General features: G+C 47.8%; 41 protein-coding genes (2 of these 41 running past the window's edge). 33 read left to right on the forward strand and 8 right to left on the reverse strand.

Annotation, left to right across the window (positions count from 1 at the left end; translation table 11 throughout):
* A protein-coding gene (locus tag B1728_RS03790) for a TIM-barrel domain-containing protein (RefSeq protein WP_079908816.1) crosses the window boundary here: on the forward strand, positions 1–1,678 show its 3' portion. 1,286 nt of this gene lie to the left of the window's left edge; 1,678 of the gene's 2,964 nt are visible here — the last part of the coding sequence; its start codon lies beyond the left edge, outside the window; the stop codon is at positions 1,676–1,678.
* 7 nt (positions 1,679–1,685) lie between these two features.
* Here B1728_RS03790 and B1728_RS03795 read toward each other — a convergent pair whose 3' ends face one another.
* The gene (locus tag B1728_RS03795; RefSeq protein ID WP_079908817.1) at positions 1,686–2,510 is read right to left on the reverse strand and encodes an AraC family transcriptional regulator; all 825 of its coding nucleotides are present in this window, start codon (positions 2,508–2,510) and stop codon (positions 1,686–1,688) included.
* 155 nt (positions 2,511–2,665) lie between these two features.
* Between B1728_RS03795 and B1728_RS03800 the strand changes: the two genes are divergently transcribed.
* Together B1728_RS03800 and B1728_RS03805 are read left to right on the forward strand one after the other, a co-directional pair.
* Entirely contained in the window at positions 2,666–4,921 is a 2,256-nt protein-coding gene (locus B1728_RS03800) for a glycoside hydrolase family 31 protein (protein WP_079908818.1), read from the forward strand.
* A 41-nt stretch (positions 4,922–4,962) separates the two neighbouring features.
* Complete coding sequence (locus B1728_RS03805) at positions 4,963–6,264, forward strand: ABC transporter substrate-binding protein (RefSeq protein WP_079908819.1); 1,302 nt, start codon at positions 4,963–4,965, stop codon at positions 6,262–6,264.
* A gap of 82 nt (positions 6,265–6,346) precedes the next feature.
* Here the strand turns inward: B1728_RS03805 and B1728_RS03810 are convergent, their stop codons facing one another.
* Positions 6,347–6,955 (reverse strand): TetR/AcrR family transcriptional regulator, encoded by a 609-nt coding sequence (locus B1728_RS03810; RefSeq protein ID WP_079908820.1) that lies wholly within the window; start codon positions 6,953–6,955, stop codon positions 6,347–6,349.
* A gap of 177 nt (positions 6,956–7,132) precedes the next feature.
* Here B1728_RS03810 and B1728_RS03815 point away from each other — a divergent pair, with 177 nt between their 5' ends.
* On the forward strand, positions 7,133–8,143 hold the full coding sequence (locus tag B1728_RS03815; protein ID WP_079908821.1) for an alpha/beta fold hydrolase: 1,011 nt from the start codon (positions 7,133–7,135) through the stop codon (positions 8,141–8,143).
* Between the two features lie 214 nt (positions 8,144–8,357).
* Here B1728_RS03815 and B1728_RS03820 read toward each other — a convergent pair whose 3' ends face one another.
* Entirely contained in the window at positions 8,358–8,942 is a 585-nt protein-coding gene (locus tag B1728_RS03820) for a TetR/AcrR family transcriptional regulator (RefSeq protein ID WP_079908822.1), read from the reverse strand.
* A 229-nt stretch (positions 8,943–9,171) separates the two neighbouring features.
* On the opposite strand from B1728_RS03820, the gene B1728_RS03825 reads away from it, so the two are divergent.
* The 5 genes from B1728_RS03825 to B1728_RS03845 all read left to right on the forward strand — a co-directional run bounded on the left by B1728_RS03825 (position 9,172) and on the right by B1728_RS03845 (position 13,044).
* Complete coding sequence (locus tag B1728_RS03825) at positions 9,172–10,203, forward strand: zinc-binding alcohol dehydrogenase family protein (RefSeq protein WP_079908823.1); 1,032 nt, start codon at positions 9,172–9,174, stop codon at positions 10,201–10,203.
* 238 nt (positions 10,204–10,441) lie between these two features.
* On the forward strand, positions 10,442–10,804 hold the full coding sequence (locus B1728_RS03830) for a winged helix-turn-helix transcriptional regulator (RefSeq protein WP_079908824.1): 363 nt from the start codon (positions 10,442–10,444) through the stop codon (positions 10,802–10,804).
* A gap of 247 nt (positions 10,805–11,051) precedes the next feature.
* Positions 11,052–11,492 carry a hypothetical protein gene (locus B1728_RS03835; RefSeq protein ID WP_079908825.1) on the forward strand — a complete coding sequence of 147 codons (441 nt, stop codon included), beginning with the start codon at positions 11,052–11,054 and terminating at the stop codon, positions 11,490–11,492.
* Positions 11,493–11,748: 256 nt separating this feature from the next.
* The gene (locus B1728_RS03840) at positions 11,749–12,309 is read left to right on the forward strand and encodes an NAD(P)H-dependent oxidoreductase (RefSeq protein ID WP_079908826.1); all 561 of its coding nucleotides are present in this window, start codon (positions 11,749–11,751) and stop codon (positions 12,307–12,309) included.
* 24 nt (positions 12,310–12,333) lie between these two features.
* The gene (locus B1728_RS03845; protein ID WP_079908827.1) at positions 12,334–13,044 is read left to right on the forward strand and encodes an SDR family oxidoreductase; all 711 of its coding nucleotides are present in this window, start codon (positions 12,334–12,336) and stop codon (positions 13,042–13,044) included.
* 157 nt (positions 13,045–13,201) lie between these two features.
* Here the strand turns inward: B1728_RS03845 and B1728_RS03850 are convergent, their stop codons facing one another.
* The 3 genes from B1728_RS03850 to B1728_RS03860 all read right to left on the reverse strand — a co-directional run bounded on the left by B1728_RS03850 (position 13,202) and on the right by B1728_RS03860 (position 14,936).
* Positions 13,202–13,495: a spore coat protein gene (locus tag B1728_RS03850; protein ID WP_079908828.1), complete on the reverse strand. Its 294-nt coding sequence runs from the start codon at positions 13,493–13,495 to the stop codon at positions 13,202–13,204.
* A gap of 23 nt (positions 13,496–13,518) precedes the next feature.
* Positions 13,519–13,725, reverse strand: a complete 207-nt coding sequence (locus B1728_RS03855) for a spore coat protein (RefSeq protein ID WP_256865214.1) — start codon at positions 13,723–13,725, stop codon at positions 13,519–13,521.
* A gap of 332 nt (positions 13,726–14,057) precedes the next feature.
* Positions 14,058–14,936: a sigma-70 family RNA polymerase sigma factor gene (locus tag B1728_RS03860; RefSeq protein ID WP_079908829.1), complete on the reverse strand. Its 879-nt coding sequence runs from the start codon at positions 14,934–14,936 to the stop codon at positions 14,058–14,060.
* 443 nt (positions 14,937–15,379) lie between these two features.
* On the opposite strand from B1728_RS03860, the gene B1728_RS03865 reads away from it, so the two are divergent.
* From B1728_RS03865 to B1728_RS03925, 13 genes are all read left to right on the forward strand, one after another.
* On the forward strand, positions 15,380–15,934 hold the full coding sequence (locus B1728_RS03865) for an NADPH-dependent FMN reductase (RefSeq protein ID WP_079908830.1): 555 nt from the start codon (positions 15,380–15,382) through the stop codon (positions 15,932–15,934).
* Between the two features lie 85 nt (positions 15,935–16,019).
* Positions 16,020–16,391: an ester cyclase gene (locus B1728_RS03870; RefSeq protein ID WP_144027743.1), complete on the forward strand. Its 372-nt coding sequence runs from the start codon at positions 16,020–16,022 to the stop codon at positions 16,389–16,391.
* 200 nt (positions 16,392–16,591) lie between these two features.
* On the forward strand, positions 16,592–17,032 hold the full coding sequence (locus tag B1728_RS03875; RefSeq protein WP_144027744.1) for a hypothetical protein: 441 nt from the start codon (positions 16,592–16,594) through the stop codon (positions 17,030–17,032).
* 275 nt (positions 17,033–17,307) lie between these two features.
* Positions 17,308–18,321 (forward strand): ABC transporter substrate-binding protein, encoded by a 1,014-nt coding sequence (locus B1728_RS03880; RefSeq protein ID WP_079908832.1) that lies wholly within the window; start codon positions 17,308–17,310, stop codon positions 18,319–18,321.
* Positions 18,322–18,413: 92 nt separating this feature from the next.
* A complete protein-coding gene (locus tag B1728_RS03885) occupies positions 18,414–19,946 on the forward strand; it encodes a sugar ABC transporter ATP-binding protein (protein WP_079908833.1) in 1,533 nt (510 codons plus the stop codon).
* Positions 19,918–20,958 (forward strand): ABC transporter permease, encoded by a 1,041-nt coding sequence (locus tag B1728_RS03890; RefSeq protein ID WP_079908834.1) that lies wholly within the window; start codon positions 19,918–19,920, stop codon positions 20,956–20,958. Before B1728_RS03885 ends, B1728_RS03890 begins: the two co-directional genes overlap by 29 nt.
* The gene (yjfF, locus tag B1728_RS03895; RefSeq protein WP_079908835.1) at positions 20,942–21,970 is read left to right on the forward strand and encodes a galactofuranose ABC transporter, permease protein YjfF; all 1,029 of its coding nucleotides are present in this window, start codon (positions 20,942–20,944) and stop codon (positions 21,968–21,970) included. The genes B1728_RS03890 and yjfF overlap by 17 nt, the downstream gene beginning before the upstream one ends.
* A 75-nt stretch (positions 21,971–22,045) precedes the next feature.
* Entirely contained in the window at positions 22,046–23,836 is a 1,791-nt protein-coding gene (locus B1728_RS03900; RefSeq protein WP_079908836.1) for a sensor histidine kinase, read from the forward strand.
* An 11-nt stretch (positions 23,837–23,847) separates the two neighbouring features.
* A complete protein-coding gene (locus B1728_RS03905) occupies positions 23,848–25,053 on the forward strand; it encodes a response regulator transcription factor (protein WP_079908837.1) in 1,206 nt (401 codons plus the stop codon).
* Complete coding sequence (locus tag B1728_RS03910; protein ID WP_079908838.1) at positions 25,054–26,949, forward strand: substrate-binding domain-containing protein; 1,896 nt, start codon at positions 25,054–25,056, stop codon at positions 26,947–26,949. It begins immediately after the preceding gene.
* 327 nt (positions 26,950–27,276) lie between these two features.
* A complete protein-coding gene (locus B1728_RS03915) occupies positions 27,277–28,347 on the forward strand; it encodes an S-layer homology domain-containing protein (protein ID WP_079908839.1) in 1,071 nt (356 codons plus the stop codon).
* Positions 28,348–28,365: 18 nt separating this feature from the next.
* Complete coding sequence (locus tag B1728_RS03920) at positions 28,366–31,491, forward strand: cohesin domain-containing protein (RefSeq protein ID WP_079908840.1); 3,126 nt, start codon at positions 28,366–28,368, stop codon at positions 31,489–31,491.
* A 152-nt stretch (positions 31,492–31,643) separates the two neighbouring features.
* Positions 31,644–35,879 carry a PA14 domain-containing protein gene (locus B1728_RS03925; protein WP_079908841.1) on the forward strand — a complete coding sequence of 1,412 codons (4,236 nt, stop codon included), beginning with the start codon at positions 31,644–31,646 and terminating at the stop codon, positions 35,877–35,879.
* A 143-nt stretch (positions 35,880–36,022) separates the two neighbouring features.
* Here the strand turns inward: B1728_RS03925 and B1728_RS03930 are convergent, their stop codons facing one another.
* The gene (locus B1728_RS03930; protein ID WP_256865215.1) at positions 36,023–37,702 is read right to left on the reverse strand and encodes a hypothetical protein; all 1,680 of its coding nucleotides are present in this window, start codon (positions 37,700–37,702) and stop codon (positions 36,023–36,025) included.
* A 505-nt stretch (positions 37,703–38,207) separates the two neighbouring features.
* Between B1728_RS03930 and B1728_RS03935 the strand changes: the two genes are divergently transcribed.
* The 7 genes from B1728_RS03935 (at position 38,208) to B1728_RS03965 (ending at position 49,879) form a co-directional block, all read left to right on the forward strand.
* Positions 38,208–40,025, forward strand: a complete 1,818-nt coding sequence (locus B1728_RS03935; protein WP_079908843.1) for a sensor histidine kinase — start codon at positions 38,208–38,210, stop codon at positions 40,023–40,025.
* 43 nt (positions 40,026–40,068) lie between these two features.
* On the forward strand, positions 40,069–41,649 hold the full coding sequence (locus B1728_RS03940) for a response regulator (RefSeq protein ID WP_079908844.1): 1,581 nt from the start codon (positions 40,069–40,071) through the stop codon (positions 41,647–41,649).
* Between the two features lie 200 nt (positions 41,650–41,849).
* Entirely contained in the window at positions 41,850–42,755 is a 906-nt protein-coding gene (locus tag B1728_RS03945) for an ABC transporter permease (RefSeq protein WP_079908845.1), read from the forward strand.
* A gap of 2 nt (positions 42,756–42,757) precedes the next feature.
* On the forward strand, positions 42,758–43,627 hold the full coding sequence (locus B1728_RS03950) for a carbohydrate ABC transporter permease (protein WP_079908846.1): 870 nt from the start codon (positions 42,758–42,760) through the stop codon (positions 43,625–43,627).
* Positions 43,628–43,695: 68 nt separating this feature from the next.
* Entirely contained in the window at positions 43,696–45,273 is a 1,578-nt protein-coding gene (locus tag B1728_RS03955; protein ID WP_079908847.1) for a type 2 periplasmic-binding domain-containing protein, read from the forward strand.
* Positions 45,274–45,348: 75 nt separating this feature from the next.
* A complete protein-coding gene (locus tag B1728_RS03960; RefSeq protein ID WP_079908848.1) occupies positions 45,349–48,000 on the forward strand; it encodes a glycosylhydrolase-like jelly roll fold domain-containing protein in 2,652 nt (883 codons plus the stop codon).
* Between the two features lie 307 nt (positions 48,001–48,307).
* Positions 48,308–49,879, forward strand: a complete 1,572-nt coding sequence (locus tag B1728_RS03965) for a type 2 periplasmic-binding domain-containing protein (protein WP_079908849.1) — start codon at positions 48,308–48,310, stop codon at positions 49,877–49,879.
* A gap of 124 nt (positions 49,880–50,003) precedes the next feature.
* On the opposite strand, the gene B1728_RS03970 is transcribed toward B1728_RS03965, so the two are convergent.
* Entirely contained in the window at positions 50,004–50,828 is an 825-nt protein-coding gene (locus B1728_RS03970; RefSeq protein ID WP_079908850.1) for an AraC family transcriptional regulator, read from the reverse strand.
* A gap of 124 nt (positions 50,829–50,952) precedes the next feature.
* Between B1728_RS03970 and B1728_RS03975 the strand changes: the two genes are divergently transcribed.
* The 4 genes from B1728_RS03975 to B1728_RS03990 form a co-directional block, all read left to right on the forward strand.
* Positions 50,953–53,256: a glycoside hydrolase family 2 TIM barrel-domain containing protein gene (locus B1728_RS03975; RefSeq protein WP_079908851.1), complete on the forward strand. Its 2,304-nt coding sequence runs from the start codon at positions 50,953–50,955 to the stop codon at positions 53,254–53,256.
* A gap of 33 nt (positions 53,257–53,289) precedes the next feature.
* The gene (locus B1728_RS03980) at positions 53,290–53,469 is read left to right on the forward strand and encodes a hypothetical protein (RefSeq protein ID WP_079908852.1); all 180 of its coding nucleotides are present in this window, start codon (positions 53,290–53,292) and stop codon (positions 53,467–53,469) included.
* A gap of 153 nt (positions 53,470–53,622) precedes the next feature.
* On the forward strand, positions 53,623–54,222 hold the full coding sequence (locus tag B1728_RS03985; protein WP_225947853.1) for a glycerol-3-phosphate responsive antiterminator: 600 nt from the start codon (positions 53,623–53,625) through the stop codon (positions 54,220–54,222).
* Positions 54,223–54,503: 281 nt separating this feature from the next.
* On the forward strand, positions 54,504–57,671 hold the 5' portion of the coding sequence (locus B1728_RS03990; RefSeq protein WP_256865216.1) for a glycerophosphodiester phosphodiesterase family protein. It continues 2,439 nt past the right edge of the window; only the first 3,168 of its 5,607 coding nucleotides appear in the window; the start codon lies at positions 54,504–54,506; its stop codon lies off the right edge, out of view.

Raw genomic sequence — 57,671 nt, forward strand, 5'->3', positions numbered from 1 at the left:
CATGTGGACAGGGGGGCTTGCGGTGCAGGGGGCTGATCTACCTTCTTTATATGCCATGCTGAATCTAGGTTTAAGCGGAATGACGAACCTGTCGGCCGACATGGATATTCATACCGCGGAAGGTATCCATTTCGGCTTCTTGCAGCCTTGGGCTATGGTTAACAGCTGGGCATATTGGAGGCATCCTTGTCTGCTGCCGCATGATCTTCGGGAAATTTTCAAACGCTACGCGAAGCTGAGGTATAGATTGCTGCCTTACATCTATTCCGCCGCCTACACTGCTTATTGTAAAGGAATGCCTATCATGCGGGCGATGCCAATCGTATTTCATAACGATGTCCAAGCCTGGACCTATGAGCGCCAGTATATGTTCGGGGATGCTTTATTAGTTGGGGCCTATACCCGCACCATCTATTTGCCAAAAGGCAGGTGGATCGATTATTGGACAGGAGAGAGCCATACGGGGCCTAAGCAATTGGACTATCTCACGCCTGAAGGGACAGGAGGCCCTCTGTTGGTACGCGCCGGTTCGATAATTCCCATGTATTCGGATGCAGAGTACATAAGTGAAAAGCCGGTGGAGCAAATAAGCTTACATATATATCCGGAAGGTACGAGCGCTTATAGCCTTTACGAAGATGATGGAATATCGTTGGATTACATGAAGGATGGTGCATTTCTAACCAATATAGCCTGTTCAGCTCAAGACGGAGACATTGAAATAACAATAGAGAAAAGAAAAGGAAGCTGCGCGGGCATTCCTCATCTCAGAAGTTATGAAATATTGGTGTATACAACCGCCAAGCCATCGTGGGTCAAGGTGAACGGGATGGAGCGTCAGGAACATTCGGCTGCTTTATTGAAGAAAGGAACGGACGGCTGGACTTTTCATCGAAAGTCCGGATGTCTTCGTCTCTACTTGGAAGAGGGGATCTCGGACCAGGGTAGAAACCGCGATAGCCAGACGATTCACATCCATTGCAGTCCGCATCGCAAACCGGCGAATGAAGCTCGCTTTCAAGTAATAACGGCTGCAGCTATTCCACAAGAACAAGGCGCTGAGCACAAATTGCGCCAGAAAGGGAGTCACGGAGCAGACCTTGACGTTATTCGCGTGGAAGATCTTCTCTATCAGTTGGAAAATTTACATCCTTCGACAGTCAAGGCACGGGAGCAGTTGCTGCACCTGGGGGGATTGCTCATTCATTGTGCCGTATCACGCGGCTGGTCGCTTCATGAAATTTTAAGGGAAGAATATGCGTCCTTCCTGGAAGCCACGGCCGCTTCATCCGTAGAAGAAAGCCTGCATAGGTTACGAAGTGCCGCCGAACGCCTGGCGCAGCATGCTCGTAAACAAGCCCGTCCAAGAGAGCACCCTCTTATTGAACAAACAAAAGCTCTTGTCGAGCAAGAGTTAGAGCATGAGATTACATTACGTGCTGCAGCAGAACGACTTCATACGAATGCTTCCCATCTGAGCAGACTGTTTAAACAATCTACATCCATAACATTCTCCCAATATGTATTAGAACGTAAAATGCTGCATGCTCGAAAGCTTCTCAATCAAGGCTGCAAGGTAGCTGTTGTAGGAGAACGTCTAGGTTACAAAGACCCGGGCTATTTCATACGAATTTTTCGCGAATACTGGGGTACAACCCCGGGTCAATGGCGGGAGTAAGCAGGGCTTAAAAAAGGGTAGCTCGTTTAATATATTCCGAAGGGCTTATGCCCTTATTTTTTTTGAATATGCGGCTGAAATAGAATGGATCGCTGAAGCCCACTTTAGCCGTGACCTCACTAATAGTGCAGCCCTTTTCCAACAAGAACTGGGCTTCGTCAATACGAATCGAATTGAGATACTCTATGGGCGTCATTCCCATGATGCGGCGAAAAGATTGGCCGAAATAAGAAGGCGTTAATCCTGCAAGCTCTGATAGAGCGCTGAGCGTGAGCTTTTGATGATAGTGAGTTTCCATATATTTAATGACATGTTGAATCCGCTCTTTGTATTTATGACTTTCTGTATTGAGAGAATAAACTTGAAATAGCTCATCCAGGATTTTCATGAAGTGGCTTCTGCAGGCTAGCATTCTGTGATCTATGCCATTGCCCCAAGCAAGGGAAAGATCCATGAATAGCCGAACGAAGCGGTCAAAATTATCGGGGACAGTGTAGGTATCAAAGGGGAGTTTGGGCACATCGTATGACCTGGTCTGAGATCCTTCAGGAATGACGGCCGTTAGCACGAAGTTCCCTCCCATACACCGGAGATAGTTCGTTCGGGATGTTTCGTAACCAAATTCCTCATTGGTGGGATGATAGACAAGCATCCCGGGCGACAGCCTTGTTTCTTTCCCGTTTGTCCATGCGGCTCCTTCCCCTTCCACAATCAGCATCAAATTGTGAAAATTGCGTTTTCCTACGGGAACGCACCAGGATTTATGGGTATGCCGATCTACAATATGATACAGGGTAGGCACTAAAAATGGATACTCCGGCAATGAATCCATACGATCCTCCGTTCACTTAATTGAGATCATGTAACCTGAACCAAATTATAACAAAGAACGAGAAATTGTACAGGTGACTAAGAAATGCTGCATGTTCAATTCATGAAAACTCAGTAGAATGGAGGCATAACCCCAGAGAGAAGGATGGTAAGGTAATGAATTCATCTGTGACCCTCCGTGTAGAGAGCGGAGGCTTCGTGCGAGTTGAAGTTATTGGCGAATGGACATTCCGGATTCAGCTCTCTAGAGACGGGCAATTTAAAGATGCTGCATTATTGAAATATGGCATTGTTCGGGGAAACTGGCCGAAAGTGCGGTTTGAGCTGCAAGAGACGGGTGACGGATGGCAGATACGAACAAGCGGTGCTCAGCTGTCAGTAAGCAAATACGACGGACGGATCGTATTGAAGGATGCCAAAGGACAGATTCTTCTGCGGGAAGCTGTCCCGGGACAAGCAAACGGCCCGGCTGGCTTGAGGGCAGAATTTGAGCTTAGCGATGAGGAACGATTGTATGGGCTTGGAGATGAATCAAGAGAAGGAATTCAAAAGCGCGGCCATAGGGCTAAGATGTGGGTGAAAAATGTAGATTGCTATGCACCGATACCTTATGTGATGAGCAGCAGAGGGTGGGCGTTTTTCTTCAATACGACCTGGAGGCATTTCTTCGATCTAGGTTATACCAACAAAGAGAGATGGAGCGTGTTCGCCAAACGCGGAGAGCTGGATTACTATTTAATCGCCGGGGAGAGCTTGCCCCAGTTAATTAACCGGTTTACGGACATCACAGGAAAACCTCATGTGCTTCCCATTTGGGCATACGGTCTAACCTTTGTATGTAACGAACAGGCGGATGCAAAACAAATGCTGGACGATGCATTGAATTTTCGCAGAGAAGGGATCCCCTGTGACCTGATCGGTTTGGAACCGGGGTGGATGGCGCGGCATTACGATTATTCTACAAAGAAAACATGGCATCCGGAACGTTTTTACATTCCGCCCTGGGCGCCAACGGGGCCTCAAAATTTCACAGGGGCACTTGAACGTCTAGGCTTTAAACTAAGTCTGTGGCTATGCAGCGATTATGATGTGACACATCATGAGGAAAGGGAGCGTGAAGGAAGCGAGCAAGAGCTTAATCAAGGTGAACCCCTATATCACCCGGAGGATTTTGAGCAGGATCTTCGCGCCCATACACCAATCTATATGGATCAGATTACAAACAAAGAAGAGCCTTGGTTTCAACATCTCAAGAAATTCGTCGATCAGGGTGTTTCCGCTTTTAAAATGGATGGGGCCCGTCAAGTGAATGAGCACCCGGACAGGAAATGGGCGAACGGGATGGATGATGAGGAAATGCATAATTTGTACCCAACCATCTTAAATAAGCAGATGCATCAAGGCTACTCGGAGCATACTGGGCGCAGGTCGATGATCTATAGCTCGGGAGGGTATACGGGAATACAGCAATTTGCTGCAACTTGGGCCGGTGATACGGGCGGTGGTCCCAAGCCGCTGATCTCCTTGTTAAACCATGGTCTGTCAGGCCATTCCAACACCAGCTGTGATATGGACGTATTTACACCGGAGGGGATCCATTTCGGATTTCTTCAGCCATGGTCTCAAGTTAATAGCTGGGCTTATTGGCGCCAGCCCTGGCTCCTTGGGGAGAGATTGCTCCCCATATTCAAAGATTACGCCAGGCTTCGATACAGGCTAATTCCTTATATATATTCAGCCGCACACAATGCGGCCCTAACGGGGATGCCGATCCTTCGTGCAATGCCGCTCGTATTGAATGAAGAACCCCAAATAGATCATTTAGTAAATCAATATATGTTGGGGGAGCATTTACTGGTAGGTGCATTTACTAATCATATGTATTTACCAAAAGGGAAATGGTGGGATTTTTGGTCGGGAAGAACCTGGGAAGGCGGCCGGGAGGTCGTTGTCGGATTTCCAGTACACCGTGGAGGACCGCTGTTGGTTAAGGGGGGAGCGATTATTCCCACATGGTCGGAAAGGGACTACATCGGACAGAAGTCCGCACAAGAAATACACCTGCAGGTCTATACCGGCGGGAGCAGCAGCTTTGTCTTATACGAAGATGACGGTGTTAGCTATCAATATAAAGAAGGGAAGATAGCTGTAACCGAATTTCTTAGTCAGACCAGAGGCAACGAATTTGTATTAACCATTGGTGTACGCCGGGGAAGCTATGATGGAATGCCCGCACATCGATCTTATAAGGTATCCATTTTGGCGGAGGCATGCCCGCTGTCCGTTACCATCGATGGAAATCACGCAGGAGGAGAAGTGTGGACCTATGACAAACAAGCAAAGTGTATCCAGATCCAAGACCTCCCGGATTCTCTTGAAGATGCAAGCAGAGAAATCATTATTCGGTTTTAATTAGTAAAGGTACCTAAAAACAAGGAAAGGGTCGATAAGCCATGAAAATAAAAAAGGGTGTTCTGCCGACGCTGCTTGGGATTCTTCTACTTACTGCTTGCACCAGTGGACCGCAATCGCCGACAACGGACGTAGACCCAAGGAACAAAACCGCCCTTGAAAGCGGCGAACCTGCCGAGCTAAGTATTTACTTATGGTCATTATCCCAACAGGAATTTGATTACATTGCCGAGCTAGCTAAAACCCAGTTCCCCAACTTGACGCTAAAAGCGGTTGCACCTCAAACCAGTGGTAACAGTATAGATGAACTATTAACCCTTGGAACCATGCCTGACATCTTCGTAAACCGCTTCTCCACTGATCTGAAAAAACGGGACCTTCTGGTTGATCTTGAAGACTATATCAAGAAATACCACTATGACACGAATCGCTTGGAGCCTGTTACCCTCGAACTGATGAAGAACGATGCAAACGGAATGGTAGCCGGTATTCCGCTTGATTTTGCAGTGAATGCTCTTCATTACAATAAAGATATCTTTGATAAATTCGGCCTTTCCTATCCTAAAGACGGAATGACATGGGATGAGGTCTATGATCTGGCTAAGCAGCTTACTCGCAATGAGAACGGTACATTGTATCGCGGCTTCAGCGACCGATGGATGGACACATTCTTTGCACAAAACCCATTCGGTTTAAGCTACTTAGCTCCCGATGAAGATAAGGCTGCTGTTAATAACGAGGGCTGGAGGAAGGTCGCCGAGAATTGGAAGCGTTTTTACACACTTCCCGGGCTTCAATTCGACTCTAAAACGATAAACAAGGAGGAGGACCGAAAGGTATTTCAAAAAGGAACATCGGCGATGACGGTATGGGCAATGAATATGCAGGACTGGAATTTCAATTGGGATGTGGTCAGTATGCCCACCTATGCTGAGAAGGAGGGCATCGGAGCACCTGCAAGCGTCAGATATCTTTATATTACGAAAAGCAGCAAAAACAAGGATGTCGCGTTTCAATTTGCCGCCTGGTTAACCCATGATGAGGTTCAAACCGCGCTAGCCAAAAACAAAGGCTTTCTGACAGTCCTTAAAAATCAGGAGATTCAAAAAGCATACCGCCAAAACGACGAGATTTACCGAGGAAAGCATGTTTCCTCCTTCTATTTCAACAAATATCCGGCGGTGGCAGCTGCCAGAAAACCAGAATTGGTCACGATAGACGCTCAGAGCTTATTTATCAAGGAATTGGAAAAAGCAATTTTACAGGGTACGGATTTGAATACCGTTATGCGCAGTGCCGAGGAATCGATAAACCAGGCTATTCAAACGGAGAAAAGCAAGTAAGCATGTATTTAATCACGCGAAACGAAGGCAAATCGGTATAGATCGATTGCCTTTATTTCGTTTCCGGGCATGGACGGCTCATCTAACGCTCATCTAACTCCTTCACACATAAGGATCTCAAGTAATGATCCAGCAGGTGTTCCACTTGCCCGGCAGTGAGTCGTGCCGGCCTCATCATTTGATGTATAGCTAGTCCGTCGACAAGCGCATACAATTTCTCCGTTTCCAGATCGGCATCCAGTCCCGGCTTGGCCAGATTGTTCGTTTGCAAGCATTCAATTACAAATCTAGAGGCATTGTATAACCCATTCTGCATTTCTTCGCTTACATGCTTAAGCTCCGGGTAAATAAATACCTTGGCGTTAAATAAAAACCAAACCTCCATCTCCATAGTTCTTTCCTCATCCATAGGCAAGAATTGCATGATCAGTTGTTTCAAATCTGGTAAAAACGGTTTCGCAATAATAAGCGATTCGACACGCTCTTGAACGCGTTGAACAAAGATGCTCATGCAAAAGGCAAAGAGCTCAGCCTGTGTGGAAAAGTAGTGCCTCATCGACCCTACCGACAGACCGGCTTCCTTCGCAATATTTCGTACCGTGGCCTGTTCCAGTCCATATTTCCGAATGACTCTCAGGGCGGCTTGAGCAACAATATGTCTCTGTTTCTCATGATCAACAATTTTAGGCATAATTTTATTATATCAATTTGATTTCACAATACAATGTGTTAAAAAAACTGCATGATGAATTTCAAAAGGATCTATTGCTTCATGAGTGATAGCTCAACATTTCTTTTTATAGTACATTGTGCTATAATAACTTTGTTTATTAATACAATGTACTAAAAAGAGAGGAATCATACTTCAATGAATCGTAGGGCTAGACAAAAGAAAACATCAAAGTGGAAAAGATTATCGCTCGGTGTAGTCACTGCCGTTATCATCCTGGCAGGATCCGGGATGATTTACGAACGTGTGGCGTCAATGGAGGCAAAGAAGAACTTTCCTCCACCTGGCAAATTAGTGGATGTTGGCGGGCATAGACTACATCTCAAGAAACAAGGAAGCGGATCTCCGACAATCATTCTTGAAGCAGGAAGCGGAGAAACGAGCCTATCCTGGAGAAATATCCCTGATCGACTGGCGAAGAATGCTACCGTTGTTGCCTATGATCGCGCCGGCTATGCTTGGAGCGAGAGCGCAAGTACGGAACGAACGGGAGCAAACATCGTACAAGAGCTGCACGCTGCTTTGGAAAAAGAGGGAGTTGGCGGGCCTTATCTGCTCGTCGGTCATTCATTGGGGGGGCTATATGCAAGATTGTTTGCACAGACATATTCCAATGAAGTCATGGGCTTAGTACTTATCGACGCCAGACCCGAAAACGATGAGAGAGAAACCAAACCTATTCTCGAAAAAGAGAATTTTGCTAAAACGCCGCCTGCATCGATTTTAAAGCTTCTTAAAATGTCAGGAGGCTTCCGGTTATTCCAGAATTATTTGTTGGAAGGGCTGGTTTCGGAAGCCGATCGAGGACAGTTCCTCGATGTTATAGCGACGCCTAGCTATTTTGAAGCTAAGGAACAAGAAGGGAATTTGGCGCAATCTACGGAGGATGCAGTCCGGGGACAAACCTTGGGATCGCTCCCGGTAAGGGTCATTGCCAGAGGACTTCCTCAGAATTATACTGCGTTCGGGATTTCAGAAGACGGGGGCAAGCGGCTGGAGGAGATATGGCAGGCGGGCCAGAGAAATATGCTGAACATTTCAACCAACAGCGAGCTTATCGTGGCAAAGAACAGCGGTCATATGGTCATTCACGACGAGCCCGATCTGGTTATAGAAACGATACGTAATTTGTTACAGCAAAATCAATAGCAGCCTGGTTGTTGAAAAAACTATTTAGTGAAAAATGCGAAAGGTGATAGGTGGGGTATTCCTTGTAGGAGCGACCGGAGGGGGATACCCCACCGGTTACCAAAGTATGTCCATAGATGACTCGTTTCGTGGCTATTTGAACATTCCGTTAATGGCAATATTCAATGAAATTCCTTACATGATGGGAATGATCATTCTAATTTATCCCCTCAAATTAGCTACCCTTCTCTAACAAGCTCAGCGACATCGCCGCGATGCGTTCCAGCTTCTCTTTTGGTGCGGTAGTTCGCGCCAAGACCCGCAGTCCGACTAACGAGTTATGAAGGAATTCGGCGTATAGCTTCGCCTCCTGCTGCGTATTAAATTCACCGTCCCGTTGTCCGCGGGCGATAATGCCTTCGAGCAAGTGCTCCATCTTCGCAAATCCTTGCTGTGTCTTCGCGTCAATTTCCGGATCGCGTGCTGCCAGCTCCACTGCCGAATTGACGATCATGCACCCGGGCGGCGCGTCCTCCTGACCGTAGATCATGAAGTCGAAGATGAAACGCAGTGCCCCCCTTGCCGTTTCGGAGCGGTCCACTCCGCTTTTTAGCCAGGTGTCGACCCGATTGTCGAAACGCTCTACGGCCTTCAAAAACAACGTCCGTTTGTCGGAAAACGTGTCGTAGAGGCTTCTGCGGTGAATGCCCATGTTTTCGACCAGATCTTGCATGGACGTCTTCTCGTACCCTTGCTCCCAGAACAGCTTCATGGCTTTCTCCAATACAGCGTTCTCTTCGAATTGTTTGCTTCTTGCCATGTTCTTCTTGCCTCCTGAACGCAATATAACATATTGAGAACGAAAGGTAAAGAAAGGTTCTTTTATTGCTACAGAGGGTCTAAGTCTTTCTGTAAGACATGTTTAAAAGCAGTAACAGTATAAATATTGATACTATATAACACGAATGTGCGTACTTTTTAAAATATGGTGTATAAACTATACTTCGATCATAATCAATTCAACAAAACATTTGAAGGAGAGATGTAAAATGGCAGCAGAAAAAATGAAAGCAGTAGGTCTTTACAAGTATTTTCCTATTGAAAATCCGGATAGTCTGATCGATGTGGAGCTGGATAAGCCAAGACCGGCAGGAAAGGATCTTCTCGTGAAGGTAAAGGCAATCTCCGTAAATCCTGTCGATTACAAGGTCCGGTCGCCCAAAGAGCGTGAGGAGAGTGCACCGAGGGTGTTGGGTTGGGATGTTGCGGGCGTGGTCGAACAGGTGGGCCCCGACTGCTCCTTGTTCCGCCCTGGCGATGAAGTCTTCTATGCCGGCAGCATTACGCGCCCCGGGGGGAATAGCGAGTTTCACCTGGTGGATGAACGCATCGTTGGAAGGAAGCCTTCCAGACTCGATTTTGCACATGCGGCGGCTTTGCCTTTAACATCGATTACGGCTTGGGAAAGCTTGTACGATCGGCTGGGAATTTCACCAAATAAAGCTGATAACGCCGGCAGGACTATCCTGATTATTGGAGCAGCAGGGGGCGTAGGCTCGATTGCCACGCAATTAGCGAAATATTCGGGATTGACTGTCATCGGTACGGCTTCCCGCCCTGAATCAGCCGAATGGGCAAAGGAACTTGGAGCGGATTACGTTATTAACCATTTTGAGGCGTTCGTGCCGCAACTAAAGGCTGTCGGATTCGATCAAGTTGACTATATTCTCTGCTTGAACAGCACGGAGAAGCATTGGACGAACATGGCCGAAGCGATTGCACCACAAGGCAAAATTTGCTCAATCGTTGAGACCGATGAATTATTAAATCTGACATTGCTGAAAAACAAGAGTGTCACGTTCGTGTGGGAATTGATGTTTACCCGTTCCATGTACCAAACCCCGGACCTGATCGAACAGCACAAGCTGTTGAATGAAGTCGCGCGTCTCGTGGACGAAGGAGTGCTTCGGACTACCACAAACGTAACGCTGAGGCCGATAAATGCCGAGAACCTGCGAAAAGCGCATGCCATGCTGGAAACGGGTCGAACCGTCGGAAAAGTGGTTTTGGAAGGTTTTTAACTTTATAGAAGCGAGTCGGTCAATCGCATGCCGCAGCCTCAAGCGCAATTTACTTAATCCAGAGTCATTTTGTGACTGGTACGGGTTTGGATTTGGAAACGGACATCATCGAATCCATCACAAGGAGCTCCTCATGATTGGAAAATCTTCTTTTCCCTTGGCATCCACGGCGAATTTATTTATATTGAACATAAGTGTTGGGATGAGCAGGAAACCTGGATTGAGGAGCTGAGTATACATGCGAGACCGTAAAAGCGGGTACGGGCATTGTCCAAATGACGAGGGCTGCCCCGTTGAATTCACTTTGGATGTTATTGGGGGGAAATGGAAAGGGGTATTGCTTTATCATCTGATGGAAGGACCCAAGCGCTTTAATGAATTTCGTCGAATTTGTCCGACCATTACCCAACGGATGCTTACGCTGCAGCTTAGAGAGCTGGAGGAAGACGGAGTCGTACACCGGGAAGTGTATCACCAGGTACCGCCCAAGGTAGAATATTCCCTAACGGCATTCGGGGAAACATTGACTCCGATTATTGCCGCTATGAAGGAATGGGGGAACAACTACAAGAGGACCATTCGCAATCCTATGGAAAAATAATGAGTTGTGGATTGTGCCGCGGCCCGGGAACGGTGTTCCAATTCTTGGCACGAGGGAGTCATGATGGCTGGGTGATTTGAAAAAAGCATAAGAGAATGATCGGTAAAAAAATAATTCTTTACCGATCGTTCCCAATATGTTACGATACTTTTCGAAAAGAAGGAAACAAATAAATCATCTTCAAAATAGAATGATCATTCTCAAATGGAAAAACCAGCTGTTACCAGATGAAAGGAGATGGAATGAAATGAGTTATTTTGAATCGGCACACGGGGTAGTAAGCTGGAGTGATGATCTGCAGAGCGTGATCATGGAATGGAGAGGCTTCGCTTACGGTCAGGAGTTTCAAACCATTTTTCTCAAGGGAGCGGAGCTTCTGCAAATAAAGAACGGCAGCAAAGTGTTGATGGATATCCGTCACGGCTCGGCCATCAAGGCGGAGGACAAACTTTGGATTGGGGAGATCTTCATCGAGCGTGCCTACGAAAGCGGCCTACGCCATCTTGCAATGGTTCAGCCGGAGAGCGTGATAGCCAAGCTGAGCGTCAATCGAACCGTAGAAGGTCTCGGCTCGCTGCCTTACCAGCAAGAAAGCTTCACCGATTGGGACGAAGCCGTGCTATGGCTCTCGAATCAGCCGCATCAGCAAGCAGCGCTACCGGTTGAACGTGCGGAGCGAACAGCCTAATCTTTAACGTTCTAATTGGAGAACGGTCGTTCTAATAGAATGATGGTGTTCTCTAGGGCCGGACAAATGATCATAGACCCATCTTTACATAGATCCGATGCAGGCGGTAAAACTAATCTGACGTTTCCGCACTGCTTGATAACGGACCTGCAGGCAGATTCCTGCTTCCGGATCATTATTACTAACATAATAACCGCTGCTTCATTTTTAGAATGATCATTCTTATAAATGAAGCACATGATAAGGAGCGATTTCCATGAAAACTTTAATTATCGTTGCACATCCCCATTTGCAGAGTTCCCGAATCAACCGGTTTTGGACAGAAACCATGAAGCAGCAAAAGGATACGACCGTTCACGAGCTGTATGACACGTATCCGGATCACAATATCGATGTCGCGCATGAACAGCAGCTCTTGGACAGCCATGACCGCATCATTTTCCAATACCCGCTCTATTGGTACAGTACACCTCCTCTGCTCAAGCAATGGTTTGATGAAGTCTTGGCTTATGGCTGGGCTTTCGGTCCGGGAGGGGAGCACTTAAAGGGCAAAGAAATTGGCATAGCCATCTCCACAGCAGGCACTGCAGCCTCTTATCAGCCGGGCGGATACAATTTGTTCACCATACGGGATATCGCCAAACCAATGGAGGCACTTGCCAATTATGTAAGCGCCCATTACCTTCCGCCGTTTGCATTACATAATGCACATCACTTGACGGATGAGCAGATCGCTTCCAGTGGGGCTGCTTATGTAAAGCACTTGGCATCTGTGCAGCATGTTCAATCGAGCGAACCCATCGTCATATTAAACTAATCTAAAACTAGGAGGACAATGTCCATGACTAAGAAAATTGCATTGATCACAGGAGCAAGCAAAGGACTTGGATTTGAAATTGCCAGACAACTGGGCCAGCAAGGCATCACGGTATTAGTAACAGCAAGGACACAAGGCGCAGCTGATGAGGCTGCAGTTCAATTACAGGATGAGGGCATTCAAGCCGTCGGTCTTCAGCTTGAGGTGACGAACGCGGAACATATCGCTGAAACGGTACGGTTTATCGAGAAGGAATATGGACGGCTGGATATTCTGGTGAACAATGCGGGAATTTGGGTGGAAAAGCCAGGCTACGAAGGGGATGCATTCCGAGATACGTTTGAAGTCAACACCTTCGCCCCTTACTTGATCACAGAGGCATTGCTGCCGCTGCTGCTAAAAAGCGATGCCGGACGGATTGTCAACCAGAGCAGTGCACTCGGATCGATACAAATGCTGCTAACGAATGAACTGGCTCAGCGCATCGCCACTCCTGCCTACTCGGCCTCCAAGGCGGCTTTAAACATGCTTACAGCCTACTGGGCGCAAAAATACAAGTCGACCAAGCTGAAAATTAATTCTGTACACCCGGGCTTGGTAAAAACGCGAATAGGCGGCGATAAGGCGGAGCTGTCCGTAGAGGAGGGAGCGAAGACTGCTGTTCGTTTAGCTGTATTGCCGGAAGACGGACCAACGGGCGGTTTCTACTACATGGAGGAAAAGCTTCCTTGGTAAAAATATTTTAGGATCTCGCCTGTTGACGATCCGCATTGCAAAGAACAGCCGATTTCAAAAGAAAGAGGCTGTTCTTTAACATCCTTATACTCCGAATTTTGTTATAAACGGATGTCGATCCAATTTGAATGCGGTTAAGAGTTGAAGGGATATTCGTCTAACCCAAGCTTAACGCGGTTTGAGCATTTTGAATATCCAATTGGATTTGCTGCTTCACCTGAGTAGGGTGATAGAATCCATTTTGAATCATATAATTGGATATTTGCTCATGCGCCATAATTGCATGATCCAATTGTTTACGAAGAATTTGTCTTACTTCCGGAGTACTTGTCTCGGAAAGAGCAGCAGCATAAGACTTAATGCCGCTTTTTGCTGAAATCAGCATGTCATTGGCTATTACTTGATCCGTCATTTGACCCATTCCAGCCATATTTTGGACAAGTGTATTCATTCCATTCTTCCTCACTTTCTGTTTTAAACTTTAGCCAGCACGTTTTGAAGCTCTTGGATATCCTGTTTAGATTGAGTGATATCCTGAACAATGATGCTCTTTAAGTTGGGATCCTGAACTAAATTTTGCATCGCAGCGGACTTAGTTAAACATACATTTTTAAAGGACAAGATTTCATGCAGCTCCAAAATCTCGTGTGTTCCCAAATTTCCTGCAATGGGGCTATTCAATGACCTCACCTCCTTCTCCTTATATTGACTCTAATACTGTATACGTAGTACCTTGGAATTAATCTTCCAAAATAATCCAGAATCGTGAAGACTGAATTTAATAGAAAAATGGATGCTAGCTGCGAATATAATTGAAGGCATCACTGAATAGACGTTTGCTCCTAAATAGCTTCCGTACTTACCCTAAGCGTGGTTCTGTTGAAGCGATTGCTGTAATTTTTGAAATTTATCATGAATAAGAAAGCCCCCAAGGCTCGTGCTTTTTTTCGATGGCACAAACCTCGGGGGCTTTCTTGTTGTTTGAAGGATCAAATGCCGTGCACCGGGAACAGTTAGTCGCCAGCGCTCAGAACGGCAAGATCCATCTGACCGATTTGCTCCTTGTCGGAGATGATATGGAACCCGGTGATTTTGCCGTCTGCGATCGCCACCTTGATTACGAACAGCAGCTCGCCGCGCGGAGCAACTACAATGCCCACGGCTCCGTCGATGAGCATCGGATGAGCGGCCCGGGCTCCACCTGCGACCACCTGCCCCGAAACGGCCTGCACGCCGCGTATCACTCTTGCTGCGCTGTCCACACCCCGGTCGTCCTGCAGCACGACGTTCGGGTCGAGCACCTTGAGCAGCGCTTCGAAATTGCCCGCGCGAGTCGCCGCGAGGAAGGCGTCGACAAGTTCCCGCTGATGCGCCAGATCGGGGCGTTGGTCCGTCCCCGTCCCCTGCACCCGTCGCCGCGCACGGCTGGCCAGCTGCCTTGCCGCCTCCTTGGAACGCCCGACGATCGGGGCGATCTCCTCGAAAGGCAGCGCGAACACATCATGCAGCACGAACGCGATCCGTTCGGCCGGATTCAAGCTGCCAAGCACGACGAGCATGGCGAGTCCGACGGAGTCGGCCAGCAGCGCCTCTTGCTCGGGATCGCTCCCGTCTCCGCGGCTTGAGCCGGGCTCGGACGCGTACGTCGCGAGAGGCTCCTCGCGCCTTGATTTGCGCGAGCGAAGCATGTCAAGGCATACCCGCGAAACGACGGTCGTCAGCCAGCCGCCAATATTCCCGATGCCGCTCGTGTCAGAGCGGCTGAGGCGGAACCAAGACTCCTGAACGGCGTCGTCCGCCTCACTAAGCGACCCCAGCATCCGGTAAGCTACTGCCTGAAGATGACTCCGGTGCGCCTCGAATTGCTCCGCCAACCATTCCTGTGTCTCCATTCGATCTTCCCATTCCTCTCTATTTATTACTACATCAGAATGTTTAAGTTCATTGCAGCGGCTAATGTGGTAGGAGCCGCATTCTGATTGGCGATAAAAACTACCTTTGAACGCGGTCGAACATCCATACTAGGACGCCGATAAACGTTGATCTCATAATAATGACGTATAAGACCCGATGAATGTGACCAAAAGTCTTAACCAGCGGGCCGTTCTCCGGCCGCCAATTTTTTTTACTCGGATCGGTCACATCTTCGGAATGCGCTCCGTCAATGTAGTGAACAACGAAAACGGCGGGCAGCGAGGGGGGACCGGCCGGCTCCCGAAGCGCTCCGATGATTCGTTTCCGATTCCATCTTCCGAATATTTCGCACGAAAGCGATAGCTGCGCCGGAGTGCCTGGATAACGATACAACGATACCATAGTGAAAGGTGATATGAAAATGAAAATAACAATGATAGCAGGAAGTAACCGGGAAGGTGCGGCGAGCACGATGCTTCTCCGATATATCGAACGCCAGTTGAAATCAAATGGTATTTCCGTTTCATTCATAGATCTATACGAGCTGCCCTTGCCCCTATTTTCGCCTCAATCGGGGGAGCTTCATCCGAATGCCGGCATGGTAGTGGAGGAGGTCATCAGTGCAGACGGTTTGGTTCTGGCGACGCCGGAATATCATGGGTCCATCTCGGGGGCGCTCAAGAATGCTCTGGATTATCTTCAGCCCAGTCAGGTTGCAGGAAAGACGGTGCTTGCCGTCAGCTCCGCCGGCGGTCCGGTGGGAGTCGGCTCGCTGCTGCACTTGCAAAGCATTGTGCGCAATTTGCACTGCGTCAATAACCCGGAATGGATTTCCACAGGAGGCGGCTACCTCAGCTGCGATGCCGACAGTACCCCACTCGATGAAGACCTGAAGGCGAGGATCCAATCCGCAGTCACGTCGTTCGTGCGGCTGACCCGGGCGATTGCCCCTGGCATCACAGCGGCTCAAGGATAACCATATAAAGGAGATGAAAGAATGATGCAAACGATCGAACAGAAAAATACGGAAACGGCTGTCGCGTTCATTGAGGTGCTGAACGTTGATATCGGTAGAACAGCAAAATATCGAGACGGTGACCGCGTTTATCAAGGATTTTTGGAACGAGAGTGATTTTGACTGTATAGATCGGTTTTTGTCAGAGGATTATCAGGAGCTTGCCTACGGGTCCCGGGAAGGGCTGAAGCAGTTTGCCGGCAAAATATTGGAGGCTTTCCCGGACAAACACTACACGGTGGAAGATATCGTAGCTCAAGGGGAGAAGGTTCTCGTGAGAATGACAGTGAGGGGTACGCATGAGGGGGTGTTTTTCGGAACGCCGCCTACTGGCCATTCGATCGACGTCACGTTGTACCGCCAATATCGGCTGGCAAAAGGCAAGATCACCGAGCACCGCGGCTGGATCGATAGGTGACCATATGGAGTCAAATTAAGGGCGCGTAGCCCGCGGTTAAGGCCAGGAATCCTCAAAGCAAGAGGGTCCTGGCTTTTTTTGCTGTTGCAACAAAATCTGATGGGTTCCCGTTATTTAGCTTACAGGGAATGATTGCAAAAAAGTTCCACTGCTAACGATAGAATTACTTATAAAGCTGCATCTCAAACGATTGGGGGGATATGATGAAAAAAATCTTTATTGCCGGTGTGCTGCTGTTTATCTTGCATATCGCAGTTGCTTGCAGTCAAAAAGAATTATCATATGAGCAGAAGCTAGATCCTCGTTTCCCTAAACCTGTACATCTTCATGTCAGCAAACCCGATGGGCAGGGCTACATGATTTATAAGAAAATTGAAGATAATGAAACAGTCCAAACGATATTGGATATTTTCATACATGTGCCATGGGCAAATGAAAAAGTATCCATGCTGGGACAGCCTGATTATAAAATTACAACCGTCAATATAGACCCAACAGTTAGTTATGAACCAGTAACTTATGCCATTTGGCTCTCGCCAAAGAAAGACATACTAGAAGTGATTATTGAAGGACAGTCCAAATTTGGAAGAATTTCAGAAGAAGACACTGCAAAGTTACTTTCCATTTTGGGATCGCCCTGACGGAGGTTTTCGTTCGAATAAATCAACAACAATGAAATCGGTAAGAATGGATTCACTCGGATAATAGAAAAAGTCAAATCAGGTATTGAATAATTTATTTCCCCAGTGCACCCATGAGTGCACTTTTTATTTTATTGGTGTATTCCTATTCAAAACAGTGACCACTGATTCCGTATGACTGAATAAAGCAAAAAATGACTTTTGCGTGTAAAGACGCTGTCCTTCATCCAATTTACAATAAATGTGTAATTACTTAATTGGAGGAGGAAGCGCAAATGGCAGAAAGAAAAAATTTCATGGGGGCACTTGTTGCAGCAGCTGTTTTAATATCGCTTGTAACCGGCTGTGGAGCAAAAACAACGGAGACGACGGCGACTCCCAAAGCGTCTGATGCTGCTAAGCCGGCGAGCGGCAAAGTCGTTGTAGGCTTTTCTCAGGTTGGTGCTGAGAGTGGCTGGCGGGGCGCGGAGACACAATCGATTCAAGATACGGCAAAGGCGGATCCGACGATTGAGTTGAAATTCTCCGACGCACAGCAGAAGCAGGAAAATCAAATTAAAGCGATCCGTTCCTTCATTGCGCAAAAAGTCGATGTGATTGCGATGGCACCGGTGGTAGAAACGGGATGGGAGGCTGTGCTTAAAGAAGCGAAGGATGCCAAAATCCCTGTGATCTTGGTTGACCGCGGCATCGACAAGAAAAATGAAGACCTGTACACCACGTTCATTGGCTCCGATTTTATTCTCGAAGGCCAAAACGCCGCTAAGGCGATGGCAGAGCATATCGGGGATAAGGGGAATATCGTTGAGCTTGAAGGGACCGTCGGCGCAAGCGCCGCAATCGACCGTAAAAAAGGCTTTGACGATGAAATAAAGAAGCATCCGAACATCAAAATTGTGAAATCCCAAAGCGGTGATTTTACACGCGCACAAGGCAAGCAAGTCATGGAAGCGATTCTAAAATCGCCGGAAGGCAAAGATATCCAAGGCGTGTATGCCCATAACGACGACATGGCGTTGGGAGCTATTCAAGCGATTGAAGAAGCGGGCAAGAAACCCGGAGTAGACATTAAGCTGGTTTCCGTGGACGGCATCAAAGAAGCGTTTGAAGCCATTAAGGCAGGCAAGCTGAATACGGTTGTCGAGTGCAACCCGCTGCTAGGACCTCAATTATTCCAAGCAGCCAAAGACTTGAAGGCAGGCAAAGAAGTGCCAAAATGGATTAAATCGAATGAAGATGTATTCTCCGGTCAAAAGGCTATCGACGCTTTGCCAAACCGCAAATATTAAGCCTAACGCTTGCCAATATAGATAAAAGCGAAATCAAGAGTGAGCACCGCGCTCTTGATTTCGTTTCATAATTGACAAAGGAGTGGAGTTGGATGCAGGAGCCGGTATTACTAATGAAAGGGGTCAGTAAGCTATTCCCTGGTGTCAAAGCTTTAACGAATGTGGATTTTCAACTTAGAACGGGTGAGATCCATGCTTTGATGGGGCAGAATGGGGCAGGCAAATCCACCTTGATTAAAGTTTTGACGGGTGTATATGAAATGGACAGCGGAACGGTCTCTTTGAACGGCAGCAAGGTTCGGATTAAATCGCCCAAAGATGCGCAGGCTTTGGGGATCAGTACCGTATATCAGGAAGTCAACCTGTGCCCTAATTTATCCGTAGCGGAAAATTTGTTCATAGGCCGGCTGCCGAGAAGACGCGGAGGAGCTATCGATTGGAAGGCATTGAACGCTAATGCGGAGGAGCTATTGGATAGGTTAAGCATTTACCTTGATGTTTCCAAACCACTGTCCGAATATTCGATTGCGATTCAACAGATGGTTGCTATCGCGCGAGCCGTAGATATCTCATCCGGTCTGCTTATCTTGGATGAGCCTACCTCTAGTCTGGATCAGCAGGAAGTGCGGGAGCTGTTCCGGATTATGAGGCAGCTGAAGGACGAAGGAATGGCTATCGTGTTCGTGACTCATTTTATGGATCAAGTCTATGAAGTATCGGACCGGATAACAGTACTTCGCAACGGTGAGCTTGTCGGTGAGTATATGACGGAGGAGCTGCCAAGGATTGAGCTGATTTCCAAAATGATTGGCCGGGAGTGGAGCGAGGAGGAACAGACTCGAACCGTTACTGGCAGAAGGAAAGTAGAGGACTGGGTTTCCGTTGCTCAACTGGGGCGACGGGGTTCGATGGAGCCGTTCAGCCTGGCTATTCGCAAAGGGGAAGTATTAGGTTTGGCCGGACTGCTTGGATCAGGTCGTACCGAAATTGCCAAGCTTATTTTTGGAATTGATAAAGCGGACCAAGGGGTCATTACCATCGAGAACGAGAAGATTCGTACCATGTTTCCGAAGAAAGCGATTGAGCGCGGGCTGGCCTTCTGCCCTGAGGAGCGTAAGGTCGAAGGGATCATCGGCGAACTGACGGTTCGGGAAAATATTGTTCTTGCCCTGCAAGCCAAAAGAGGCTTTCTGAACTATTTATCGCTGCGCAAGCAGCAGGAGATGGCAGCCTATTATATGGATCTACTCAGTATCAAAGCTTCCGATATGGAGCAAAGGATCGATCAGTTAAGCGGCGGCAATCAGCAGAAAGCAATTTTGGCCCGATGGTTAGCGACGAATCCGAAGCTGCTTATCTTAGATGAGCCGACACGCGGGATTGACGTTGGCTCGAAGGCGGAAATCCGCAAGCTGATCCTATCCCTTGCTGCCGAAGGGATGGCCATCATTATGATTACATCTGAATGGGAAGAGATGGTGGGCTGCTGCGACAGGATTATTGTCTTACGGGATCGTCATATTATCGGAGAGCTGGCGGATCATGAGATCAGCGAACAGCAGATCATGCAAATGATAGCGGAAGGAGGAGTCCGGGATGCGATTACTCAAGAGCCAGTATATTAATATGGTCCGCTTAAAGCTGCTGTGGCCATCCATCGGGATTGCTGTTATTTTGCTGTTCAATGCGTTTTTTACACCCGGATTTTTTCATATTCGTATACAGGATGGCCATTTATTCGGCAGTCTGATTGATATATTAAACCGCGGAACGCCGATATTAATTATCTCATTAGGCATGACGCTTGTTATTGCCAAGGAAGGGATTGATATTTCCGTAGGCTCGGTGCTTGCGATTGCTGCCTCCATGGCTGCATTTTTGCTGCAGAAGCAGCTTCCATTTGTTACCGCTTTGGCCGCAGGCTTAGGAATCGGCGCTTTGTGCGGCTACTGGAATGGCTTGCTGGTCGCTAAGTTGAAAATACAGCCCATGATCGCAACGCTGATCTTGTTAACAGTTGGACGGGGAATTGCACAGCTTATTTCCGGCGGGAAAATTATTACGATCTCCGATCCAGCTTACCGTTTTGTAGGCGGAGGCTATTGGCTGGGGTTACCCTTCGCGGTCATACTGGCTGCCTTTGTATTTATTATTTTGTACTTTGTCACCAGAAAGACAGCGTTCGGCCTATTTCTCGAAGCTGTCGGTTCCAATCGTATATCAAGCGAATTCGCAGGGATTCGGTCCACGCGTATTATGATTACGGTTTATGTCATTTGCGGATTTTGTGCAGCACTTGCAGGTATTATTGTCAGCTCCAATATAACCGGTGCCGACTCGAACAACGCCGGCTTATGGTTTGAACTGGACGCTATATTGGCGGTAGTTATCGGAGGTACCTCCATGCGTGGCGGGCGATTTTATTTGGGCGGCACGGTTCTTGGGGCACTTTTTATCCAAACCCTAACAACAACGATTTACACCCTTGGGGTTCCTTCCGAATCGGTTATGGTCGTCAAGGCATTTGTCATTCTATTTATCAGTTTGATTCAATCCGAAGTGCTTCGGGTTAAGCTCAGCCGCATGATCCGCAAAAAAATCAGGAAGAAGGTGCTCGTCAATGAAGCTGCCGCTTAATGTTACATCGTCCAATATCACTATTCTGGCTACGGTGGTATTATTTTTCTCTTTATATGCGGCCGGCTCCGCGATGTTTGACAGCTTTTTCTCTATTCAAGTATTTCTTAATCTGTTTGTAGATAATGCGTTTTTAATTATTGTGGCTACCGGCTTGGCTTTTGTTATTATTACGGGAGGTATAGATCTTTCTGTCGCTTCATTAATTGCTTTGGTGAGTGTCGTTTCGGCGATCATGCTGAAGGCAGGCGTACATCCCTTTATCGTCATGCCGGTCATGCTGCTCCTAGGAACGCTGTTCGGTTTACTGCAGGGCTATCTCATATGCAAATTCCATATTCATCCATGGATTGTAACGTTAGGAGGCATGTTTCTGGCAAGGGGGACTTGCTTTTTAATCAGTCCGGAAAGCATTGTCATCGACAACCCTACCTATAGCGCCATATCGAACTATCGCATTCTGTTGCTGGGTGAAGGTAAGATTTCGATCGGTGTTGTGGTTGCTCTCATCACGGTAATTGCTGCGGTGTATGTATCCAGATACACGGCATTCGGCCGGAATGTATATGCGATTGGCAGCAATGAACGATCGGCTGAATTGATGGGTCTTCCCGTGTTTGCGACGAAGTTGGCCGTTTATACGCTAAGCGGCTTCTGCTCGGCAATAAGCGGCATTGTGTTTACCTTTTATATGCTGTCCGGATATGGGCTTCACTTGATGGGTGGAGAAATGGATGCAATTGCCGCATGCGTCATTGGAGGGATTTTGCTTACCGGGGGGTTCGGCTATGTGATTGGTCCTATGCTGGGGGTATTGAGCACAGGAGTCATCCAAACCATGATCATGTTCCAAGGAACATTAAGCTCCTGGTGGACCAAAATTGTAATCGGATTTTTGTTGTTTGCTTTTATTGCTTTGCAAAGGGTCATTGTCTCGCGAAAGGAACGAAGCCGCAACCCGCAAAAACCAAAAAAACGGAAAAGCCATATCGCTAATACGGCTCACCTGTGATATTATGATTCTGCGATCATTACATAAAATGCTGAAATTGTAATATATTGTCGAATAACCGAGGAGAGGATTGCAGTGAAGGCCTATCTTCATTACTGGCAAGACCGCAGCATTCGATTTAAGCTGAACTGCATCTTTCTCTTAATTATTCTTATCTCGATCTTGTCGTTAGGCTTCTGGGGAAGCCGCACCTATAGTACGTATTCCGAGAATCAAGCGGACCAGAGTACGCTCCAAATGATTCATCAGGTAGAAAGCCATGTCGATTTGTATATCAAGCACCTAAACGATGTACTGCATTACTTGGGTGAGGATTCGTCGATACTGGAATTTGTTAACCTGAATGGGAGAGAGCCTCAGGAAGCGATGGTATTGCAGATTCAAAAGACCATGTCCATGTATGCGTCGCATAACAAGGAAGTGACCGGTGTTATGCTGGTCAATAGAAACGGTGCCTTCGTGTCGCACGAAATGTACCGGATTACGCGAGACCCGTTAACGGAAGAGAGCTGGTACCGGGAGGCTGTGTTGAGGCCGGACGAAACGCTTATTATCAGCAATCCGATTGGCCGCAATGTATCTGCCTATCAAAATTACAGCTCCTATGACGTCTTGTCGCTCGTCCGCGCCGTTAGGGATCCGAAGACACAGCAGATTGCCGGTGTTATTTTAATGGACCTGCGAATGGACATGCTGAAGTCGATTTTTGAAAATATTAAGCTTGGCAAGTCCGGATTCATTTATATTTTAGATGAGAAAGGCGAAATTGTATACGCTCCCACGAACGGAATCGTCTACCGGATTCAAAGCCACTCGCTGCAATTCGGATTTCAGGGAAGTGTGACGCAAAACATTAAAGGGCATGATTACCGGATTTTATACAATGACTCGGACCCATCGACTAATAAGTGGAAGTTTATCGGAGTCATTCCGAATGACGATTATTTAAGGGTGGTCAAGGATATTCAGCTCTATACCATCATTGTCACCTGCATCACGATTGTACTGGCATCGTTATTGTCAACGTATTTTACAGGAACGCTGGTACGTCCGATCCGCAAGCTGATGAGCTTGATGAGTAAGGTCCGCTACGGGGGATTAAATCAGCGATTTGTCTCCGAAACCAAAGATGAAATCGGTCAGCTGGGTCACAGCTTTAACCATATGCTGGAGGAAATCAACAATCTAATCCATCTCGTTTATAACGAGCAGAAGCAGAAGCGCGAAGCGGAGCTCCAGGTGCTTCAGGCGCAAATTAAGCCTCATTTTTTGTATAATACGCTGGATACGATCCAATGGATGGCTCAGGAATACGAAGCGGACGATATTATTGAAATCATAGGCGCACTGACGAATTTATTCCGGATCGGGTTAAACCGCGGACATGAATGGATTCCGATTAGGGATGAGGTGAAGCATGCGGAGAGCTATATGATTATTCAAATGTCACGTTATATGGATAAGCTGGACTTTCGGTTTGATATCCCTCAGGAGTTGCTCAAATATCATGTGCTTAAGCTGATTCTTCAGCCCATAATGGAAAATGCCATTTATCATGGCATCAAGGCAAGAACAGGCAAGGGATTGATTACGATCAGTGCAGAGAGACAGGAAGATACTCTTTGTTTTCGGATTACAGATGACGGGGCAGGTATTCCGCCGGATAAACTCCAGGAGATTAACGAGATCCTGCGCGGCCTCAAGAAGCGAGAAGAGAAATATGGGATTGGCCTATTCAATGTGAATGAGCGCATTCAATTGACATATGGAGCGGCCTATGGGCTTCAGATCTATAGTGAGGTTGGAAAAGGGACGACGGTAGAGATCAGGCATCCTATGGTTCAGTTGGGCAATAAAACAGGTTGAGGTGACTATACTTGTGGAAATTGTTGATTGCGGATGATGAGCCTCGTATTCGAAACGGACTTTGTAAAGCGCTTCCATGGGCCGAGATGGATATTGAGGTTGCTGCTGAAGCGGAAAACGGCAGAGAAGCATTGGAGCAGGCAGTGGGAATCAACGCCGATCTTATGTTCGTAGATATCAACATGCCATTCATGAACGGCCTTGAGCTGATTGAGCAGCTGCAGGTGCATAATCCGGGTTGTCTGATCATTATCATCTCAGGACATGATGAATTTGCTTTCGCGCAGCAAGCTGTACGATTGAACGTATTCGATTATTTACTGAAGCCTGTTCAGAAATCTGAACTTAGAGCGGTCGTCCAGAAAGCATTGGATGCGTTGAAGAAAGAGCGTGTCGGTCAAAAATATGCCCAGTGGATACATAATACATTGGAGCATAGCGCATTAACATTGCGTGAAGACTTCTTGCGGAATTGGGTAACGGGTCAGCTGACGAAGGAACAGTTTGAGGAAGAGAGGCCGTTTTATCAGCTTCATTTTCATGGAAAGGTAAGCATTCTCCTGGTGAAGCCGCTTAGTAAAATTATGATGAACGTGCCAAATAAAACGTGGGATCCGTCGCTGCTGGCGTTCGCAATTAAGAACATTTTAGGCGAAATGCTCCCTCAGCTTCCGGTTTCTGCAGTGTTCAGTACGGGGAAGAACATGATTGGCGCACTGACCCAAGTTTCGGATTTAACGGTACTCCGGTCGATCTATCAAGAATTTGAACAAACAGTGATGACTTGTCTAGGGGTGAATGTGCTGCTGCTCCATAGCGTTACAGACCGGCTTGAGCAGATTCCTGAGCATTATCAAGCACTCCGTGAGGAGCTTGTTCGTGAAAGCGCGTTGACCCCCATTATCATGATGACCAAAAAATATTTGGAAACCAACTACTATAAAGAGGACCTTTCCTTGACAGAAGTAGCCGATCAGATGAACGTGAATGCAACCTACTTAAGTAAACTGCTAAAAAGGGATTTGGGCAAATCATTCGTTGACTATCTCACCGATATCCGAATTAAAAAAGCGATTCAATATTTGAACGATCCTACCTATAAAATGTATGAAATAGCTAATAAAGTCGGCTATCAATCCCAGCATTATTTCAGTCATGCTTTTAAGAAAATGACGGGTTTCTCACCTATGGAGTACAGGAAACGCGGGGATAACTAGATGAAGAGGTCATTCAAAAGAGAGCTAATATGGATTGTCATTGCCGGTTTACTTATCTTTACGGTTGCTCTTGTATCGCACAGTATCTTGAAGATGAAGCCTGCGGATACGAAAGGAATCTTCCTGATAGGGATCAGCCAGCCCAACTTGAATGAACCCCGGCAGGTTGTGATGAATAACGAAATCCGCAAAGAGGCGGAAAAGCACAAGAATGTACGGCTTATTTTTACGGATGCGGCTGAAAATAGCGAGAAGCAAATTCATGATGTTCAGAAGTTGTTGGACTATGGCATTGATCTGCTTATTATTTCATTAAATGATTCTGAGAAGCTGACGCCTATTGTGACTGAGGCGTATAAAAGCATACCGGTCATTGTCCTGGGACGCGGGGTGACAGGCTATAATTATACGATGTTTATAGGCTCGGACAACTTTTCAATAGGCAAAATATCAGGCAAGCTGGCATCGGATTTACTCGAAGGGATGGAAGCCGAAATCCTGGAAATTAAGGGAGCTATGAATTCTAAGTCCGAGGAGGAAACGAGCCGTGGCTTTAAGGATTATGTAACTCGAAATCCGTTGATTCACATTACCCGGGAAATCGACGGAAACTGGCAGCGTGACCGGTCGGAGGATGAGTTAAGAAGCATTTTGCCGTTGCATCCGGAAATTAAACTTGTATTCGCCCATAGTGACGCTATGGCGCTTGGAGCCTACCGTGCGATCAAATCGCTAGGCTTATCCGATATCCATATTATCGGGATTGATGGATTGGACACGGTAAACGGCGGGTTTGATATGGTTCAACAGCGGATCCTGAGCGGCAGCGTGACGAGTCCGACGGGGGGCAGGGAATCGATTCAATATGCAATCGATATTTTGAACGGGGAGAAGGTAATCCCCAAAAAAATCATTTTGCGCAGTCATTTGATCACCAATAAAAGCGAAAAATCTGACATGACCGATAGCTATCGTTATGTTACGAAGCCGCAGCCCAATCTCGATGGATACAAGCAAAAAATGAAATTAGGCGTCGCTATTGTCGGCTCGGAGAGCAGCTGGCGGGAGGCGAATACAGAATCTATTAAATCAGCGGCCAGGCAGGATCTCGATATCGACCTTTTGACACAGAATGCAGAGGGCAGTCAGGAGAAGGAAATTGAAATCATACGTAGTTTTATTCAAAAGAAAGTGGATGTCATAGTGTTCACTCCTATTGTAGAGACGGGTTGGGAAGACGTTCTGAAGGAGGCACGGGAAGCAGGGATTCCTGTTATTTTGACAGACAGGAAGGTCAAAGTGGAGAATGACTCATTGTGGACTACGTTCATCGGCTCCGATTTTGTTGAGGAAGGCCGGCGGGCGGCCCGGTGGCTTATCGAGAATAAAGAAAAGGATGAGAGCTTGAGCACCATCGTAGAGCTGCAAGGAACAGCTGGTTCAGCTCCAGCTATTGAGAGAAGACAAGGCTTCAATGAGGTTCTATCGCAAAATGCCTCCTTCAGCATTGTTGCTTCAGAGATCGGCGAATTCACTTATGACAGCGGCTTACAATTAATGAAGCAGGTCATTGACAAAGGAATTGTCCCGCAGGCTGTATTCGCTCATAATGACGATATGGCGTTAGGCGCCATCAAAGCGTTGGAGCAGGCGGGATTGAAGCCGGGCAAGGATATCATTGTTATTTCTGTAGATGCCACCAAGCTGGCTTTTCAGGCTATGCTTGCAGGAAAGCTCAATATGTCTGTTGAATGCAATCCTTTGCTAGGTCCGCAAATTATTAAGGCGGCGAAGGAGCTTGCGGCCTCGAAGGAAATTCCCGTCAATATCATTACGGCGGAAGGAATTTTCTCGCAGGAAACAGCGAAGCGGGATATTGCTATGCGGAAGTATTAAGTGAAATACCTTATTATATTAGGCTTATCTGTGGGGCATGATTCTCGGTAAGGTACCAGGGGATCATGTCTTTTTTTTGTTTGGATTCCCAAATAGCCGAATAAAGCAAATTATTACTTTTTAATCTAAATACTTCGTGAACAAAGTTACTTATATTTAAAACATAGGGTGAAATTAATGCTTAGGGGGGACGCTAATGCAGGAGAAAGCTTGCGCTTAAGGCTTTTCCAAAATAGCCAGACTCAGTCTTGATACATATCGTATCTGAAAGGGGTTGCTGAACAAGGATTAGTATCACAGATACCATGCAGAAAGGAGCCAGCCATCGTGAAATTGTCAAAAAAGATGTCGTTGTCGCTGTCGTGCTATCTCATTCTAATGTTAACCGCTCTAGCAGTCATACCTGAAAGAACAGCTTCAGCTTCAACGGATACGGCACCGCCTACCTTCAGTCTTACACTGTCTACCGATAAGCCGTCAAAGGGGGAAAATGTGGAGGTTGTTGTCAAAGGACATCAGCTTAAGGATGTTTACGCCTACGAGGTGAATTTGGATTTTGATCCCAGCCTGTTGCAATTGAAGGAAGCTACTACAGAGATTCCCGGCTTCTCTGTTTCCCCTATAGTGAAGGACAATCGTATTCAGCTTGCACACACACGAATTGGTAGGGTCAGGGGAGATGAGGGGGAACAAACCTTGTACACGCTAAAGTTCGAAGCACTAGAGCAGGGAGCAACGACTTTAACTATTGAGAAAGTCAAATTGGTTGATTCTATCCTGACAAGCAACGTGCTGCAAACAGATACCCAGGTTGCCTTAGCGATTGACAGCTCCTTTCCTTTCGATGATCTGGGGGATTATGGCTGGGCAAAAGAGGCTATTGCTTACTTGACGAACAAAGGAATTGTTAATGGCACATCCGACCATACCTTCAGTCCGGGTCAGCCTGTAACCCGTGCCGATTACCTGCTGCTGCTTATGAGAGCGCTTCAGATTAAGGGGAATACGGCGGACCCATTCGTCGACGTGCCGCCAGGAGCCTATTATGAGCAGTCTGTGGCGGCTGCCAGAAGCTTAGGTATTGTGGAGGGGGATGAATACAATCAATTCCATCCTCAGCAACCTGTCACCCGGGAAGACATGATGGTTTTGACGGATCGTGCACTGCGTGCCGTCAATAAACAGTTGACACGGGCAGATGAGTCCATTTTGAAGAGCTATACGGATAAAGCGGATATTTCAGGCTATGCCTTGGAAAGCATCACAGCACTTGTGGGATCAGGCATCGTCGAAGGCTACAATCAGGGGATTTATCCCAAAGAAACGACGAATCGAGCGCAAGCGGCGACGCTGATTTACAAGCTCTTGATTTCCAAGCTATCTGCAGCAAAGGAATAAAATGAAGGAGTGAACAGGATGAGGAAAAAAGGATTCATGTCTGTTCTCCTCGTTACGGCGTTATGTCTAGGCATGCTGACTTCACCTGCCTCCGCTGTTACTGCAGATGAAGTAGATATAGATTACGCCGTGGATAACGGGACATCGAATCAGGTTGCCAGCGGTTTTTTACACGGGATTACAGGGGAGGAGCCCGCGCAATACTTGATTGACGGGGTTAAGGTCCGTGCGATACGCGGATCTGACCACCACCCGAATCTGCCTAGTCTCTTTGAAGAGAAAACCTATACCCGGGTCAAAGAAACTGGCGCGAAGCTGATGGTAGGGCTTTATTATTACACCAGCCAACCCGGCAATACGTATTGGCCAGGGGATAATGGGGACTGGAAAACATGGGAAAGCGTTGTGGAAAGTGTCTATCAGGAATCGGTGACGAAGGGACTCGACGTTTATTCCTGGATTCCCTGGAATGAACCTCGGCTGCAATGGACAACCGCGGTCAGGAACGTGGATAAATATTTGGAAGCTCATAAAGTGGCTTATCGTAAGATGAAGTCGCTGAATCCTTCAGCGAGGATCCAGGCACCAGAGGATAATTCCTATAACTTTGAATTCATGAAAAAGTTTCTGACCTATTGCAAGGAACAGGGCTGTCTCCCCGATATTCTGAGCTGGCATGAGCTGTCAGAAGGAGCATCGGACATAGAAGCTCACACGGCGGAGATCAAGAATTGGATGCTGGCGAACGGGATTACCCCGATGCCCATTGCAATCACGGAATACCAAGGTTGCTGCACTTACAACAATATCAACGGTTGGGAAAGCGGTATGGCAGTTTCCTATATCGCGAGACTGGAAAGATCCGTGAAGAACGGGCTGGCGTACGGACTCAAATCGGCCTGGGATTATTCGGGAGACGATCCCAAATTCGCAGCGAGCCTGGGAGATCTTGCGGACCGGAACAGCGTCACGATGCCTAAAGGCATATGGTGGGTGTACAACGCCTATAAAGATATGTCAGGACGTTTAGTGGAAGCGCGATCATCCAATAAGAACAAGATCGAAGTATTGGCGAGTCAGGATCCGGTCATGAACCGTTCTGTCATCTTAATCGGTAGTGAACATTGGAGGGAGCCTGAGGAAATTACTTTGCGTCTGAATCACCTGGATCATGCCTCCTATTTGCTCCGGAATGGCAAGCTGCATCTGAAGGCGGAGATGGTACCTACTGCTGATACGCTGATGTCTCCTTATACGATGCTGGAAGGGGATTATGCCGCAGCTAACGGCTCGGTGTCGATCAAGCTGCCGCCCTTGTTACCGAAGGCAGCCTACCGGATTTATGTTTCATCCGGCACAGCGGAGGCTCCATCCTATACAGTAGAGGCCGAATCGCTCCAGGCTCAAGGAACCGCCGGCCGAGTGTACCGGACGTTCGAGGAAAAGGAAGCAAGCGGAGGAAGAGCTGCCATTCTGGAGGCAACTTCTGCTGGCGATTCACTTACTTACACAATACCGGTAGCTTCCGCAGGGATCTACGATGTAAAAGCGAGAGTGAAGTCGGAAGCGAACCGAGGTATCTTTCAGTTGTATGTCAATGATCAGGCGTACGGGGGACCGAAGGATACTCACGGACCGTTCGACTACTATACCGTAGATTTCGGACATATTCCGGTTCAAGGCAATGCTCTTGAGCTGAAGTTCAAAGCCGTCGGCAAGAACAGCTCCTCCTCGAGCTATAACATGGTATTCGACTCGTTCACGTTAAGCAAGCTCGGCGAGATGAAGCTGTCTCCGCCACAAGGCTTAACCGCCACTGCCGGGGATGCACAGGCTCAGCTCACCTGGACTCCGTTAACGGGAGCCGACAGCTACAACGTATACCGGGGATTGACGGCGGAAGGACCGTTCGTAAGCATTGCTTCGCAAATCAGCAAACCTGAATTTACAGATACGGGCTTGGTGAACGGCACAACATACTATTACGTAGTATCGGGAGTCAATGCTAACGGGGAGAGCGGTTATTCAGTGCCCATCAAGGCTGTGCCGCAGGGGCTTCTCCCAGTTGCAATCAAACTTGCCAACATACCTGCGCAGCTAAAGGTGGGCGATACCGTGGCATCCGTTGTATATGCAACCTATAGCGATATGAGTACGAAACCTATCACGGAAGGGGTTGTGTATGGAAGCAGTGACAGGCACATTGTTGATATTGATGGGAAAGGCATCCTCAGGGCCATCAGTCCGGGCCAAGCCACGATTTCAGCGGCTGTCGGCAGTTTGCAGACAACGTTTACTCTAACCGTTACGGAGAAGACGCCTTCCACGCCGCAAGCGATATTGACCGGAGCAGACACAGTAAGCGCCGGAGCTGAATTTACAGTCGGTTACCAGCTCAAGCATGGTGAGGGTATCTATGCTCAGGATCTCACCTTCACGTATGATCCGAGTCAAATGGATTTCATTTCGGCGGAGACGGTCAAGAATGGATTAGTGATTGCGGATCAGGCCGTGAAGAACGGTCAAGTCCGAATACTTGCAGCGAGCACGAATCCTGCCTCCGCTGGTGCGGATGGCGATCAAATCGTGCTGCATTGGAGAGCTAAGCCGAGCTCTCAACCGCAAGTCGCAGTCATTACGCTGTCCAAGGTTATGATTGCCAATGCATCTGGACACGAGACATCATTGCCTGCTGTATCTCACAGCGTGCAAATCATGGCAGTTGATAAGAAAGCGCTTCTGGATTTGATCGGAGATGCGCAAGCCAAGCTGGATGCGGCTGTAGAAGGTACTCATCCGGGACAATATCCCGCAGGCTCCAAGGCAGTGCTCCAATCCGCCATCAATAAAGCCAGAGCGGTAGCTGAGTCACCGGAAGCAACACCGCTTGAGGTACAGCAAGCCGTTACTGATTTGACGGCTGCCATACAAGCCTTCATCCATTCCGTCCATGTGCTTCAGGGCGATCTTAATGGGGACGGCAAATATTCCATTGGAGATTTGGGAATAGCTGCTGCGGCATACGGTAAGACATCTGCGGATACAGACTGGGAAGCTTACCGCAAAGCGGATATCAATCAGGATGGCCGAGTCGATATTATCGATTTGGCAGCCATAGCGGCTAATATCGCTCTGGTACGTTAAAGCTTGTCACGGAGGAGGTTTCCGTCTCCTTTCGTTTTGTCACATGACGTACTTGAAGCAACCGCAGCATTTTCATTCTAAAGCATGGAGGGAGCCGTAACCGGCTTTCTCTTGCTCATAAAATTATGGATTCTAAGGAGGATGCAAAAAAGATGAAGCTCAAACGAACGCTTAGCAAGCTGCTTGTCATTGCCACTGCGTTGGCCGGATTAACGACAGGCGGCCTGCTATCCCCAACCGTACAGGCAGCGGATACCAATCCCGTTGTTCATGGGCTGAAAGGGGAGTACTACACCAATTCGGGTTCCCCGTCGTTTAATTTCGGGACGTTGAAGTCAACTGTGCTGGATCCGAATCTGGACTTTGGAAGCTTGGAGACCGCATTCGGTATTCTCACAGGGCAGCAGGACAAAGTCAATGTACGCTGGAGCGGGTTTATCGAACCGGAGTTTTCTGAGGATTATACTTTTTACATTATTGGGGATAACGGATTTCGCCTTTGGGTAGATAACAAGCTCGTGATCGACCATTGGGTAAACGATTGGGATAAGGAACAGGTCGGTACACCGATTCATTTGACAGCTGGCCAAAAATATCCGATTAAAGTGGAGTATTTCGAAGATACCGGCGGCTCCAATATTCATCTGCGCTGGTCCAGCCCGTCAGTAGCGAAAAGCGCAGTGCCCTCAGAAGCTTTGACACCGCCAAGCGGATTTTCCTACGGAGGCAAAGTTTCTGTGGACGGGAATACCGCTGAGGTGAAGCTGGATCAGGCAGTTCAAGCGCTCCCTGCGGGAGCTGCAGATCATTTCAAGGTGAAGATTATGGGCACAAATTGGCCGATCACTTCAGCAGCTCTGAAGCCCGGCGACGATAGCGCATTGCTCCTGAACTTCGAGTATCCTGTATATTCGAAGGATGTGTGGCTGGTTAATGCAAGCTATGACGGTCAAGGAGGGCTGAAAGGAAAGGACGGAGCAGCTGTTCCGGCATTTGAGAAATGGCTTCAGAATGATTCCAAATATCAGATTATGACGCCGTGGGCGAATCAGGTGACCAAAGAAAATGTGCTGCCTGAATATCCTAGACCGCAGCTTGTCCGGGAGCAGTGGCAAAACTTGAACGGCGAATGGGAGTTTCAAACGGCAAAAGCGGGAGAGGCCATACCTACAGGGCAAACCCTGAAAGAAAAGATTGTCGTTCCATTTGCCACGGAATCCGTGCTCTCGGGTATCCATCGCGTGGAGAACCTAATGTGGTATAAGCGTTCCTTCACGGTACCAGACAATTGGAAGGGTCAAAGGGTGATGCTGAATTTTGGCGCTGTCGACTATTTGGCAACGGTCTACGTCAACGGCAAGCAGGCTGGTACGCACAAAGGCGGCTACACTTCGTTCAGCCTGGATATTACCGACCAATTGAAGCCAGGAGAGAATGAGCTTATTGTTCACGTAATGGATAACACGGATATGGGCGAGGACCAGGCGGTCGGTAAGCAAACGGTGAAAAAGCTGGGCGGCATCTGGTATACGTCCGTATCAGGCATTTGGCAGACCGTATGGCTGGAGCCTGTGGCACCAGCACATATCGCCAAGCTGGATATGACGCCTGACATTCAGAATCAGGTGCTGAAATTTACTGTACCTTCCGAACAGGCGGGCAATCTGACCGTAGAAGCGATTGCTTTCAAGGAGGGGCAGGAAGCAGGAAGAATTAGCGGGCCTGCTGGTCAGGAGCTCAAGCTGCCGGTGCCGAATGCGAGGCTTTGGTCTCCGGATGACCCGTTCTTATATGATTTGCAGGTTCGATTAAAAAACGGGGATCAAATCGTGGATCAGGTCAAGAGCTATTTCGGTATGAGAGAAATTAAGCTTGGCAAAGTCGATGGTATTACAAGACCTCTCTTGAACGGCAAGTTCGTCTTCCAAATGGGGCCGTTGGATCAAGGTTTCTATCCAGACGGTATTTATACGGCGCCAACCGATGACGCATTGAAATTTGATATTCAAACAGTGAAACGCATTGGCATGAACACGATCCGCAAGCATATTAAGGTTGAGCCTGCCCGCTGGTACTATTGGGCCGACAAACTGGGTGTGCTGGTATGGCAGGATATGCCGAGTCTGGAGGATCGCCAAGGCAACCATGGCTCCGATATTTCGCAAGCGGCCAAAACCCAATGGCTTAAGGAATATAAGGAAATGGTCGACCAGCTGCGAAGTGTGCCGTCTATCATAGAGTGGACTGTATTTAACGAAGGCTGGGGAGAATTCGATTGGGGCGGACAGCAGACGAAGGACGCCGTCAATTATGTAAAGAGTCTCGATTCTACTCGCCTCATCAATAACGCAAGCGGCTGGCAGGATTCAGGAACTGGCGATTTGGTCGACATGCACTCCTATCCTGCTCCTAATTCGCCGGTACCTACAGATGCTCGGGCAGCCGTTCTGGGGGAATATGGAGGACTTGGCATACACACGCCGGGGCATGAATGGAGCCCACTCGTATTCTCTTATCAGGAAATGAAAAATAAGAAGGAAATTACGGATAAGTACATCGACTTCATAAACCAATTGAAGAATCTTAAGGTCAGCCCTGGCCTTAGCGCTGCGATCTATACCCAAATCTCCGATGTGGAATATGAGATTAATGGCTTGCTGTCTTATGACCGCAAAGTGGAGAAGCTGGACTTTGACCGTATTGCCAAAGCGCATCGCGAATTAATCGGGACAACTAACACCGAGGATTTGTCTAAGGGCATTCAGTCAGCAGAGCAGTTTTTTACTACGTTGAAAGCAGGGGATAAGCCTGGCGAATATGCGCCGGAAGTGCTGAATCGCTTCCGTGACGCCATCAATGCTGCCAGACAGGTGCTTGCCGCCCCTGGGTCAACTGCAAGCGATTATCAAGCATCACTGAACAGTTTAGCGACGGAGCAGCAGCTTCTATTTACACTGGTGCATGATCCGATTCCAAAAGGTTCTGTCGTAGATAACTTCGACAGCACGACACTGAACAGCGCTTGGAGCATTTATCGGCCGAATAATGATAATTGGAGCCTAACCTCGAATCCTGGCAATCTTACCATTCAGACCCAAACTGGGGACAGCTTCGAAAAATCAAATGCGCTTAAAAATGCATTTTTACAAAATGCTCCTTCCGGCGATTTTGTTATAACGGCGAAGGTAAATGCATCGGTAAGGAAAAACTTCCAGCAGGCCGGACTCCTCGTTTGGCAGGATGAAGATAACTATGTGAGATTCGGTCACGTCTGGGATACGCAGGGAGCTACAGGCAAGTCGCTGGAAACGGCATATGAGAAAAATGCAAAGTATACTAAAGCAACGAACATGGCACTGCATCCGGGCTACGATACCTCCTACATGCAAATCCGCAAGGTAGGTAACGTATATACCACTTATTATTGGGATGGCTCCAGCTGGAAGCAAGCAGCAGATCCGATGACAGTAGAAATATCGAATCCTAAGGTCGGTTTCTATGCCATTTCGGCATCGGACGGAACATCTATTCAAGCGAAGTTTGATTATTTCTCGGTCGGTCCGGTCACAAATGATCCTGCAGCAGTGCTTACAGGTCCTGCCTCAGTTACGAGGGGGCAAACCTTCGATACCGCTGTCCGCTTGGATAGCGTGACAGGCAGCGTCTATGCGCAGGATTTGAACTTCACTTATGATGCGAATGAACTGGAGTTCGTCTCCGCCGATAGTTTGATGAATGGTTGGATCATCGTCGATAAGAAGGCTGAGCCCGGACATGTCCGTTTGATCACTGCGAATATTAACGGAGCTGCCGCTTCCGGTGAATTGTTCAAGCTTCAATGGAAAGCGAAAGATGCAGGTGCACAAAATAGCAGCACGATTTCGCTCAACAAGCTTATCATTGCGAACGGACAGGGGAAAGAGACGGAGCTTGAGCCAGCATCGCTTAGCATTCGTATCGAGGCAGGCGTGGATAAGAGCGCATTGAGCTCATTGATCGCAACGGCCCAAAGCAAGCATGATGCTGCAACGGAAGGTACTGCGATTGGTCAATATAAGCCTGGCTCCAAAGCGGCGCTGCAAGCAGCGATTGATCTGGCACAGGCTGTTTATAACAATGCGGCAGCTACTAAGGCACAAGTCGAGCAGGCAGTTAACGATTTGAATGCGGCCCTGCAAACGTTTATTCATTCGGTTAATACTCCGCATCATGGCGATGTCAATGGTGACGGCAGGTTCTCCGTCGGCGATTTGGCGATTGTTGCCGCGGCATACGGCAAAACTTCCGCTGATCCTGATTGGGCTCAATACCAGCAAGCGGATATCAACAACGACGGCATCGTTGACCTTGTAGACTTGGCGACACTTGCCCAAAAAATATTGGAATAAGCTTTTGGAAGGAACGCAGCTTGGAAACGGCCGGTAGATGCAGGCTGTAACAGTTGCGTTTCTTTTTCTATTGAGATAGAAGCACCCCATAATTTATTTCGGGGTGCTTCTGAGTGTTTAATGAAACGAACAGGCTCGTCTTTTTACTCTAACAGATCTTCGATATTCAGGGTGACGCCGCCATAGGAAGCATATCCGTAGCTTTTGGGCTTTCCGTCTGCATCGGTATCGAACAGCAGCTTAGCAGGTGTCGCACCACCAAGCGCGGAAAACGTTGCTCTAAACTTCATTTCACCCTGTTTTGGACCGGTCAATTGTACATTTGCTTCATAACGGCTTTCCCCGCCTGCATTAATATTGGTCTTCTCAAATCCATTGTAGAAGTTCACGCCATCATCACTATAATTCACATATTGTACTTCCGTTTGTCCTGAGAAGATAGACGAGGCATTTCGAACATAAGAGAGGTACCCGGAGGCTTTTCCTGCAATCTTCCCATTTACATTGGGATTAACGGAATTGAGTACGGTTAAGTCTTTGATCCCATACGGGATATTATCTGTAGTGGGTTTAATCGGTACTGTCGGTTTAGGCTTATAATCAAGCAGGCTTACTTTCTGAATCCGCATTTGCGAGCCGCCACTGCCCCTGTATACTTCCAGCCACATCGCACGCTTGCCGTTCGGATGCCAGGACATTGGCGAGTAGTACACCCAATTTGGATCCGTAGTAAGCTGTATTCCTTTATACCCTGATTCGTTTGTAGAACGATCAATGTCGATCAATACGGGACCTATGTTACCCTCCCTGAAATTCCGAACCCCAGTTACTGCATATGTATACAGCGGCCACATCATATCCGTAAAGGTATATATACCGTAGGGTCTTGGCATAAGCCCAAATATGGCCGGGTCCGTATGGTTTGAGAATCGGGTGCTCATGACCATACCCAATCGTTCATCCGGGGAAAAGATAGTTGTTTCATCGTAACCTGGAGTATAAGTAATTTGCGTAGTATTTTCAGTATTCAAATCCTGTACAACAGAATCTGGAGTGCTGAATGCCTTCCCTCCGACAACGGATATGGCATTTCCTCCCTTTACAAACTGCTTCACTTCTCCTCCTCTTAACGGATTAGGAATCATATAGCCCGGTTTGTTCGGATCGTCCTTGAAGGTGGGGATACTGCTGATAAGCTGAGCCTTTTCAATTACATAGGTATCCGTTTTACGTGTCAGGACACCGATAGCTGCTGCACCGCCAATATCCGAGCGGAGTATCGTCCAGCTCATGTGTTTATTGTCAGGCGCTATGATTATTTCTGACCAATGGGCGGTTATGCGTGCATCATCTACCAAGGTCGATGGATAGACGACAGGTATTAATTTAGCGCTGGTGCTGCTGTCGATGCTGGGCCCGCATTCAAGCACGTAATCTCCCAGCAATATCCGCTTATTATCCTGAAAGGGCATAATCCGGATACCAGGTGACTTTGGCTTTGTAGGTATGACCCCAGAGAAGATGACTTTGAAATTCGTTCCATCATCGTTCATTACCGCTATGTTCCAATAATCCGGAGTATGGATATCCGTTTCCGTTTTATAAATAAGGAGTACTTTTCCAGAGTACGTATAAGTGCTGCTCTCCAGCTTCTTAACCGAACCCGGCAGTGGAATAGTGCTTATAGCTACCCTTCCAATTCCATTGCTGCTGGCTTCCAGACTGTTACTGTCAGAAGGTGCGTTCGAAGCCGATGCCGGTGCTGCCACGGAAAATAAAAGACTCATCGCTACCAGTACAGGAACGATTCTTTTTTTCATCATGCTCGCCTCCAAATGAATAATTGACCAGGTTACTGCGTAGGGCTCAATCCATTTTTCCCAATGAAGAGCCTAGCTTGCTTTAGAACTATCCAAACCTGCAAATGTAAAATTACCTTGACCCAATTCACCTCCCGTCAGGAAATTGTATCCGGTTACAAAATTCAATATATGATTTGGTAAAAAATTACTCAACAGGTCGTTTTTAAGTTTTTGCAGGGTCATTTTTAAGGTTGCATAATAACATTGTTGGAGTAGCAGCTCCAAAAAACAGACTTAACAGGACTATGAAGCTGCTCAGGATCTAATAGAAAATCATAAAAATGCCCTTGTATAAACTTAAAATTGCCCCTTTGATAAATGAATCCTCTTAAAGTATATTTCATGTAAACGGATACAAAAAAAGAACAATGGCCATTGCCATCTTCTACCATAGAACTTTGGTAGCGTCGATACATCGCGGCATGTACAATAGTTAGAAAAGGCGTTTGACAAGAAGGGGCAGGGTATGGAGCGTAGAAGCCGGATGCGAAGGATTATGTTCATGATAAGAAACATGAGATTCCAAAATAAATTGTTGGCAGGCTACCTTCTGGCCTGTGTCATTCCGCTGCTAGGTGTAAGCGCCATCATTTTCCACCAATCGGCAGCTGGACTTGAGGATTCCTCTCAAGAATTCGCTTCACTGTATACATCCCAAATCAGAACCACCTTGAACGAATTCATCAAAGAATACGACAAGGTCACGAAGTCGGTGCTGGTTGACAACGATTTAATCTATAAAATCGGACAAGAGCGAAGCTTGCCCATGGACGAGTTGATTATCCAGAAGGTTGCCGTCCAGCGGCTCCTGATGCGGGTCGCCTTGCTTAAACCGGAGATCAGTACCGTGATGCTGATAAGCCGCGATAACAGTGTATATCAGTATACGACGACAACAAGCAGAGTGAATGAGAACATGTTACTATCCCGTGACTGGTACAAGGGGCTTCGCGGCTCGGAGGATACCTTTTTCATTACCGGACTGCATGACCGTTCTTATTACGAGGATAAAGGTGCTGGAGCCGTAGTAACGGTAGGAAGGGTTCTATTTAGCTACGACGGCGCCTATGCGGGCATCCTGCTCATCGATCTGGATCCGTTTACATTGCTCCAGCTCGATCATGATTTTGTATTGGCTCGTGATAAGTACGGCATGAGTGTCATCATAAGCAATCGGCAAAACGAAATCGTCTATCATTCCGATGCGGCCAGCGGCCGGTTGTCCTGGCAGCAGGTGCTTGAATCCGGAGCGGAGTACCTCAAGGATGACAACAGCCATGACCAGATTGTATTATCGGGAAGCACCTCGCAGGGGAACCTGTTTATCAAAACCGAGATTCCGCGCTCGAAGCTGCTTCAGAAGATCAATCGGATCAAAGGAATGACGGTGGCCGTTATTCTGATGAGCTGTCTGGTCATAACTCTTATCTCGCTTGGGTTGAGCTATACGATCACAAAGCCTATTAAGTCGCTCCGCCGAAGCATGAAGCAGGCGGAAGCAGGCCAATATCTGCCCATAGAGAAGGAGCAGGCTAATGATGAGATTGGAAGTCTGGTTTATAGCTATAACAAAATGATTATAACGATCCGAACCCTGATTGAAGATGTGTATATTGCTGAGATCAAGCAGCGTCAAGCCAAATTCATCGCGCTTCAGAATCAGATCAACCCCCACATGCTGTATAATACCCTGGAATCCATCCGCATGAAAGCGCTGGTGAAGGACGACGAGGAGACAGCCGGCATGATTAAAATTTTGGCCCGCATGTTTCGGCTGGCATTGGGTAAAGAAGGCAAGCACCATTCTGTGAGGCATGAACTGGATTATACGACGAATTACTTAGAGCTTCAAAACATCCGGTTTGATAATATGTTCAGGCTGCATATCAGAATCCCCGATGAGATGCTCGATTGCAGTATGATTCCACTGGTATTTCAGCCTATTGTGGAGAACAGTATTAACCACGGATTCGAGGACTATAGCCGGCCCATGAATATCGAGATTGAAGGCGTCTGGACCGAAGAGGAGGAAATTCGAATCCGGATCACAGACGACGGAGCCGGTATTCCTATGGAGAAGCGAGAGGAACTGATCGCCATGCTGGAGGATGCTAAATCGGACAAATACAAGCTGGAAGAAACCGATGTAGCGGAAAGCGGCGGTCTAGGCCTCAAAAATATCGCCGAACGGATTAAACTCCATTACGGCGACCGGTATTATCTGACGATTCGTCCTGGAGCGGAGCGCGGAACGACGGTCGAAATCTTAATCCCTAAGCTTTAGATCAACGCGCTGGATACAAACAGAGAAGGAGAGGTGCTTTGGGATGAGGTTGATCTTGGTGGATGATGAGAAGGGCATTGTAGATGGTCTCAAAATAATGATAAGCCGCTATATTCCGGAATGCGAGATTGTCGGCGCAGCTTACAATGGGGTGGAAGGGTTCCAATTAATTCAAAAACTTCGACCCGACATTGTCATTACAGATATTCGGATGCCTCAGGCCGACGGGCTCGATATGATTAAGATGCTGAAGGAAAAGGGCAGCCAGGCTAAGTTCATTCTCTTAAGCGGATATGCCGACTTCGAATATGCCCGAAGGGGTATACAGCTTGGTGTGCAGTTTTATATTAATAAACCGGTTGAGGAGGAGGAGCTCCGCGAATGTGTTTATCAGGTCATCGAGGCAGTCCGTGCGGACAAGGCAAAGCTGCAGGAGGTCGACGAACTGAAGCAGGAGGTTCAAAGCCGGATTCAAGAGAGCGCCTTGCGCGATATCCTCGATATCGGCAGCGATAATACTCTTGCGGAGAAACTGCTTCGAATTGCGCAGATACCAACGGAGGGGACTAATTACGCATGTATCCTGCTTGAATTCTATGGCAATGTCGATGCCTTAAAGGAGCATGGTCTTCAGCCGGTATTGGCTCAAATAGACCGAGTCCTGAGGCAATACCGCGGAGTGTATCCGCTGCGTTATTCGGGTGCGCAATTTGCCATGGTAGTTACTCAGGGAGGAACTATCGGGTATGCAGATCTTGTTCGTTCGGTACGGCGTCTTAAGGAGGAGCTGTTCGGGCAGCTGGGACTGTCCATGACCGTCGGTATAGGAACGGTTCAGAATCGGGCCGCCGGAATCAGCCAATCCTTTGAGGAAGCCCGTTATGCGTTAAGCTATAAAGTTGTCAAAGGGGCAGACACCGTAATCCCATTTCCTGAGATCATGAATCTGTCGGGACGCAGCCAGCCTGTTCCCGAAGCCATGATTGCTAAGCTGGAAGCAGGCATCGACAATATGGACGAGATGGAATGTGCAGGCATCATCCGCGAGATCTTTCGGGGGATGGAAGCCGAGCCCGGCATGAGTCCGGCTGACCTTCAGCTGCAGTGCTTGAACATTCTTTTATCAAGTGTCCGGAAGATGTCCTTTCAGCAGCTGCAGCAAAACGATTTCCTGGGCCGGCATATTTTGTCTCTAGAGGGTATTTCACGGTTTCAGACGCTGGTCTCTCTGGAGGAATGGATGGTTGAAGTCATCCGAAGAATTATTGCGTTCAAGATTGAGCATAACATACCTAAGAAGAAGGACATTATCAGTGAGGTCAAGGAATATGTGTCTACACACTATAATGAACCGATTACCCTAGCAGACTTAGCTGCACGGTTTTTCATAAGCCCCTATTATTTAAGCCAGTTTTTCAAACAAAAGACAGGGGATACTTATGTGAATTTTTTGTCGCAGGTCCGAATCGGCAAGGCAAAAGAGCTGCTCGAGAAGACAGATTTGAAAGTATATGAGATTTGCCAGATGGTAGGCTACTCCGATTCGCAGCATTTTACCCGGCTGTTCGAGAAATTGACCGGGAGCAAGCCAAGCGAATACCGCAAGAATCTGTCTAAAATGTAAATCGATGTTATATAGCCGTTTGGCCGGAAGGAGTATCCATCAGGGTTCAGGTTTTCAACAATCTCCCACCACTATGTAGAGGTTTAAATTCTTAAAAAAGACCTTGTTTAAACTTAAAAATGCCCCGTTGAGAGCTTTTCCCCCTGAATGTATAGTTACTGTGTAAGCGAATTTAGCAACTAGATATTGGGGGGAACAAATTGAAAGCAGTTGCATTTCATCGAATGAAGGTATATTGGCCGCTATATGTCATGGCGATACCGGGGATCATTTTTCTTATTGTTTTTAAATATATCCCACTTGCCGGTGCCGTTATTGCCTTTAAGGATTATTCGGTTTTCAAAGGATTTATCGATAGTCCCTGGGTGGGTCTCAAACATTTTGAAACTTTGATTCATCATCCAGACTTCGCAAAAGTGTTCGGTAACACAATGATGCTAGGATTTCTTAAGCTTGTTCTGGTCTTCCCTGTACCTGTTTTGCTGGCGCTGATGATCAACGAAATTCGAAAATCGGCGCTGAAGAAAGGGATTCAGACCGCTCTGTATATTCCGCACTTCTTGTCTTGGGTTATCGTTGCGGGTATTATCTTCGATTTTTTCTCTATAAGCGGATTGTTCAATATTGTCATGGGCTGGTTTGGGCATGAACCTTTGCTCGCCATGCAGGAAAGCGCATACTTCCGGCCTGTCTACGTGATTGCATCTATATGGAGGGATGCCGGTTGGGGAACTGTGGTATACATGGCTGCGATCAGTGCGATAGATCCTCAGCTTTATGAATCAGCAATGATTGACGGTGCATCCAAGTTTAAGCAAATTCGACACATTACGTTTCCGCTTCTTTTACCTACTGTGTTGGTGCTGTTCCTGCTTGAAATCGGTAACTTCTTGGATCTGGGCTTTGATCAAGTGTTCAACATGCTCACTCCTATGACTTACAGTGTAGGAGATATTCTCGACACGTATGTGTTCCGAACAGGAATTCAGCAGGCCCAATATAGTTTCGCTACGGCGGTGGGATTATTTCAGTCAGTGATTGGATTTATCTTGGTATTCATCTTCAATAAGATGTCGAAGAAAGTTTCGGATGGGGGGCTCTGGTAGATATGTTTGAATCTAGAGGGGAAAAAATATTTGTTTCAACAATTACAGTCGTTCTCATCCTACTGTCTATCATAGCGCTCATACCGCTCCTGTCCGTGATCTCGACATCGTTCAGTTCCAAAAGCGCAGTCGATATGAACCTGGTCACCATCTGGCCGAAACAATTTACGTTTGCTTCTTGGGGACATATCATCGACCGCCCCGACCTATGGAAGTCGTTCTTCCTGACGCTCGGCTCGACAGTGATCGGCACTGCACTCGCTTTGCTAATGACCGCTTTACTGGCGTACCCGCTGTCAAAACAAGAGTTTACCTGGGGGCCTGTCATTATGGTCGGCGTGGTCATCGCGATGATCTTCAAGGCACCCATTGTACCTTACTTTCTAACGGTCCGCGGCATTGGTCTTTACAATAACCCGCTGGTCCTGGTCCTGCCGCATATTTTGAATCCGTTCAACTTGATTATCATGAGAACTTTCTTTAAGGGATTTTCCAAGGAATTGGAGGAAGCCGCCTTTCTTGAAGGCTGCGGATATTTCCGGATGCTGTTCCAATTCGTCCTTCCGTTGTCCAAGGCAGTGCTGGCGACCCTTGCTTTATTCTATGGTGTCGTGCTGTGGAACCAGTTTCAACATCCGCTCCTTTTCTTGCAAAATCCGGACTGGTTCCCGCTGCAGATCAAGATCCGGCAGTTCATCACCGACGACAATGTGATCATGGCGGGTGCTGTTTCTACGAGTGATCTAAACTTCAATGAGCGGACTTTAAGAGCAGCGACCGTTATCTTTGCGATTATCCCAATTATCTTGGTCTATCCATTCTTGCAGAAATACTTCGTCAAAGGAGCCATGATTGGCTCGGTAAAGGGGTAATACGGCATTTTCGGTTTAAAGGCAAGATCACATCAACAAGAACATTACGATATAAGGGGGAACAACACATGAATTTTATAAAGATGGGGTTATTATCAGCGGCAGGTGTCCTTGCGATTACTGCTGTAACCGGCTGCGCCGGAAACTCGAATTCCTCAGCAGATTCATCATCAGGTCAGAACCAAGCGTCGGGGGATGGAGTTGTCGATATTGAAGTATGGGGAACCAATATCGGCTACAAACCCATCACCAAAGGCAGTAAAACTTATGATTTTCTTAAGGAGAAGCTGGGCGTCGGCGTGATCAGTCCGTATGTAGAGTGGGGCGGAGGCACCAACTACTTGAACCAGTTGAATCTGAAGATCGCCGCAAACGAAATGCCCGATTTGTTCCTTCCCTATAACGGCAGCGAAAGCAGCTTGGCCAAAAACGGCGCTATCGCCGATCTGACCGACCTGCTGCCGAAATATGCGCCGAATGTATGGAATAACATTCCGCAGGATGTTTGGGAGGTTGTCAAAGCAAACGACCCTACCGGGCAGGGGAGAATCTATTATATTCCTCAGGTCGTGGACTACGGAAGATACGCTGGCATGATTCGTCAGGATTGGCTGGACAAGCTGGGCTTGCAAATGCCGAAGACGCAAGAGGATTACGTAAAAGTTCTTGAAGCATTTCGGGATAAGGATCCCAATGGAAACGGACAGAAGGATGAGGTGCCTACCGGGGGGCGTCAAGAAGCTCGTTGGATGGACCATTTGTTTGCTATGTACGGTGTGGCCATGTTCGAAGGCCAACCCGATTGGGATATGTACGACGGCAAGCTGACTTATTCCGCAGTAACGCCGAATATGAAAGCCGCCTTGGAATTCCTTGCCAAATTGTACAAGGACGGATTATTGGATAAGGAATCCCTTTTGAACGACAAGCCCAAGTGGGAGGGCAAAGTGAACTCGAATAAGGCAGGTAACTACTTCCAATGGGTAGAAACGCTCAATCTTAATTTGGACGCTATGCAAAAGAACACGGGCGTGAAGGCCCAGTTCTCTATACTTCCGATACCGGAAGTCCCGGGCTATAAAGGTTTCTATACTTCGAAAAGAAGGATGTCCCCGCAATGGGTCATCAAAAACAGTAAGGACCAGACGAAGCTGATGGCTTCTTTGAAGCTGCTTAACAATATGTACGACAAGAAGAATTGGAAGGATCTGTACCTTGGTGTAGAAGGAATGCACTATACGATGAAGGATGGCAAAGCTGTCAAACTTCCGGATGACAAGAGCACACAGGAGAATATTGGGTTATTTAATCCGGCTTCACCTCTGGCGACCCTTGATTTTACAATCGATCTTCTTAAGAGTACTGCATCGGCAGACGATATGTGGGAGATTGATCAGACCGTCAAAAATATGCAAGAAGCTCAGAAATATACCAAGCACATTGCTGGCGATGGCTTGCCGGTAAGTGTCTACGACGGCTACCCGGACATCAACAATCGAACTCTGTATATCGAATACGCAACCAAGATTATCCTTGGACAATATCCGATTAGTAAGTTCGACGAATTTGTAGACAAGTGGAACAAATCGGGCGGCGAAGAAGTAACAAAGCGCGCGAGAGACTGGTACGCAAAAATGAAGAAATAATCGTTTGATCAAGTACAATCCGCCTTGCTTCGATTCGAAGTCGGGCGGATGTTTCAATAATAGGGGGGCTAACACATGAGCAATCGAATTAGAGAAGTACTCGAGGGGCAAGAGCATAATTATATCCTTCCTTTTCTCTGGCAGCACGGCGAGGAGGAACAGGCAATTCGGGAGGAGATGGCCCGTGTTCATGAATCCGGAATCGGGGCCGTTTGCGTGGAGGCGCGACCACATCCTGATTTTCTCGGACCGAAATGGTGGAAGGACATGGACATCATTATGGAGGAAGCACGGAATCGGGGAATGAAGGTATGGATGCTCGATGACGACCATTTTCCGACGGGTCATGCGGCAGGTAAGGTGAAGGAGGCGCCGGAGGAGCTTCATCGCGTGTTCCTGGGTGAGCGATATATCGATACCATCGGTCCGGCTGAGGGCACGTCTCTGCTGCTGGAAACCCTGCTGCTGCGCGGACTTAGACCGACCATCTCGAATAGCCAAAGCGCGAGTGGCCGAAACAAGCTGGTTTCGGTCGTTGCGGTTCGTCGCAATCCGTCTAACGGATCATTAACCGATGACTCGATCGATTTAACTGAACTTGTACAAGAGGGTATCCTGTATTGGGATATACCCAAAGGGTATTGGCGCATATTTATTATTTCGGAAACTAAGGAAGGCGGCAGCAAGCAGCAGGCCGATTATTTGAACCCGCTGGATCGGGATTCCGTTCGGATTTTGCTCGATACGGTATATGAGGCTTTTTATGATCGGTACAAGGCGGATTTTGGAAAGACATTCGTTGGCTTCTTTTCGGATGAGCCCGGATTTTACAACGATGAGAAAACGTTCGACTTCAACTCCAAACCCGGAAAGCAGGGAGTGCCGCTTCCATGGAGCCGGGACATGCCGACCCTGCTGGAGGAAGCTCTGGGGCCTGATTATCGGAAGCATTTGCATCTCCTCTGGCATGATGAAGGAGAACGGTCGAATAGGGTACGGTATCACTATATGAATATTGTCAGCAAGCTCTATGCGGAAAGCTTCTGCAATCAAATCGGAGAATGGTGCAGAGGCCGCGGAGTAGAGTACATCGGGCATGTCCTTGAAGATAACAACGTTCATGCAAGGCTCGGTCCCGGCACCGGACACTTCTTCCGCTCGCTCTGGGGGCAAGACATGTCAGGGCTTGATGTGGTACTGTGGCAGATCGTTCCCGGCTTCGATGAAATGTCTTTCCGCCAGCCAACGAGCGGGGAGACGGATAGTGAATTTTACCACTATGGCCTCGCCAAGCTTGGTGTGTCTTTGGGACACCTCGATCCGAAGAAACAAGGCCGAACGATGTGCGAATTGTATGGAGCCTATGGCTGGACGGAAGGCTTAAAGCTGATGAAATGGCTCACAGACCATATGCTCGTCCGCGGCGTAAACTATTTTGTCCCGCATGCCTTTACTCAAAAAGCTTTTCCGGACCCGGATTGTCCTCCGCACATGTATGCGAGCGGGCAAAATCCGCAGTACCGTTATTATAAGCATTTGAATCACTATATGAATCGAATCAGTCACTTAATCTCAGGAGGAAGACATGTGGCGACCGCGGCGGTCGTGTACCATGCTGAGGCCGAATGGTCCGGGGAGGCGATGTATTTTCATAAACCCGTGAAGAAATTAATGCAGCATCAGATTGACTGCGACGTTCTCCCCATCGACGTGCTTTTGGAAACGGGGAACGTAAAGGACAACAAGCTGCTTGTGAGTGGCGAGGACTACGAGTGCCTGATCGTGCCCTATGCAGAAGCGCTTCCGGCGGCGATGATTCAGCGTTTGGTCCGGTTTGCCGAACAAGGATTAGCTGTTCGTTTTGTTGACGGGCTGCCGCTTCGATCGAGTGAGGGCAGCGATGTTTCTGCCGAACTGGCTTGTCTTGCCAATCACCGCAATGTGAAGCTTGCAGCTCTCGACAACCTGGCACAAGACCTTATTGCGGACGGACATTATGATATTCGAGTTGACCAATACCAGCCTTATCTTCGGAACTATCACTATGTTCATGATGGTTCGGATGTGTTTATGTTCTTTAATGAACATCCAAATCAACCGATTAGCACGGAGATTGTTTTGCCCGTTCAGGGTGATGTCTATGCTTATGATGCCTTCCTGAATCGGTTGATCCTATTAAATGTGGAAAGGGAGAGGGACGCAACGGCGGTACAGCTTGTCCTGCATCCGTATGAATCTATCGTCCTTCTGCATGGAATTGATCTTGAAGGGTATGCAGCACACCCGCCGCATACAATTGGAACGTCTTTAGAGCTCCAAGGCGATTGGACTGTTTCCACAGCGAATGCTGAGAGCTACCCTCACTTTACGGAGTGGGGAAAACTGACGGCCTTAGTGAACATGAGCAGGCCTGACCATTTACCACGGTTTACGGGCACCTTCCGGTATGAAACGGAATTTGAGTGGAGCGAATCCGCAAGCCAGGCTCTATTGGATTTGGGCGAGGTCTATGAGACAGCAGAGGTATGGGTAAACGGCGAACAGGCCGGGGTGCGCATCTGTCCTCCTTATCACATACAGATAGGCGGTCTAAAGAAGGGCAGCAACAAGCTTGTCATCGAAGTTACGAATACGCTAGTGAAAGATCAGCGTGACTTCTTGTCTTCCTTTGCTCAGCAGGAACCAAGCGGACTCATCGGGCCTGTCAAGGTGAAAAGCATCATATAAAATGGAATTGCCGGAAGTAGCGAAATGTCATCCAGTGAGGTTTATTTTCTTTATATGCCATATCAACAGGCCTCGTCCCTTTCCCAGTGGATTGAGGCCGTTTCGCTATGTCTGCAACCCGGTATCATAATGTTTCCTGCTTGAATAAATTCTTAAAAATGCCCTTGTTTAAACTTAAAAATGCCCAATTGAGCCTCCTAACCTCCGGTTGTATAGTATCAATGTAAGCGGATTCAAAGTCTTGAGCAACATGGCACCGTAAAAGGTATTAGAAGCCTCACACATTCATTACGAGGGGGATCGAAACATGAATTTTAAAAAAATGGGGTTATTATCGGCGGCAGGCATCCTCGCAATTACGGCAGTCACTGGCTGCAGCGGAAACACGAAATCTTCGGAAGGGTCGACTCAGAGCCCAAGCGCCAATGCTGATGAGATTGTCGACATTGAAGTATGGGGTACCAACATCGGTTACAAACCGATCACCAAAGGAAGTAAGCTGTATGAATTGTATAAGGAAAAGCTTGGTGTCGGCGTCATCCATCCGTACGTGGAGTGGAACGGGGGGACCAACTATCTGAATCAGCTGAACCTGAAGATCGCAGCAAACGAAATGCCGGACCTGTTCCTGCCCCAGCAGGGCATCGAAGACAGCTTGGCAAAAAATGGCGCGATTGCCGATCTGACGGAGCTGCTGCCCAAATATGCGCCGAACCTATGGCAAGCTATTCCGAAGGAAATGTGGGATGTGGTCAAGGCTAATGACCCTACCGGTCAGGGGAAAATTTATTACATCCCGGGTATGGTGGACTACGGCAGATACGCCGGCTTGATTCGCAAGGATTGGCTCGATAAGTTGGGAATGACAATGCCGAAGACTCAGGACGACTACGTCAAGGTGCTGGAGGCTTTCCGGGACAAGGATCCTAATGGCAACGGCCAGAAGGATGAGCTCCCCACGGGAGGCCGTCAGGAGGCGCGCTGGATGGACCATCTGTTCGCCATGTATGGGGTGGCCATGTTCGAAGGATATCCGGATTGGGACCTATATGACGGGAAGCTGACTTATTCTGCAGTAACCCCGAATATGAAGGCCGCCTTGGAATTTATCGCCAAGCTGTATAAGGACGGTTTGTTGGATAAGGAAACGCTCCTGAACGACAAGGCCAAATGGGACGGCAAGGTGGAGGCGAATAAAGGAGGGAACTATTTCCATTGGGTAGAAACCGGCTATTTGCCTTTAGAAAATCTGTTTAAAAACACCGGCGTTAAGGCTGAATTTTCCGTTCTCCCAGTACCGGAGGTCGCGGGCTATAAGGGCTTCTACACGTGGAAGAGGTTTCAGCCGCCTGCCTGGGTCGTCAAGAATAACAAGGATCAGAAGAAATTGATGGCAACCCTGAAGCTGCTGAACAACATGTATGATAAAAAGAATTGGATCCCGCTGTATCTTGGCGTGGAAGGCATGCACCATACGATAAAGGACGGCAAGCCGGCTAAACTTCCAGATGACAAAAGCACACAGGAAAACTTGATTCTTGATCCATATTCCAAAATATCCACACTCGATTTCATGATGGATCTGAATAAGAATACAGCCTCGGAAGACAGAATGTGGGCTATTAATCAGGTGAACCGAAACATGCAGGAAGCTCAGAAGTATGCTAAGGTCATTGCCGGCGACGGTATGCCAGCCAGTGTGTACGACGGATTCCCGGACATCAACAATCGTACACTGTACGTGGAATATGCCACCAAGATTATTCTCGGGCAGTACCCGATCAGCAAATTTGATGAATTCGTAGACAAGTGGAACAAATCGGGTGGCGAAGAGGTTACGAAGCGTGCCAGAGAATGGTATGCAAAGGTAAAAAAATAATCATCAAACCCGTTGTGAACAGGGAAGGGCACAGGTAGCAAAAAGAGCTGATAAGAGAAAGGTCTTATCTGCTCTTTTTATATTTCAAGGAAGAGTGCTGATTCACTTGCGGATCTAGTTCCTCTCAATGATGGATCCTTCTGAACTGGCTGGGACTTAAATGCTCCAGCTGTTTAAAGACGTAGCTGAAGTAGTTCGCATCCTCAAAACCGGTCAAAAAGGCAATCTCCCTAATATGCATCTGCGGGTTTTGCAAGAGGAGCTCCTTGCTTTTATTTATTCTAACGGAATTAATATACTGGAAGATTCTTATATTCGTTGCTTTTTTAAATACGGTACATAAGTGCTGCGGCGTCATTCCGGTAATCTCGGCCATGGCTTCCAAAGTGAGAGGCTTGTTAAAGTTTTGATCAATATAAAGGAATAATGGCTTAAGCTTGAAATGCAGATTAGACGCGCTATTGTTAGGATTTACAGAGGTATACTGCACCAAGTCCGTGAGAAGGGAATAGATCACGCTGGAGCATTGGATGCTTTTTAAAGCGGAATCCGATTGTTCAATGTCCAGCACACTTTGAATTTTGGATAAAAACATATCGGGCCTGGATATATATAACACACCGGATTTTGTAATCCCGGCCGTTTTCACTAAAAAGTCTTCTACTTGATGACCGTCGAAAACTATCCAATCCACAATCCAAGAAGGACTAATGGCATAATACTCGTGGGGGGTTCCTTTGAACAAAAGCATCGCCATACCTTCCTTCACTCGAAAGGTTCGTCCCTCCGTCAGAAGCTCCCCCTCTCCCTCAATGCACTGAATCCACTGATACAAATATCCATTCGGACGTACGACATGCTCCTGATTCCAATTGGATCCCACATCTACAAGATAATAGGGGAGTTCCTTATCGGATTCCGTAATGATAGGTATGCGTCTTTTTACCATTAGATCACCTTAATATTTTAATAAGATACTTAAAATTGTTAGATTGTTCGGCTGATTATTGAACCCTATAATTTGAATATAACAAAGAAATCGCCACGACGGCAACGAAAGGATGATATTCATTATGAGCCGGAACGAGATCCAATTAATGAATGGATGGGAATTTACGTTAAAAGAGCCTGAAGATTCTAACTTCGAAGCGGTCAACCTGCCTCATGATTGGGCTATTCACGCACCCATTAACCGGAATATGAAGCAGGGGGAAGCTCAAGGATTCAGGGACAGATGGGGAATCGGTTGGTATAGGAGAAATCTTGTATTTCATGAGATAAGGGAGGGGTATGTGTACCAGCTGCAATTCGATGGAGTTTACGAGAACAGTACGGTATGGGTGAACGGCCGAGAAGCGGGCGGACGAAAATATGGCTATTCCCGGTTTACACTGGATATAACGGATTACATTCATCCGGGAGACAATCTGATTCTGGTTAAGGTGGACAACACTTCCTTCCCGGTAGACAGATGGTATTCGGGGGCAGGCATATACCGGACCGTGAAGCTTCTTGAACTCAACAAACACCACCTGAAGCCGGAAGACATTCAAGTGAAAACAGCCATCCATGGGGATACGGGTGCAGTGACCATCATGACAGGGGTCTCCTCCTTGGTGAAAGCATGTATTTCGGATGGAGCTTTGCGCATGACTGGTGAATCTGAGAACGGGACGATCCGCATTGAAATCCCGCAGGTAAAGCTGTGGAGTCCCGAGCAGCCGTATTTATATCCATTGGAACTGTCACTGTATGAAGGAAATCAAGTCGTAGATACGTATGAGTTGCGGATTGGAGTAAGAGACATCCAAATGATTGCAGGCAAAGGGATGTTTATCAACGGCAAAATGACGAAGATCAAGGGATTTTGCATTCATCAGGATGCAGGCTGCCTGGGAGTTGCCGTCCCATCGGAAATCTGGAAGGAGAGACTGCTACAATTCAAGGCCATGGGGTGTAATGCTATTCGAACGGCTCACCACATCCCTGCATCGGAGCTTCTGGATCTATGTGATGAACTGGGAATGCTTGTATACGAAGAGCCGTTTGATAAATGGACCGGCGGTTCCTATAGAAGGTACTTTGAGACGGAGTGGCAAGGCGACCTGGAATGTATGGTGAGAAGGGATCGGAACCATCCGTCTATCTTTATGTGGGGCGTTGGAAACGAAGTTGAAAACCAAGGGCAGGAATCCATGCTCAAGATTTTGAAAATGCTTAAGGAGCATCTTGTGACGCTTGATGATACCAGACCGGTTTCTTATGCCATGAACCCCCACTTTAAATACGAGAGTAACGTGGATCTTTCCAAGGTGAAGGATATTCAACAGTTCGTAGATGAAGTGAGCGATACGGAAATCTATAATTCCGATGAAAGAGTGGAGCGCATCCGGAGGATTGCCGAACTTGTCGACGTAATCGGTTGTAATTATCAGGAGCAATGGTACCCGGCCATCCATAAGGCCGTTCCTGATAAGTTGATATTGGGAACGGAGACCTTCCAATATTTCAGGGGGCATCCGGATCAGATGCAAAATTTCAGTGAGGAAGTCCCATGGATGGATGTGGAAAAGCATGATTATGTCATAGGCGGCATGCTTTGGACAGGCATCGATTATTTGGGCGAATCCATGGGGTATCCTGCCAAAGGATGGGCAGGCTCCTTGTTCTGGACGAACAACGAGCGTAAGCCGCTTTCCTACCTCTATCAAAGCTATTGGACAGAGGAACCGATGGTCTATTTGGCTGTGATGGACTATTCTTTGCAGGACGAAGGGGCCAAGGAACATTGGGATGCCCCAAGATACGCAAGCCATTGGAACTTTCCGCAGTTTAACAAGACGGTGATTCCTTATATGATCGCAACGAACTGTGAAGAAGTCACCGTCGATTTGAACGGCAAACCGTTCTATGTGAATAAACCGTCCTCCTATCCCAATCGAATGATCACAGGCTTTCTTCCCTATTCACCGGGAACTATAACGGTCAGAGGTTTTATTAGCGGGCAAGAGGTATGTACGTATACGTTGAAAACTGCAGGGCCTGCCGTAAAGCTTGGTTTTGATTCAGAAGAGCTCCGTCTGGAAGCCAAAGAGGGCTACCATACATTATTTACCGTTCGTGCCAAGGACAGCGGGGACATACCGGTATTCCAGGAGAGTTCAAAAGTCAGTTTTCGTGTAACCGGGCCGGCTGAGATCGTTGCTGTTGATAACGGGGATCTTTGCTCGAGTGAAGCCTACGACAGGCATTGGATGCATATGTATCGGGGATGTGTCAGTACGGTCCTCCGGTTTACAGGAGAAAGAGGCCGTGTCGTATTATCCGCCTACTCTGATGGAATGGCTCCGGGTCAGCTTGTTATCCATGTTATTTAACAAAAAATGAGCGAAGCGGGGCGTACGGCATGATTGATCACGGTGACAATCAGCGAAATCGTGGTTATCGGCCGTAACCTGAATGGAAGCGGCTCCGCTTACAGCTTGCCGGTTGTGCAGCCGGTTAAGACAACTGCGCAAGAGGCAAAGACCCAGCAGCCCCGAAAGCTGGTTCCATTTCGGGTGCGGGGTCTTTTTGCTTTATCTCAATAAGGGACCGACGGAATGCTTGGCTAATCAGATTTGATTGAAGTCGAAATTTTCACTCTTTTTTCTGCCCTTTTAACGTTCCAATAACAATCATTTGTTAAGTTAGATACAGGATAACAAATTTGAGTTATGGGAACGAAGGGGGAGCGGTATACTTTGAAGCATGAACTGCACAATTATTGGGGCAACGATAGAATCATTCCGGCTGTGCGCAGACCGGAGGATTTATCGGCAGCTTGCCGTGGCGAGTGGCTGGCGGTATTTTTGCTGACCGGTGATTTATTTACGGTAGAGGATTATGTCACACAAGTGCAGCGTGCAGGGAAAAAGGTGTTTTTGCACGTCGATTTCATTAACGGGCTCGGCGGGGACCCGATCGTAATGAAATTTATAGCGGAGCGGGTAAAGCCGACAGGCATTATTTCTACCAAAAGCCATTTCATCAAGCATGCCAAAAAGAACGGGCTGCTGGCGATTCAGCGTCTTTTTCTTATCGATACGTCGGCGTTGGAGCATGGAATTCAGAACATCGAACAAAGCGGTCCCGATGCGGTGGAAATTATGCCGGGGCTGATTCCGCGCGTCATTACAACATTGAAGAACCGCATTTCATTGCCGATTATTGCCGGTGGGCTGATTCAAGACCGCAGCGAGATTGACACCGCGTTGCAGGCAGGGGCTAGTGCGGTTTCGATGGGCAGCAAGCATCTGTGGGTCCCTAGGGAGGAAGGAAATTTACAATTTTTTCAACACTAGTTGATGCAGCGATAACAAACCGTTGGTAGAGTAGGACTTGTAACGGACAAAAGAATAACGAGGGTACGAGTCGAGGAGAAAACCCTTTATGCAACAGATGGAAACGCCCCTGTCAAAGGGATCCCAGTTTTCGTTTTGTGTTGGATAAAGGGTTTTTTGTGTTGAGTAAAAGACAAAGGAGGCGGATAGCCAAAAAAGCCAGCTTTTAAAAAATACCAGGCGGTGTCAGTTCGGTAAGAGGCTTTACGTGAACCTATCATGAGAAAAAGGAATGAGATCCCGTGAAAAGAACATCAACCAAGCTCGTACGCATGGCTACGGTCACTGCGCTGATCGCTGGTCTTCTTCAGCCTATTGCGGCCCTTCCGCACGCTCAAGCGGCGGATACCGGCAGGAAATCGCTCGATGTCCGCAAAACGTTAACCGCTCCTGTTATCGACGGCAAGCTGGATGAAAGCTTGTGGAAAGTCGATCAACCGCTGGCCGTCCAGGTCGGACAAGGCACGTTTAAGGACGCCAAATTCGGGCTGCTGTGGGACAACCAGTACTTATATATCGGTGTGAAATCGGATGATGACAGCTTGATACATAACGGAACCGGCAATTGGTTCGAGCAGGATAACATCAATGTGTTCCTTGATCCTACGCTGCATCAATCCGCTCCTTATCAGAATGACGACATGCAGGTCGGCCTTGTATACCAGCCTAATTCAAGCACGCCGGAATTTCATTTCGGTGCGGCGCTGAATGGACACAGCGGGAAGGACGAGAAGAAAATATTACGAGCCATCAGCCAATCGCCTGCGGGTTGGTCTACGGAAGTGGCGATACCGTGGGATATGCTAAATTTCGATCCTAATTTGAAAAAACAGCTGGGGATGGAGATCGGAGTGACGGATAGATACGGTACAGCTGCAGCGGAACAACGGTCAAGCTACTGGAGCGCTTACCAATCCTCCTCCTTTTGGAACGATACATCCGGATACGGCATCTTGAACCTCGTGGAAGCGAACCCGGTATCCGGGACGGTCAATCCGGTGCTGCTGCAGGAAAATTTCGATGGTGTGCCAGCCGGGCAAATCCCGGCGAACTGGATTTCCGATGTGAATGCGGGAAGTCCGGAGTTCTCGGTAGTCAAGGATACGTATGGTGATGGAAGAATGACTTTCAATGGCAGCTCGTCCGGCAAGCAGAGCCGGATTACAGCTCCAGTGCAATGGGACAATTATGCCATCGAAGCGGATATGCGGTTTGAGGCCGTAGTGAACGATGCCAGATGGGCGTCGATTATGTTCCGCGTGCCTGCAAACGGTAAAAATCCGTACGACCAGATGGCGATTCGCCGCAACGGCACCTATGAGCTGGCTTATCGGATGCCGGATAACAACTGGGCTTCTCCGACGCCGGTTTCGGGAACGTGGCAGACACTCGCGATGAATACGTATTATACGATGAAGGTGCGCGTGTTCGACAACAATGTAAAAGAATATATTAAAGCCAAGACGGACCCGGCTTATACGCTTTTGATGGATAAGAGCTTTACTACCAACCTGCTGGAGCGCGGGAAGATCGGCTTGCAGGCAGACCAGAGCAAGGTTTCGTTCGACAATGTGAAGGTGACACGAATTACGGCTGACCGGTTGGACGTGACGATGCCGAGTACACTGGAGGCGCTGACAAGCGGACAGACCGTGACAAGCAGTGTATACTACTCCGACGGAATTACGGAGCCGGTTGCAGCCGATCGCGTGAAGCTGTACTCCGGGGATGAGAGCATTATTAAGATCATAAATAATCAGCTGGTGCCGCTCAAGCCAGGCAAAGTAACGATAAAGGCGGTCTATGCCAACGCAGAAGCGAAGCAGGAGATTACTGTGACGCCTTCTCTGACCGGCTTGAAGACAGTTGCCTTGAAGCATGACGAAGGTTATTTGCTGGCAGTCACCCATCAGCCTCTCGATTTGAGCAAGGTGACGCTAAAAGCCGAGTATAACGATTTGACGACGGGCACAACAACCGGAGATCAATTGAGCTGGACCTCGAGCAGCCCGGATGCTGCCGTATCCGGCGGGCAGCTTATCATCAACAAGAAAGGGATTTATACGATCACCGGAACGAAGGATAATGCAGCAGTCTCGCTGGTCGTCGTAGCCAAAGACGCGGCAGATGCGGAGTATGTGCTGTATGAGGAAAACTTCGACGCTTTGCCTGACGGAACCTTGCCTCCCGGCTGGACAAGAAAGGAAGGAGCGACACCGTCGGCAGCGGCTGTAATGAACGGGGCGTTCGAAATCAATGCAGCAGCCTCACCGGATAACCCCTCCCGGGTGCTGCTCCCTTCCTATTTGGGCTTATTCGGAAACTATAAGATTGAAGCCGATGTTACCCATTTGGCGGCTAACGATACGGCAAGATGGCATTCCCTGATGTTCCGAATTCAAAATCACGATTACCCTTATTACCAAATGGCGGTAAGAAAAGATGCGACCGCAGCCAATGGCGTCGAATTTGCGGAGAGAACACCGGCTAACGCTTGGAACGTCATCGATCGGGCTTCCAATACGGAAGCGATTGATTCGGCCAAAATGTATTACTATACGGTGAAAGCTTACGGCAGCAGGGTTCAGGAATCGATTAATAATAAGGTCATTATCGATACAGATGCGGCCACTGCCTATGCGAAAGGCGAAATCGGTTTGCAGTCCAACGGAAGTACAATGAGACTCGACAATCTGCGCGTCACGCTGCAGCAGGATGCACTTCCGCCGCTTCCGAACGGACATTTCGCGGATGTGCAGGAGCCTGACACGAAGATCGCTATGGCGGCTTCCATTGTAACGGACATTCAAAGCACCGATGATTTGGTGAAGCTGAATCAGCCGATGCTTCCATCCACTGTCATTTTCCATGTGGCGGAAGGGTTGAAGGTAACCGACAACTCCGGTCAAAAGACGATTGGCAGCCTGGACACGCTTCTTAGCGCGATTGACGGGCGTATGATTCCTGCTTTTTATGTAACGGATGCCGCAACCGTGGATCAATTGACGGCATTTTTGGCGGATCAAGGCTGGGAGGATGCGGATATCATTTCCGATCAAGCAGCACTGATTCAAAGGGCGCGGACGGCTTACCCGAGTATCAGGGGCATTCTCGATTTCAGTGCCAACGATAAGCTGACGAAAGCGGAGCTGCTGGATATCCGCAGTCAAACGGCTGCAGCCCAAGCCAGAATCGCGATATTGCCGCAAAAGCTGGCTTCGAGAGATAACGTCGCTTATTTGCAGCAGCGGATGATTACGGTTTGGACCAAAGCAGGAACGACGGCTTCGGAGTCGGAATCCACAGTCCAAATGCATCAAATGATTACGTCCGGCGTCAACGGCATTGTGACCGCTGCACCGGAAGCGGCTTGGAAAGCGCTCAAGGTGTATTCCAATAACACGACGCTG

The organism is Paenibacillus sp. 32352 (assembly GCF_002042965.1).
GTDB lineage: Bacteria > Bacillota > Bacilli > Paenibacillales > NBRC-103111 > Paenibacillus_S > Paenibacillus_S vulneris.

Bases quoted from the DNA above. Each gene is read 5' to 3' on its own strand.
- B1728_RS03795 (WP_079908817.1), bottom strand. From the start codon at position 2,510: ATGGATTCATTGCCGGAGTATCCATTTTTAGTGCCTACCCTGTATCAT.
- B1728_RS03800 (WP_079908818.1), top strand. From the start codon at position 2,666: ATGAATTCATCTGTGACCCTCCGTGTAGAGAGCGGAGGCTTCGTGCGA.
- B1728_RS03805 (WP_079908819.1), top strand. From the start codon at position 4,963: ATGAAAATAAAAAAGGGTGTTCTGCCGACGCTGCTTGGGATTCTTCTA.
- B1728_RS03810 (WP_079908820.1), bottom strand. From the start codon at position 6,955: ATGCCTAAAATTGTTGATCATGAGAAACAGAGACATATTGTTGCTCAA.
- B1728_RS03815 (WP_079908821.1), top strand. From the start codon at position 7,133: ATGAATCGTAGGGCTAGACAAAAGAAAACATCAAAGTGGAAAAGATTA.
- B1728_RS03820 (WP_079908822.1), bottom strand. From the start codon at position 8,942: ATGGCAAGAAGCAAACAATTCGAAGAGAACGCTGTATTGGAGAAAGCC.
- B1728_RS03825 (WP_079908823.1), top strand. From the start codon at position 9,172: ATGGCAGCAGAAAAAATGAAAGCAGTAGGTCTTTACAAGTATTTTCCT.
- B1728_RS03830 (WP_079908824.1), top strand. From the start codon at position 10,442: ATGCGAGACCGTAAAAGCGGGTACGGGCATTGTCCAAATGACGAGGGC.
- B1728_RS03835 (WP_079908825.1), top strand. From the start codon at position 11,052: ATGAGTTATTTTGAATCGGCACACGGGGTAGTAAGCTGGAGTGATGAT.
- B1728_RS03840 (WP_079908826.1), top strand. From the start codon at position 11,749: ATGAAAACTTTAATTATCGTTGCACATCCCCATTTGCAGAGTTCCCGA.
- B1728_RS03845 (WP_079908827.1), top strand. From the start codon at position 12,334: ATGACTAAGAAAATTGCATTGATCACAGGAGCAAGCAAAGGACTTGGA.
- B1728_RS03850 (WP_079908828.1), bottom strand. From the start codon at position 13,495: ATGAATACACTTGTCCAAAATATGGCTGGAATGGGTCAAATGACGGAT.
- B1728_RS03860 (WP_079908829.1), bottom strand. From the start codon at position 14,936: ATGGAGACACAGGAATGGTTGGCGGAGCAATTCGAGGCGCACCGGAGT.
- B1728_RS03865 (WP_079908830.1), top strand. From the start codon at position 15,380: ATGAAAATAACAATGATAGCAGGAAGTAACCGGGAAGGTGCGGCGAGC.
- B1728_RS03875 (WP_144027744.1), top strand. From the start codon at position 16,592: ATGATGAAAAAAATCTTTATTGCCGGTGTGCTGCTGTTTATCTTGCAT.
- B1728_RS03880 (WP_079908832.1), top strand. From the start codon at position 17,308: ATGGCAGAAAGAAAAAATTTCATGGGGGCACTTGTTGCAGCAGCTGTT.
- B1728_RS03885 (WP_079908833.1), top strand. From the start codon at position 18,414: ATGCAGGAGCCGGTATTACTAATGAAAGGGGTCAGTAAGCTATTCCCT.
- B1728_RS03890 (WP_079908834.1), top strand. From the start codon at position 19,918: ATGCGATTACTCAAGAGCCAGTATATTAATATGGTCCGCTTAAAGCTG.
- yjfF (WP_079908835.1), top strand. From the start codon at position 20,942: ATGAAGCTGCCGCTTAATGTTACATCGTCCAATATCACTATTCTGGCT.
- B1728_RS03910 (WP_079908838.1), top strand. From the start codon at position 25,054: ATGAAGAGGTCATTCAAAAGAGAGCTAATATGGATTGTCATTGCCGGT.
- B1728_RS03920 (WP_079908840.1), top strand. From the start codon at position 28,366: ATGAGGAAAAAAGGATTCATGTCTGTTCTCCTCGTTACGGCGTTATGT.
- B1728_RS03925 (WP_079908841.1), top strand. From the start codon at position 31,644: ATGAAGCTCAAACGAACGCTTAGCAAGCTGCTTGTCATTGCCACTGCG.
- B1728_RS03930 (WP_256865215.1), bottom strand. From the start codon at position 37,702: ATGATGAAAAAAAGAATCGTTCCTGTACTGGTAGCGATGAGTCTTTTA.
- B1728_RS03935 (WP_079908843.1), top strand. From the start codon at position 38,208: ATGGAGCGTAGAAGCCGGATGCGAAGGATTATGTTCATGATAAGAAAC.
- B1728_RS03940 (WP_079908844.1), top strand. From the start codon at position 40,069: ATGAGGTTGATCTTGGTGGATGATGAGAAGGGCATTGTAGATGGTCTC.
- B1728_RS03950 (WP_079908846.1), top strand. From the start codon at position 42,758: ATGTTTGAATCTAGAGGGGAAAAAATATTTGTTTCAACAATTACAGTC.
- B1728_RS03955 (WP_079908847.1), top strand. From the start codon at position 43,696: ATGAATTTTATAAAGATGGGGTTATTATCAGCGGCAGGTGTCCTTGCG.
- B1728_RS03960 (WP_079908848.1), top strand. From the start codon at position 45,349: ATGAGCAATCGAATTAGAGAAGTACTCGAGGGGCAAGAGCATAATTAT.
- B1728_RS03965 (WP_079908849.1), top strand. From the start codon at position 48,308: ATGAATTTTAAAAAAATGGGGTTATTATCGGCGGCAGGCATCCTCGCA.
- B1728_RS03970 (WP_079908850.1), bottom strand. From the start codon at position 50,828: ATGGTAAAAAGACGCATACCTATCATTACGGAATCCGATAAGGAACTC.
- B1728_RS03975 (WP_079908851.1), top strand. From the start codon at position 50,953: ATGAGCCGGAACGAGATCCAATTAATGAATGGATGGGAATTTACGTTA.